This window comes from Anaerosalibacter massiliensis, from assembly GCF_024623155.1.
Classification (GTDB): Bacteria; Bacillota; Clostridia; order Tissierellales; family Sporanaerobacteraceae; genus Anaerosalibacter; species Anaerosalibacter massiliensis.
The window spans coordinates 1-57,671 of record NZ_JANJZL010000009.1 but is presented as its reverse complement, the minus strand read 5'-3'; the positions used below and the strand labels follow the sequence as shown (position 1 = coordinate 57,671).

The window sequence follows — 57,671 nt, the reverse complement described above, 5'->3', positions numbered from 1 at the left end:
TTGAGTAAAATTAACTTTTTCCTTCCTTTCTTCAGTAATGGAATAACCATTCCAAATAACATCAATATTACCTGAATTTAATTCAGTTTCTTTCATAGACCAGTCTATAGGTTGAAATTCCACTTTAAGTCCAACTCGTTTAAATACTTCTTCTGCTAAATCCACATCAAAACCCACTAAATTTCCCTTATCATCCCTAAATCCCATAGGAGCAAAAGTATCATCAAGACCCATTACTATACTACCTTTTTCTTTCAACTTTTCATAAGAATCTTTATTTGATACTGTCTCTTTTGAGCAACCAGTTAAGCTAACAATACTTGAAACTAACAACATTAATAAAATTATAAAATAATTTTTTCTCTTCATTAATATCTCTCCTTTTATTTTAATTTAAAAATCAGAAATAAAAAAACTCTCGCCTCTAGCATTACACTAGAGAACGAGAGTATTACTCCGTGGTCCCATCTCTATTTATCGATACCTCACAGTATCAACCTTATCGAGTACGACAAATATATGTTTATACTCTAGCACTATAACGGGTGCAGGTAATCCGGAGACAGTCTACTACCTAATAGGTTTCAATGTCTAGCTCAGAGATGTGTTCAAAATACACTCAAATGCCCCTCTCACCAAACGGGAACTCTCTGTAAAAGAAATGTATCTTTACTATTTCTCATCAAAGCTTTTATTTCGATTTGTTATGATAATATATTAATATACTAAAGTAAAATTGTCAACATGTTTTTATAGCTATTGTGAAAAATTTATTAAAAAGGCAATTTGCCTTATAACATATTGTTCAGACAAACTGCCAAATAATTCATATTATATTAAAGGATCTTCAATTAAGGTAGTAATATGAACATACCCTTTATATTTTATAATATATTCTTCTTTCCTACAGTTGCAAGATACACTACAAATTGCTCTTCACCATCTAAACCAAGCAATCTATTTATCTCATCGTCATCAAAAGCTGCAATTGCACAAACTCCACTATCTATAGATTGAGAAGCTAAATATAAATTTTGGCATACATGACCTGCATCTAAATGTATATATCTATATCCTCTTTCGCCATATCTCCATTTCATCCTATAAATTGCTGTACTCCAAATGAAAGTTACTGCACTGTTCTTTATAAAAATTTGATTTCCACAACTATTAGTTACTTTTTCAGCCATATCAGGTTCTATATTAACTTCCATTAATTTATGTTCAATAGCTAAATACCTATATAATCCTGGTTTTATTCCATCTACTTTATTTATAAGAAGATAAGTTTCAAAGGAATGTCTTGCCCCTGCTGAAGGTACATTTCTTATGGTTGCTGGTATAGAACTAATTCTTTTTACCCCTTGAGTACACCACAAAAGGTAGGACAGTTCTTCCATAGTTAAAGGTTTATCAGCGTATTTTCTTAAGCTTTTTCTTGATTCTATAGCCTGCCTTAAATCTATATCTTTAACTTTTATATTCTCTACCGATGGAAGAAGTATTAATATTGTATCCTTATCATATTCTACTTCTAAAGGAGGCTGAGGTAACTCTTTGTCTTGGTCTGTTTCACCTAAATATTTATATTTTGTTTTCTCAATAAACTCTTTTCCTATATTATTATTCATATTTATTCTCTCCCTTTTCTATTTATAGTTAAATTTTATAATAAACCTGGATTAATTTCTACATATCCTTATCTACTTTCCAAATCCTCAACAAATTTAGTTGCAGCAGGGGATAAGGATACACTCTTCAAAAAGCAAACTCCAATACTTCTTTTTGGTATTTTCTCAGATAATTCTACTTCATATAGTATTTCATTCTCTAAATAATCCTTCGAAAACTCTTTTACGACACAAGATATGCCTAAATTTATCCTTGCAAACTCTAACAATAAATCATGAGAACCAAGTTCAATTTCTGGCTCAATTTTAACTCCTTTTGATAGTATGTATTTTTCAACATATCGTCTTGAGTTTGATTTAGTTTCAAGTAATATTAATGGTAATTCTGCTATTTCACTAAAGTTTAAAGGAACGGAAATCTTATCTTTATACTTTTCTCCACAAACAAATATATCATGAATATCCATTAATTTTCTTATCTTTAAAGTAGAATCTTTAATAGGTAAATTGCAAATTGCAATATCAACTTCCCCAGATTTTAATAAAGTACAAAGCTCTAAAGTTGTACGATTTATAATTTTTAATTTAATATTTGGATACAGACTATGGAATTTTTCTAAAAATGGTAACAGAAAGTAACGTGATATAGTATCTCCTACCCCTATCCTTAATTCTCCTGCCATTAAATTTTTAGATTCTATTATTTTCTTTTCTCCCACATTAATTAAATTAATAGCAGAATTTGCATATTCAAATAAAGTTTCTCCTTCGTTTGTAAGAACTACTCCTCTAGGTGTTCTTATAAAAAGCCGTATATCTAATTCCATTTCAAGTTGTGAAATTGCTTGACTAACAGCTGGTTGTGTCATATAAAGAGATTTTGCAGCTTTAGAAAAACTTCCACATCTAGCTACTTCACAAAAAATTTTGTACAAATCCAATTTAACAGACATATAAGCACTCCTTATATCTAGCATCATATATATTTATTTTACTTATATCATAATATGGTGTATATTACAAGTGAAAGGATATTCGTTCCTCTCAAAATATATTAAAGGAGAGATTGGAATGGAAAGAATAGTTGGAACTGCCGTTAGAGGTCTACGTGCTCCTATTATGAAAGAAGGAGATGATATTGCAAAAATCGTTGTAGACACTGTATTAAAAGCTTCAGAAATAGAAGATTTTTCTATCAATGATAAAGATATAGTTTCTATAACTGAATCTGTAGTTGCCCGTGCCCAGGGAAACTATGCAAGTATCGATGATATTTCAAAAGATATAAGTTCAAGATTTGGAGAAGAAAATATTGGAGTAATATTCCCTATCCTAAGCCGTAATCGTTTTGCTATTTGCCTTCGTGGTATTGCAAAAGGAGCTAAGAAAATTGTATTAATGCTTTAATACCCTTCTGATGAAGTAGGTAATCAGTTAGTAACCATTGATGAACTTGATGAAAAGGATATCAACCCTTGGACAGATGTTTTGACAGAAAATGAATTTAGAAAACTTTTTGGATACAATAAACATCCTTTTACTGGTGTTGACTATATTGATTATTATAAATCTATAATTGAGGATTATGGTACTGAATGTCAAATCATATTCTCAAATAATCCTAAAACTATTTTAGATTATACTAAAAATGTTTTAACTTGCGATATTCACTCAAGATTTAGAACAAAGAAAATATTAAAAGCAAATGGCGGAAATAAAATTTATAGCCTTGATGATATTTTAACCAAATCTATTGATGGAAGCGGTTATAACGAAGCCTATGGTCTTTTAGGTTCGAATAAAGCAACAGAAGAAAAAATAAAGCTTTTTCCAAGAGACTGCCAACCTATTGTTGATAAAATTCAAGCTATACTTAAAGAAAAAACAGGAAAAACTGTTGAAGTCATGATCTATGGCGATGGTGCCTTCAAAGACCCTATAGGCAAAATTTGGGAACTAGCTGACCCTATAGTATCTCCAGCTTATACTAAAGGACTTGAAGGTACTCCAAATGAAGTAAAACTAAAATATCTTGCCGACAATGATTTCGCAAATTTAAAAGGGGAAGAACTTAAAAAAGCTGTTTCTAAGTATATTAAGAATAAAGAATCAAACCTTGTAGGCACTATGGAAACACAAGGTACTACTCCTAGAAGACTTACCGACCTTATAGGTTCTCTTTCCGATTTAACTTCAGGAAGCGGAGATAAAGGTACACCAATTGTATATATTCAAGGTTATTTTGATAATTATACAGAGTGATACGAGAAAATAATTTTACCCTAAAATATATTATGATAAACCATAAGGATAATGTGAACTTCAAAACCCCTATGGTTTATTACTAATTTATTAAAAAATATTATTTATACATAATTCATAACTATATCTCTAAAATTTTCTATATCTTTTAAATTATTTTTTATTATATCATATACTATTTCCCTATCTAAATCTATATAATCATGTACCAATATATTTCTAAAGCCTGCCATATTGCATAGGTTTAATTTCAAATTGTTATCTATTATTTTATTTTCGAATAGGATAATAAATACTTCCCTATTGCTTTCAGGTTTTCTAAATCTCATATTAGCAATTATATGATTTCCAATATCTATTACACATTCTATAGCTAAGTGCAAAAATCTTTCGGCAGAACCATAAATCATTAAATTGTTTAAATATTCATCCTTAGAATATTTACCAACTTCATATAGAAATTTAATATATTCATCCAATTTACTTATTCTAGTTAAAACAATCTCTTTTTCAATCATGATTATCTCCCCCTATCCTTAATTCACCCTAAACTAACATTCGCTCATTATAATAATTGCTATAGTATTTAAAATCAAAATATTCTCTTAATACTATGGATTCAAAGGCAATTCTCTCTCTACTATCCTTGATAACTATACCCTCTTGTATAATTTTATATTTTAAAAACACGGAATCTACATTTAGAAATACTATATCTACATCCTTTTTAAATATAGACTTGCCCAATTCTATTAAATTTCCCCTTATAAATAATTCTGACATTTTATCCATATTTATTTCCTTAAGCATAATGGCTATATCTATATCACTATTAATATTTTCTTCTCCTCTTGCATAGGAGCCAAAAATATAGGCAAAGTTTATATTACACATTTCTTCTGCCTGTTCTAAAAATATATTAATATTCCCCTTTAATAAATTATCCATAATCTCACCTGTTATTTAAAATATTTTGTAATATAAATTTATATATATTATATCATAAATATTCAGTCAACAATCTCTGCTAATTTTAAAAAGGTACACCAATTGTATATATTCAAGGTTATTTTGATAATTATACAGAATGATAAAAGTATAAACTAAAATAAGATATATCTAAGGGCCTTAACTCTTAGGTATATCTTATTTTCACTAGATTATCTATTTAGATTAATTCATTATATTAAAATATTAAAAAAACTAATACCATTTTCTGTTTTATCTACATTAAAATACTCTGATATAGTTGCTGAAATATCAGATAATGTTTTTCTCACTCCAATATCTACATTCTTTAATCTTTCTCCATAGGTTAAAATAAAGGTCTTTTCTCTAGTATGTTGACTATGTCCAATAGTTGGATCGTTGCCATGATCAGCTGTTATCATCAATATATCATTTTCCTCCATTTTATCCATGATTATACCTATATATTTATCTACAATCATTACCTTTCTTGCATATCTTTCTACATCCTGAGCATGTCCTGACAAATCTGTCTCCTGTACTGTTGCTGCAATTAAACCTTCTTCTACTTTATCCATATTGTCCACTATTTGCTCCATTACATATTTAGTGTCTATAGCGGGAATTTTATTTGCCGTATTACATTGAATTACATCTTGCATTTTTCCAATCAAAGTTACTTCCTTATTTTTTCTTGCCAATATATTAGATATTTGTTTTTCTGGATCTACTCCATATCCTAAATGTCTACATTGATAACCCTTATTATAAACTCCAGACTTAGGAGAGTTAACTCCCAATAGTCCATCCTCACGAATTTCTATACTATTTAATATATCATCAACAGTTACTTCTTCTCCACCGAGAGCTATTACTCTGTTAACTTTTACATTTTCCCTTACAATATGACCAATTTTCAAAACTTCTTCAAAGGAAATATAGTCTAAAGGGGCTGTTACATTATAAATTTGTCCATAGTCTGTCTCTATATTGTCTGCTACTACTACCAAATCATTGACTAATAAATAAGGCTTCTCCGGATTTTCAATAGTTACCTTATATCCTTCTTTTTCTAAAGCTTTTCTTACAATATTTATATAATCAGAAAATGGTTTTAGCAATGGCTTTAAAGGCTTGGTTCCCATAATTTCTTGATGTCCAGCATAACTATCTGCACCATAATGTTCTAGTTCCATAATGCCATAACCTGCTAGATTTCCCGTATTATCCAGCTTTTTATGACTTAGAAGTTTGTTTATCCCCAATCTTTGGAAGTTAGGAATTTTAATATCCTTAGCATTATCTAATAAATGAACAAAAGTGTTTGCGCCAAAGTCCTGAGGTCGTACTTCCATTACATCATTCATATGTCCAATACCAAGACTATCTACCACCAATAATATTACTCTCTTTTTCATAGAGTACATCATCTCCTACCTAATTTTCCTACCTAAACTATCATATATTCCTAACAAATTTATATTTCCTTCTTGAATGCCTTCTACCAATGCAACTTCACTTCTAGTAACAAATATTTGAGTTCTAAAAGCATATACTGCCGTATCTCCTACTTGAGGCTTTTTATCATCTATATCCAAAACTCCATGATAATCAATATTCTCAGCTGATATTGTTTCAGCATCTAATATATTGTTTATTCCTTCATTAAAACTTTTTCCAACCATAGCTTTCTTTACATGTCCTCTCCTGTAAAAGCCTCCACCATAGGTATAAGCTTTATCATTATAGCAGTGAGAGATCTCACTTACATAAACCATAGCAGGAATCTCCCCCTCCATCCTCTTAGCATGAATAGGAGTTGTTCCTGTAAAAGCATGACCTGGTTCTCCATAGTTTCCTCCATTTTCTTTAATAAGACCTATGGAAAAAGTTGAGTTAGCACTGGGAAAGTTTATTTGCTTAATATCTATGCCTAAACCTTCTTTTAAAATTTTAGCCCCTTTTAACAAGGTAGTTACATTTCTTGTTTTCTCTATATCTTTTGTTTGTTCATTGTATAAAAAACATGGAAAAGCAGTTACTCCAACAATTCTTACACCTTCTAACTCATTTATCCTCTCGGCACACTCTAATAAGTCATCTATTTTAAATCCGCCTACTTGACCTTCATAAATTAAATCATCATTATTTATTATTTTTAGAACAATATCCTGTTTAATTCCTAACTTTTCTGCCTCCTTAGAAATTTCTACTGCTTTTTCTACAGTAAATACTGTTATGACTTCAGGTTTTAAATCTAGTATTTGTCTTATCATATGGGAAGGTATTTGAACAAGATGTCCTACATTGCCAATCTTCATTCCAGCTTTCCCCAAAGTAAGGGCCTCCCAAGGATCTACTGCTACAATTTTATCTATACCACTTTCACTAATTGCCCTAGCTACCTCTGGATTACGTCCTATTTGTTTAGTCATCATATATAAATTAATATTGTATTTGTCAGCTTCCTCTTTAATTATTTTAGCGTTATGTCTTATAGCATCCATATCTAATACATAAGTATTAGGATAAATTGCTCCTTCTCTATGAAGTTGAAATGCTGCTTTTATGAGATTTGGATTTCTTTTAGCTGTCATATCTAAGAACATAAATTTTCCTCCTTATTTTAAAGCTTTGTCTACTGCTTCTTCTAGTATTCTCATAATAGTATTGGCTCCTGCTCTCATTGGATTAATCCTTATCATATAATCTCCTAATCTTGGATCAGTCTTCAAAAATGTTCCTGATACTCTATAGAACATAGCAGTTACTTCATATCTTGACTCAGCCCCAATAGGATAAGGAGCTGTTCCTAATAAATTACTATATTTAAGTACTTCCTTTGCAATAGGTTCTTCAAATTCTACCAATATTACCCTAGATTGAGCATTAGCTATAAAAGCTGATCTTACACCTTTCACTTCTCCCTTATTTATTCTCTCTACTACTTCGTTGCCTACCTTTTTTTGTATAGCAAGCATTACAGGAGCATAAACTAATGACCTTAAAGCTTCCATAGCTTCATAGCCTTGCACTTGGCTACCACCTGAATAGTTCATCTTCTCTATTTTTTCTATAACTTCCTTATCACCAACTACACAACCTATGCCTTCTGGACCTAAAAGTTTAAAAAGCGAGAAGGCACTAGCATTGCCTCCTAATTGAACTCCTATTTTTTCAGCTTTCATTACCACATAATTATCATCTATTAATATAAAAATATCCTTGTTTATTTCTTTTAACTTACTTATGACTTTTCCTAAATCATATTTATCTTGAATTTTTTGTCTTGAATGCTGAATAAGACAAAAATTAGTATTTTTTATAAGCTCTCCATTATAAGTTGAAAAGTCATTAAAATCTATAATAATAGGCTCTAAACCCATTGATTTCACAATAACATCTGTAGTAGAATAAATTGGTGCATCATGGATTAATATCTTATCTCCACTTTCCATCTCTACATTCATTACATTTCTAATAGCCCCAGTTCCGGCACCTCTAACTAAGGCACAGTCTTCAACACCAAAAAATTCTGCTAAAACTTTCTCTACTTTTTTAGTATATTTAGGTTTACCCAGATTAGGAGTTATACCAAAGTCTCCACCCTGTAAAAACTCCTCTCCAGTAAAATGCCTATGAATTAAGTCTACAAGTTTAAATTGAAATTCTATTGCTTTGTCTAAATCAATAGTTTCAACAGGATAAGTTTCCATTTCCACATCCCCCTAAACATCTAATAATCTTTTTGGATTTTCAATCATGATATGCTCTATTTCTTCTTTACTTATTCCCATAGAAATAGCCTTAGGAATAAACTTTTCCATTAAGTAACTATATCCTATACCTCCACCTTTTTTTAAATGGGATTTCCTTGTCATATCTTGAGATAAAACAATTTGATCTATATGTCCTCTCTCAATTAAATATTTAATATATTTTATTCTATTTTCATCTTTTTCATATTTGGTTTTTCCGATAGTGTCAAATCCTAGATAACAACCACAATCTGCAATTCGTAAATGATATTCTTTATCACAATTTAAATCTAAATGTCCAATTAATACTTTAGATATATTTACCTTTTCCTTTTTAAATAATTCTAATTGTTCTAAAGCCATAGTACCTAAACTAGTATGAGTAAATATTGGATGTCCTGTTTCCCTATGGGTAAAAGCTGCTGCTTTTAATACTTTCAATTCAGCATGAGTAATTGTATCTTTACTAGTTCCTACCTCTCCTATTACATGTGCTTTCGTTTCTGTATATTTGATTCCTTTATTAATTTCACTAATCATTATTTTTGCTAGTTCACTATAATCTAAATCATATACTTCTACAGGATAGAAGGGTTCTTTATAATAACCAGTACTTGCTACTATATTCATTTTTGTTTTTTTCCATACTTCTTCTAATTTAGAAATATTCCTACCCATGCCAATATTAGTCACTTCCACAATAGAATCTACTCCTATGGATTTTAAATATTCTATCTCTTCAACAATGCTATCTATATTATCTAAATTAGCATCTGAATCTTTCTTTGGACCTGATAAATCAATATTTAAATGTTCATGAATATAAGTTCTACCTAGTTGTTCTTTATCTATAGTTCCTGATACAGTTTGTATTGTCATTTTAGGCCTCCTTATTTTAGATATAGCCCTGAGCTTCTCTTAAATAACTATCAATAAAATATTTTTCAAACAATGGAGGTAGAGATATTACGTCTTTTATAATCTTTCCTAAAGAAATAGCTATACTTCCACTCTCCATTCCTTCTTTTCCTATTAACAGTATTCCCATACTTAACTCGTTAATAGGAATAGTAACTGATGTACTATTTATCATATTTGCAACTTTTAATAAGTATTTACCTGAACTATCTTGTAAAGTTCTTCCTATATGTCCCCAATTACCTAATACAGAATCTCCTGTTCCTAATAAATCTACTGGACCTTCTAAGGTCATGATCATATCAATTTCTTCGTTAAATACTTCTTCGCATAAACTTATAGCGTCTCTTCTGTTATGAATCTTACTAAAGTCTTTTTCTACAAATTCCACAGTATTTTTTACTTGGCTAATTACTCCGTTTAATTCTTCCCTCATGTCTCTTCCAGTAGGTAAAGTTACAGAATTCTTTTTAGGAATAGCTATTTTTATATTTTTATCTTCCAATTCTTCATTATCGTAAATATTAATGGGAACAAGAGTCTTAATAACATCTACACACAAATTATAATTATGACTCATTACTCCAATACCAGGAGTAAAGACAATATTATCTGTAGAAATCTTATTTTTGCTTCCCTTTAACCCTAAACCTTTTGCCATAATTCCATAAAGATTAGTACTCATGGCTGGTCCTATTACCGAGCCTCCACCATCTGTACCTAAAGCAAAATCATTAATTCCTAATAAAATATTTACACAACTTCCACTAGAAGAGCCTGTCATTATTTTACCTGTTAAGGGATTGATTAAATTAACATCTATAGCTCTACCTCCTTGAGACATCTTGTCTAAAGTATGGAAGAGGAATCCACTATCTCTCAAAACCTTAACTAATTCTTTTTCTATTTGATTTGTATTTTTTACACCAAAAGTAATTAATTCTTTCTTAAGATTATTACTTAAGATGCAAACACCTTCATCAAGAATTTCTTCTCTATAATAATCTAAAGATTTATTCATCATTTTTTCTGCTTTTAATACTGATTTACTAATCTTAAGCATTTGATAAAGTTTATTATTATTTGTATCTGACATATTTATCACCTTTTATAAAAAAGATATAGAAAGAGGGGGGATCCCTCTCTCATTATGCTGGTATATTAAATAATCCTATTAAGGATAGTATGTTCGCTAATATTCCTACTAAAATTGCTGAAATTGGTCCTACTGCCATGGATACAACTGGTTTCCCAGCAATTTCATTTAATATATACAGTCCTGCTACTATGAAGAATCCCATACCTGGAGCTATTGCATTAGCTGCATTCATTCCCCCTACTAATAGGGCTACTTCTAATAGTTTGCTCATAGCATTTCTAATATTATCTCCTGCTTCTCTAATTCCAGGATATTTATCCATGGAATGTCCTAGTTTTCCTAATAGTATTATTTCTAACCCTATTATTGCTGCACCAATAATAAAAGATAGTATTGGATTTTTTACAAATAAACCAATAGCAAAAACAAAAGTCATACCTGCTGGTCCATATACTCCTGTTGCAATGCCTGTTGATACAATCAATGGTATAAACCCTATTCCTCTTGCTAAGGCGGCAAAGCCTGCATCTGTTATTTGTCCTTCACTAGCTAAATTTAAAGCTATTGGATCTCCCGAAATATAATTTAAAGATGTAGCTGCAGCTACTAATCCACCCATAATCATTAATACTACAATATTCCCTTTAATTCTTTCTACTCTCTCTCCGAATACTGAAGTTAAATCTACAATATCTTCTTCTGAAGCTTTTTCTCTAGTAGCATAAATCATAAGTATTATCATTCCTACAACTAAAGCCATGCCTTCTGGATTTAAACTTATTTCCCCAGAACTTATTGTAATTGGACTTATAATAATAGCTATTTGTCTACCAATTAATGAAAGAACTAAGTTTAATAAACCTTTCTTTGCACCATATTGATAAGCAGTTGCTAAGGCTGGAAACACTGCAAAAGATACTACTATTGGGGTTCCTACTTCTCCTAAACTATCTATAAAATTAACTGGCAATTTTTCAAAAGCTTTGACTATCCCTTCTAATCCTATAACTAAACCTACTCCATAAAGTGCACCTATAATTCCAGCAATAATTGTCCCCTTTTTATTGTCTGGGCAAAAAGTACCTATAATATCTGTCCCTAAAAATACACTATGAATTAAAATAATACTGGTAGTCAATGAAAAAGGAATCCCAAATCCTATTACTAGACCAAAACCCATTGCAAATGATGTAGCAGCTAATTCTTTTCTATTCATTCTACCTTCTAGGTATTCTGGCATTATTGGTCTTAAACCATCATTAAATACAGCAATGCCTTTATTAGATAAAATAGCTGCCAACGCTCCAATTATAGCAATCATTAAAGTTTTCATTTTCATCCTCCTTTGTTTTTATTTAAAAACTTGTAGTTCTACATAAATTATTGTACAGTTTTTTGTATATTTAAGGTGTAGTTATTTTAAGCTACTGTTTTTTAAATCAAATTTCAACAGTTTTTATTATACAGTTATAAAATAGTATTATTTCTTAAGTATTTCCCTAATTAATATTGGTAAAATAATTTCATAATGATCTCCTGTAAATCCAAAGGCAACCTTTCCCTCTTTTACTGCTTCAACTATTTCTGATTCTTTAGGTACTCTACCTGGCATGGAAAGAGTAACACATTTATCTCTTGTAAGTAATGCTATAGCCATACTTAAAGCACCACCACCTCCAGTGTGGCAAGCCCCTACATAATAATCTGCTTTAGCTGTTTTTACTGAATTCGCAGCCTGGATATCTGACTTTACATCTACATCTACTTCACTACCACCTAATTCCTTTACTAATTTTGCAATTTCTTGTTTTTCTACTTGTCCACCTACTACAATTTTAATCATTTATATTCCCCCTAATTATTAGTCTTTTCTATTAATGTACATACATGAAGAGCAATGTAATCCTTTTCATTTTGAGGTATAAATATATCTAGTTGTTCTTCAAGCAGTTTATAGTACTCTGGTAATTCCTTATACATTTTCGTTGTTTTTACTTCTTTAAATATTTCTTCATCTATACTTTCTATCTCTTCTCCTTTCTTTATTCTTGAAAGAGCCATAGCTAAATGTGTAACTAACATTGCACCATTCTCTTCCTTTACTTCTATAGAGTATTTTTTTTCAATATTTTTTGTAAAACCAATTACTGCCTTTCTCGTATAAGAATCTATTTCCCCTGAATTTTCTAATAGTTCCAGTCTTAAATTTAACATTTCATCCATTTTTTAACCTCCAAATTTCTGTACAGTATTTTGTATATTTATTTTAAAAAAATTAATAAGCAGGAATCATTTTATTATTTAACACCTTCTTTTGAATTTCCTGTATATACTCCATATTAATAAATTTATCTATAACATTTTTAAGTTCCTTATTATTGCTATTTATTACTAATGTAGCAATAGTATCCATCTTATTTATTTCTATAGTCCTAGGATTTTGAAGTGGCATTATATTTAATTTCAAAGACTTCTCTCTTATTTCATCTTCATTCCATATAGCAGCATCTATTTCATTGCCTTCCAGCTTTTGTATGATTTGATTATAAAATACTTCTACATATTTTACTTTTTTTCCTTCACATTCATATTTAGTTAATAAGAATTGGTCTGGTGAAGCTGGATCTATACCTATCCTCATACCATCTTTAATCTTTTCTATATTATTGTTTCTAAAAACAATTTTATGATGACCTACATAACTTTTCTCTCCAAACTCATACAATATTTCAATATTTGAAAAGCCTTTCATTTCATGATGAGCAGCTAATTTTGACGTTATTACAAAATCATATTTTCCTAAGTCTAAGGCCTCTATACGTTTTCCTGCTCCTCTCATAAAAGCTAAACTAAAAGGAATATTAGCTTTTTCAAAAGATTTATATAACCCTGTTGCCAATCCTTCATAACGTTTGGAATAAGGTAATGGCATAACACCCATTATTACCCCAAAACCTGAAATCGCCCAGAGCTTTTCATAATCTAAACTTACTATGTAAGTGCCTAAACGCCCTCTAGAGTCTATACTTATAGCACCTTCATCTTGTAAAAACTTTAAAGCTGCCTGTACTGTTCCTCTACCTGTTTCGAAATTATCTGTATATTCTCCAATTGTTCTAATTCTCTCGCCTACATCACAAGAAATCAATTCCCTTGCTAATAACATAGCTACATGTCCATTTTTAGACATTAACTTTGTTTTATAATCCTTCATAAATACCTTCCTTTATTTAAGTACAATTTTCTGTATACTTATAATAACACATAAAATATTTCTATGCAACTAAATTAGAGAACTAATAAGTCCAAATCATTATACTAAAATCAATACTATAAATTTAACTACAGCATGCCTTTGAACAGCTCATAAAGTGAATAAAGTTCTATTGAATATCTATTAGTTTTCTTAATTCCATTGTCATTTCTGATGAAACATAGAAAATATAGTTTTCGTATCCAATATACATAAATGCACTTTCTCGGCCTTCATTTCCTAAAAATAAATGTAACCCTTATGTATCACTATTTTCGTACTGATTAATATATCATAGTTGGATTTTTTTATTTATTTTTTATTTTCTCTTTTTGCACTTTTTATAAATTTCTTCAAATTATCACTACCTTGTAGTATCAATAATATTATAATAAGTCTAATTAATACAAAGATTTACTTCGTTATATTATTTCAAACATAAATAATATGAATAGTATACCATTAAAATACATATAACTTAACTTTTATAGCTTGGAAACAATATCTAGGAAACTTTGCTTTATCCCTATTAAGGTAAAAAAGCATTTACGAAAAATTTTCGATTCTACTAAACTCTATAAATAACTTCACTTTTCTAAAAATAATAATAAAGGTTTTAATGTACTCTTATCAGTAAAATCAACCTTTTTACCATATGTAGCTAAAAGCTCCCTATCATCATCAGACAATTCCTGAGAATCTTTCTTAGAAATTACAGTTTTGAGCATTGCCATCATAGATTTATGTATGAATCCTAACTTTTTGTAATCAATTCCACCACGTAAATGGAAAAACTTTATACTATCACTCATTTCTTTTGAAAAATTCTTTTCTATAATTGGAGAAAAAACTTCCTTCCTGTCAGTTGAAGCCAGCCCTACAGTAAAAACTATTATTCTTTTATCCTTTAAAGCCTTATAGTTTTTAGTTATAACAGAAATTCCAGCAATTCCACTTACATATAATCCGCCACCATAAACAATAGTATCGTATTCCATTAGTTTCTTAATATCTACTTGTGAATGTTCAAACAAGTCCGCCTTAGATTCTTCAGCTATCCATTGAGCATACTTTTTAGTGCTACCATATTTTGACTTATATACTACAACTATTTTATTCATATAGTTTCACTTCCTATATTATTATTTACTCAAAGCATTCTTTAATAATATACATTATGGAAAATATAGATTTGTTTTATTTATAGAAACTAATTCTATCTCTGATATATCATGGGTATTATTCCAAAACCTTCTTTAATTATTTAAATTTTACTGCTGTTCCATAGGCTATAACCTCAGCTGCTCCTTGCATTATAGCAGATGAAGCATAACGAATATTTATTATTGCATCTGCCCCTAATTCTTCAGCTTCTTCAACCATTCTTTTTGTGGCAAGAGCTCTTGCGTCATTCATCATTTCATTATAAGCCTTTAACTCTCCTCCTACAATGGTCTTAAAACCTTGAGTTATATCCCTTCCAATATTTTTACTTTGAATTGTGCTACCCTTAACTAAGCCAAGCATTTCAAGCTCTTTATCATTGTAATAATCAGTATTTACTAAGATCATCTTCTTCTCCACTCCTTATTTCTTTTATTCTTTCAATTAATACAAATATGCTGACTCCTATTAAAGCTAACGGAATTATAACCCCAACTATTTTTATCCACAATGGTTCAGGAATATTTATAATTCCTAAAATAAATAATGAGAAATATATTATTAGCATACATGTAATTATTAAAGGTGCTATCATTTTTTTAATTTTCATATAGCTTCTACTTTTAATTTTATAGAAGTAATAATTTAATTTATTATACCATTATCAGTATATGTTTTTCTAGACAATATAACTCTAAGTTTTTTAAAAATAGCCATAAGAACATTTTTTGTTCCTATGACTATTTTAAATCTTGCTATTGAACTATACTCATAAACTTTCTTCTAGTAAAGATATAAAATATTCCATATACTAATGTAAATATACCTATACTTATAATTGTAGGTATAATTAAATTAAACTTCATCATATTACTTAATACTGATATAGCAACTATACTGTGAATTGAACCAACTATCAATGGCAATATAAAGAAAATACCTACCTGTTTTGAAACTGATTTATATATTTCTAAATCTGTAGTTCCTAATTTCTTTAATATTTCATATTTACCTTTATCTCTAAAAGATTCACTCAATGTTTTGAAATAAATTATACTTCCAGTGCCAAATGCAAATACTAAAAACAAGAAAGCACCTAGGAAATAAATAATTCCTGTGAAATCATAAAATGTTGCATCAGCTATAAAAGAAGTATACAGTCCAGATTCTTTTGGTGGTAATGTTTCTGCCAACTGAAAAGTTAAATCTTTTATATTTTTTGGATTATCTAAGATAATACCATTAAACTGATGTTCTATAAAATTAGCTTTCAGCACTTCGTATTCTTTATCATTAACAACTATACATGGAAAATTAAGTCCATTTCCAAAAAGAGGAACCTTTGTACTAACTTTTATATCATATTTCTTATCTTTTATCCTAATATCCTGTGCTTCTATAAGGCTCATCATTGTCTGAGGTCTTTCTATATATCCTACTTCATTTTTAGACAAATTAAATTCAGAAATTATATCTTCTCTATTTTCCACTTCTAAGTCAGATAATATATCTTTAAAATCAGATAATTTAGTTACTACAACTTCATTATCAGGGACATAAAAGAAATTTGCTCTTTCTTTAAGCTTTATTGTATGGTTTGACTTTTTAATAATTTCGTCTACCTTCTCTATTTTTTCTTTATTATCTGAAACATAAGTAACATTATAAGGAACTTCTATTTTACGATTTTTCTCTACATAATATTTTAAAGAACTTACTGTACCAAAAGAAGTTATACAAGTTGTTATCAATACTGCTACTGCTGCAAGGGTTCTATAATTATTCTTAATCCTAAAAGCTATATTTGAAATACTAATAATATTTACACCTCTATATAGAAAACTCTTTTTATTTATATAATGTCTTATTACCATAGAAAAAAAAGATCCAAATAGCCAATAAGTACCTAATATAATAAGAAGTATTGTAGTCAGAAGACTTGTTCCAAAACCAAATTTTTCATAATTTATTGCAACATAATATGCAATACCAATTATTATTATTGAAACAATTCCTTTGAAATAATTAACTTTTGGAAGTTCTTCTTCTTTTTTTAAAGAATTTATCAAGTCAATTAAATTAGATCTAATAATACTTATATATCCTTTTAAAAAAATAAACACCAAAATAATTGAATACGCAATTATAGTATAAATAATAGCTTTTTTAGATATGAAAAAGTCGATTTTCATATTCAAAAGAGCTACTTTGGCAAGTATCATCATAAATAATTTACTAAATAAAATCCCCACTGCTAATCCTATAATTAATGATAATAGCCCTAATAATAATCCTTCAGAAGCAAATATAAAACCTACTTTATTATTGTCAATTCCCATAAAAGCGTACACACCAATTTCTTTTTTCCTTTGATTTAAGAAAAAATTAGTAGAATATACTATGAAAAATATTAAAAATATTATCATAAGCATAGAAGCACTCATAGATGCAGAATCTATATAACCAGAAGCTTCTTTATGTTCTAAAAATTGAGGATTATATCTCATTGACAAAAAATTATAATAGGTAGCTACAGAAAAAATCATTGCCATGAGATACAAACCATAAATTTTTATATTTCTTTTAAAATTAACAATTGCTATCTTAAAAGAGTTCATCTACCCCACCTCCCATAGAACCAAGTAAATCAATAATTCTCTTGAAGAATTCTTTTCTTGATGAATCTTTGTCTATTCTTGTGTGAATTTTGCCATCTTTTATAAATAAAATTCTTTTACAATAACTAGCTGAAAATGCATCGTGGGTTACCATTATAATGGTTGTATTGAACTCTTCATTCATCTTAGATAAACATTGTAATAATTCTTGAGAAGATTTTGAATCTAATGCTCCAGTAGGCTCATCTGCAAAGACTATAGAAGGCGAAGTAATAAGTGCTCTTGCTGCTGCTACCCTTTGTTTTTGTCCTCCTGATAACTGATAAGGATATTTTTTAGTTTGGTTTTTCAATCCAAAAAAACTGCTCAATTTTTCTACTTTACTCCTTATTTCTTTAGCATTCACTTTTGATAAAGCAAGAGGCAATGCTATATTATCTTCAACAGACATACTATCTAATAAATTAAAATCTTGAAATATAAAACCTATATTATTTCGTCTAAATACTGAAAGTTCTCTATTCTTCATATTTCCAATATCTTTGCCTTCATAATATATCTTCCCAGAAGTAGGTTTGTCAATAGTAGATAACATATTTAAAAGTGTTGTCTTACCTGCTCCAGATGGACCCATTATTCCTAAAAATTCGCCCCCATATACTTTTAAATCTATATTATCTATAGCCTTAAAAATAGCATCCTTAGAACCATATTCTTTTCTTAATTTCTTTGTTTCAAGTACTATTTTCATATTGTCATCCTCCTGTTTTAATGTTTAACTATATTTTAATATTTTCATTATCTAGCTACCATCACTTACGGTGACAATATGAATACTAATATTACATCTTTGTCACATTGAAATAATCAGATAACTTATAAAAAATTATTATAAATTCCGTATATTGTGACACTTGAGAATTAACCTTTATTCCTATATTTATCTTACTTGCAATTTTCTTACATATATAAAGTCCCATACCTGTAGATTTACTTGTCTTCCTCCCATTGGCCCCTGTAAATCCTCTATCAAATATTCTATTAATATCTTTTTTAGCAATACCCATTCCATTATCTCTTATTGAAAGTATTACACTTTCATCATCTTCTTTTGCAAAAATATTAATGTTTCCACCTATAGATACATATTTACAGGCATTATTTATTATCTGTTCCAATATATATGAAGCCCACTTCCTATCTGTTAATACTTCAAAATCCAAATCACCAATTTCTAATTCTATTCTTTTTGATATAAAAAGATTAGTGTTGGTCTTAATTGCACCTTTAACTAAAGAATCAATATTTACTTCTTCAACTATAAAATCTTCTGAATAACTTGATGATCTACTAGTATATAGTACTTGATTAACAAGAAAATTAGTTCTTTCTAATTCTTGCCTTAGTTGTTCTGATATATTGTACATATCTTCTTGTTCAATTTTGTCAGCTATAAGTTCACATACTGATAATGGTATCTTAATTTCGTGAACCCATTTTGTTATATAGTCATTTAACTCGTCCAAATTTTCTTTTAGTTGTTCTGTCTCTTTTAGTTTCTCTTTATTTTTTAAATCAACAACCTTTCTTATTAGTTTTTGTTCCAATTTTTCACCACTTGGAACAAATCCATCAATTTTTTCCTTATTATAAAGAGCACTTCTAAAATCTTTGTAAATATTTCTCCATTTAACATACCCTACAATTAAAAATGTAAAAGAAATAGAAAACAGTAGCATATTCATATACAGAATATCATTTAGAGATTTATTTAAATTTGTACTAGTTATTAGTATTAGATTTATAATTAAAGTTACCATTAGAAAACATATAATTGTCCAAAATAAATCTTTTAAATATTTAAAGAAACTCATGGTATCACATATCCTTGAGATCTCTTAGTTAATATGAAGTCTTTTAGTCCTATATCTTCAAGCTTTCTCCTAAGTCTATTTACATTCACTGTTAAAGTATTTTCACCTATAAAATATTCACTTTCCCAAAGTACCCTCATAATCCTATCCCTTGACACTATTTTGCCCTTATTTTTCATAAGCAATTGAAGAATTCTAAACTCATTCTTAGTCAGTTCTACTTTTTTATTATTATAGACTAGAGTCCCATTATTTATATTTAAAATAGCTCCTTCACATTCTATTATCTGTCCTTCACTTTCTCCATAAGAATAGGCTCTTCTAAGTATAGCTTGTATTTTTGCTACTAAAATATCAATAGAGAATGGTTTTGTAACAAAATCATCTCCACCCATATTCACTGCCATTATTATATCCATATTGCTATCCCTTGAAGATAAAAATATAATTGGAACTTTGGATATATCTCTTATTTTTTTACACCAATGAAATCCGTCAAAATAAGGTAAATTTATATCCATAAGCACTAAATGAGGCTTATATTTTGCAAACTCTTCTAATATATTTTCAAAATTTTCTATAGAAGCTGTTTCAAATCCCCATTTAGAAATTCCTTCTTTTATGTTGTTACAAAGAGATTTATCATCTTCTACTATGAGTATTTTATACATAATACCACCTCATATCTAAAATATTTTCTATTTTAACATATAAATCCTAAAAATTCTCAGTGAAAATATCTTATTATATTATTTCAACAAATACATCTGCCAATAATAAATATTAAAGCTAACAATAAAGCCTATTATACTTGTTAAAACATATTTAACTTTATTTCTTTTTATAATATTTATTCTCTTAAAAAGAAATGGTAAAGAAACAACATATAATAATAAAATAATCATAAAAATAAACGATAAATAAACATGAACTCTTATACTTTCCAAAGTACTATAATTTAAAATTTTCAAAGCCATAATAAATATGTTTAAGAAAACAAAAAATATTACAAATAGTATAGACAAATTATACTTATTTAGAGAATCTTTTAGATATAATTGTTTCCTTTTTTTAATCTAATAAATGTTATTAACTCTAGGATTAACATAATTATAGAATAGCAAAGAGCAAGTAAGAATAAACCAAGAACTATATATTCTGCAAGTGCAGTCCCCCAATTAGAATATGCTTTTACCTCTCCTACAGGATAAACCTGCTCAGGTTCTGCCTTCTGCAATGCCTTTTTCAAATCTTTAGTATTATGTATATCATCAACAAGTACATCAACAATAACTTCTTGCCAACCAGCATCATGGTGCATAAGGTTCTCTATTGTTATCTTTTCATTAGGATAGCTTTTCTTCAATATTTTATAACTTTTCTAGTTCTTTTACATTAAAACTCCATAAATGATACAATTTAGTTATACAAAGAATCACCTAAATCGCCATAATTATCAAATCTTAAGAATACAATCTACTTATAGGACATATCTAATATAAACATTATACCATTAAATAAAAATTTCTTATAATTTCCATAATCTCTAAGTATTATTCTATCCAACATAGCTCATCCACTACTTATGATTAGTGCTACTTTCAAAGCTTATTTGGTAATAAAATAAAACAGTAGGTTATTATAACAAGCCTACTGTTTTTAATAAGTAGTTCATTGATTATTTTTTTATTAAAATACTATATTTATTCTTTACTGGATATAATAAAAAATCTATGACATGTAAAATCAATGTAACCTAACTTTTCAATTATATTATGAATTCCTACTAATTTGTCAAAGTATCTTTCTATAGTAAAATCTGGTACTTGCCATGGTATTGCTTTCAAATAATATACAATGGCTCCTATATCATAAAATCTTGTTTTTATTAAGTCTTCTTTTTGTTCAAGTACCTTTAAATCTACTGCTTTTAATTGACCTACAGCTCTTTCTAGATTCCAATCAAAGAATTCAAACTCTGGAGCTCCTAAAAATTCATTGATTTCTTTATCATTCAATCCGCCAACCTGCTGAGTAACAAAAATTCCTTCATCCTTTAAAATTCTTTTAACCTCTTTAGGTGAATAAGATTCATGTTTATTTATTATAAGTTCAAAAGTTTCATCATCAAATGGTAGACATTCATCATTTTCAACCTCATAAACCTTTACACCTAAAGGTTCTAATTTGTTTTTTGCAATAAGTATATTAGGTTTATATCCTTCTGTAGCACAGGTGTATTTAGGTAATGGATCTAATGTAGATAAAAATTCTCCCCCACCTGTACCCATATCAAGTAAGGAAGATACTTCATGAATTTCTATCATTACTTTATTTCTATAATTCCAACTCAATGGAAACTCTTGCATTCTTCCAGTTGATTCTAAGAATGAGAAATCCCATCCTTCAAACTTTTCATTTACTTCATCCATTAGATAATTAAACAATTCTTTATTTATTAAACTTTTTTTCATATTTTCTTCCTCCCTCAAGTATTTTAAGATTCTAAATAAAAAATTCTTTTTCAGGAGGACTCCTTATAGGTTGTTATAATCCGTACATAATAGAATAAATATACATACATATACTCCTTTTTTAGTTATTTATATAGCTGATTATACTATATATTTACAATTTATATTTTCTTATTAAACTTTATTTAATGTAAATTCTACAATACTTAATATAGCTATTTTTTCATTAGTTTCATCTATACCATAACACCAAATATCTCCAATATATTTCCCTTTAAAATAAATAACTTTACCATAACTTAAGGCATCTGCTTTCAAAGACTCCTCAAATAATATTAATGCTTTTTCTAAGGATTCAATACTAAAGGGGAATAATCTTTTTATTTCTTCATCTTGAGTCTTCTTCCAAAAAGTCATAATGTGATCCTTCGTTCTTGTTTTTAACATTATGTCCATGAAAGCCATCCTTTCATCAATATAATAATCAATCATTTTTTATCTCTTTCAGTTTGTTTCAATAATTCACATAATTCTACTTATACAAAGAGTTGTATTATTCTTAAGCCTTCTAAAATTACCACTTTAGTTAAAATAATAAATGACAAAAGATAAAAAAGACTTTTTTGTAAAGCTGAACCTCTCTTTAAAATTAGACCAATTACACCTAATATTATTGCAACTATACCCAGACCACAGAGAAGAATGAACAGTATATTCATAGTTCCAAAAGTAATTGCAGGTTTTATCGCCATGGAATCCTTTATTCCTCCTGTTGCCGATAGTACTATACCTAATATGAGCATGATGGTACTCATTCTTTTCCAATTTACATCTGCTGGATTATTTTTGATAGTCTTAATGAATATGATAAAAAAGGTTATTAAAAAACAAGTAGAGATAAAATTTGCTACACTTCCAAAGTATAATTTAAACATTCTATCCCTCCTTTGTATTTATATTAAACATCCATAATGCTAATGCAACGTTTGATGTCATCAATGAATAAAGATTAACTCTCTCAACTAGACCTGCATATTGAGGAAATTCATTTGCTGCAACTACTGTCATAAATCCTGAAACAATAAACACAGTACTAAATAAAGCCATAAACCTTGTCATTCCTGGGTATTTTTTTGTTTTAGCTAGTCCAATAGTAAGCAGTATTGCTAAAACAATGTAACCAATTACAATAACTCCCGTTATAGCAAAATGCATGGTATTTTGAAAACTATTGCTCCATGCTGTATCAGATAAAGGAAATAGTTTGTATCCAAACGTAGATAACAATTCTGCAACAGCCTTAATAACCAATCCAGTATAAAAAGTTTTATTCACTTTTACTTCTTTTTTGAAATAAATTAACAAAACAATGCAAAAAACCATATTAAAAAAACTATAACCATAGCTAATGTTACTTGCTACAGTATGACTAATTGCAGTATCTGCTGTTAAATCACTAATTGGCTGGGCAATCGGATTATAATCTTTCCAAATCATTCTTCCTGCTACCACATGTGTCAGATAAAAAATAGTTTCCAATACTCCTGATAATGCTAAAATTTTTAAGGTGCTTTTTCCCTTTTTTAACGTATTCATGTTTTCCTCCAAAATTTTTATTAACTAAAACATTTCTTTAATAGGTAAAAACCAGTGCCCCAAATGCTGATTTTTATTTATTCCATTGTCTTAGTTAGTATGTATTTTTCAACTTATACAGCATAACTAACATAAATATTATGCTATTCAACATATCTCATCTACTAATATGATATACTCCATTATATTAGTGCTACTTTCAGAGCTTATTTGCTAATAGATATATTTAATTAATAGAATGAAATAAAACAATACAAAAAACTATAGCCGTAGCTAAGGTTACTTGCTACAGTATGGCTAATTGGAATATCTGCTGTTAATCTAATAGAGCTTTATATTCATCTACATCATCAAATTTATCCCAAAAACTAATGGGGATATCATCAGTGCTAATATTTTTCATATTAATCGGTTTTCCATCATTTAATTTATCTACAACTATATCAAAAGAATTATCATCATTTAATGTGATTTCAAAGCTTTGCTTGTTACTCTTAATTCTATATGAATTGTTTTCAGATTTTTTGTAAGTTCCTCTATCAACTTCCCTATTATCAATCCATTCAACAAAACTATTATCTTCTTCACGAATAAGCACTTGAATATGATAACCATTCACTTCACTCTGATAAAACCCCTTTAAAGTAGGTCTTATGGATAAATACCCCCATGATATCAAAATAATTACTATTGATAAAACAATAACTGTTAATTTTTTCATAACAATACCCCCATAATGTCTTTCTACTTATATGACATACCTTATATAAATATTATAACATTAAATCGTTACCACCCTTTCATTCAAAATATTATTTAAAATTTGTAATCATCTTACAAAACTATATATATGAATCATGATAAAATCCATGATGATAACGATATTTCCTCAATGTTCCTTCTTTAGTAAAACCAACTTTTTCAAGAACCTTTTGAGCAGCAACATTTTCCGCATCAGTGTCTGCTTCTATTCTTACTATCGGGTAGTTTTCAAATAAAAATTAATATATATAAGACCTATTAACTTTTTCCCTTCTTGAGCAATTAACATTTGAAATTTATAAGAACAAAAACCATCTTTTTCATATTTGTTTTGAAGTTGGTAAAATGATCGAAATTGAAACTCTTGATATTTTTCGCGTACTTTTTATGAATTCTATTCATATATTTCCTCCACATCATGTTTTTCAATTGTCCTTATGCAAATATTTTCTTGTATAATCATTTTACTAAATATCATCCTCCAGATTATCATGTAGTACACTTTTCTACTATTATTTAAAGATACTGCACCTCATGGAAAATATATGGATTACGAGAAAATACAAGATATACAACTCTTCCATCATAATTTAGCATATATCTGACTTTATATTTCGTAAATTCTCCATCAATTACATCTAATATTTTTTCTCTATCAAACTAATTTACTTCAAGGCTTTCGTCACTTGTTGTCAATTCACCTGAAATTGCTTTACCAGTAAATCCAAAACTTACAATTGTTCCAATAGGACTAATCCCATCACGCTGAAACATCTCCCCTATATTTGAATGAACTGCTATTAATTTCCCAATTTCTATAGTCATCCTATTTTCTTCTTTTATCTCTCTTTTTAATCCATTGATGAGATTTTCACCTATTTCGATTTGCCCTCCTGGAATCTCTCATCCCCTATCAGGACTTTTCACTAGGAGTATTTTCCCTTCATCATTTTCTATTAATCCACTAACAGCAACAATATGTACTGGGTAATTCATAATACCATTTTCTCCCTAATACATAATATGAAAATAATGAGTCTAAACTTCAAATATAAACTATAATCATAATCTTATGATATACTGACAGGTTTTCTTTTGTCCACTTTTATACAGCTCATGCCACGTTGGTACATCAATAATATCAATTAATTCAGCTCCACAGTATTCACAGGTCTTTCTGGACGCGATATTTTCTAGCGAACATGTAATAATAATTTCTTTCATTTGGTGTTTCTTTGCTAACAAAAATAACAACTTGCAAGCTTTTAAGGCATAGTGATTCCCTCTAAAAGGCTTATAAATTTCATAGCCTATATTTCCGCCATATCTTGTATTGTCATTATGACCAACACGTAAATCACACTGGCCTACTTCAGTATTATCATCACATCTGACAATCTTAAAATAATATGCAGGAACATATTCTTTTTCGATGTTTTCATCAGCGGTTTTATATAGATGCAAATAAATTTCTTGATTCTTCAAATCCGTCGTATCAAAAAACATTTCTATACCACCTCAAAATATAAATTATCAATACTTTAAATAATATCATCATTACGCCATTAAATAGAAATTTGTTATAGTTTTGATAATTTTTTAAGTATTCTCCGTAAATCAAAAAAAGCTACTTTATCTTCCTTTAACTTACATCTTACCATTAAAATATTTATATGCTATAGAAAATGCTAACACTTGAACACACATTGCTCCTATAGAAAAAAACGCTGGAATTCGATAGTCAAGCCAAACAAATGTAAATGCCATTACTATAAATAAAATTGTTGCTATGACGTTTGCAATGGCATAAGCAATTCTTAGTATCTCAATGTTTCTTTCATCATTTAATTCAATTTGTTCTTGTTTTAGTTTTTCAGCTGGAGTTCTTTTATAATGAATTAATTTAACTATTCCAATAGCTATAAATGCACTACCCATGCCAGTAAACATACCCATAAGCATATTCATATTGTGTGCATCATCTGGAAACCTTATAGAAGATACTATGCCGAATACTAATAGCACCATACCTATAACAATTAATATAGGCCAGAATCTTTTGCTTTTAATCGTCTTACATAACATTATTTTTCCTCCTCATAAATAAAAATTTCTTCAATTAACATATCAAAATATCGGGCTATTTTAAAAGCTAACGTTATAGACGGATTATACCGCCCATTTTCTAATGAACTTATTGTTTGTCTTGAAACTTCTAAAGCTAAAGCAAGTTCTTCCTGTTTGATTCCTTTTTGTTTTCTAATTTCTTCTAATCTATTCTTCACAAAGAAAAACACCTCTTTCGTACTATTTGTAAAGTTAGCTTTACATTATCAATATACTATGATTAAAGATAAATGTCAAGCATACTTTCCGTAAATATTTATAATAAAAGCAGATTATCTTTCAAATCTGCTAAAGAGCTTACATCATATTTTTAATTATTAAACAACCATGATTTTTTATCTCAATTTTTCCTCAAACTCCGTTATATAAATCCCACTTCCAATTTCAATATCACTTTTCTTGTTATAACCATTTTTTAGATATAAATTTATGGCAGGTAAATTTCTCTTTCCAGTACATACAATAATTTTATTTATATTATTTTCAATTCCTTCTATAAAAGTTAATCAATTTATCTACAATACTCTTCCTAAAAAAGTGAGGAATATTGCAACTTTGTGTATATCTAAAATACTCCCAATAATTTTAAATGAAATCATCCTTGCTAGAACGTTATTTATATGATATCCATAAAAAATTTCATCACATGCTTTACTGTTTCTATATCTTTTAAATCAAGTTTCTAAATCATCACTTTCTCCTTTTGATTTACATAGTTATACCTATACGAAATATCTAATATAAACATTATGCCATTAAATAGTAATTTATTATAGCTTCTGATAACTTTACTAAATACTAATATACAAAACATAGCTCATCCACTTACTTATGATACAGTTCCCCGTATCAGTTCTACTCGCAGGATATAAGATAACTTACTCTCTATCCCTTTTTTACTTAAATTATTTTTTCCATAACTTTGATTTCCCAGTTCCTTTCAGGATGAATTGTGCTGACCACTTCTTTTACTACTTTAAATCCCATTCTTGTCCAAAACTCAAATCCACTTTTGTTTTGCTTTAGCACACCCAATCTTAATCTACGATATCCTTTTTTTCTCATCTTCACTGTGAACTCCTCAATAAATGTCCTTCCGTATCCTTGTCTATGAAAATCTCCATGGATTATAAATAATCCTATATATATTGCATCTTCATCTGGATAATTCATTATATAATCTATAATTCCGATATCTTCACCATTTATTGATATTAATTTGTAGTTCTTGTTCTGCAAATTTGAGCCTGGTGGTATATCATTTTTATCTTCAATAACAGATTCAATTGAAGGTTTTCCATTCATTGAAATTTTAAAATACTCTTCATTTGTATCATAAATCTTTAAAACATTTTTAAGTAAATCCTCAGTAACTGTCTTTAATATAAATTCGTTTTCAGTATATTTCAACTTTCTCACCTCAAAAAATAATTTGTTTTTTCATTTTTTCCTTTATGAGAATACTGCCAGCTTTCAGAAAATACAATAGAAGCAATGTCAATATTAGACTGATTTATTGATTCAATTTTCACTCCTGTTCACCTCTTATAACATTAATCTACAAAACATAGATTGTCCTATTTATGATACGATTCACCGTATCAGTTCTACTCGCAAAATAAATAGGATGTATTTGGTAATAAATATAATACCATAGAATTAAAGCAGTAGATTTATTATAGAAATAATCTACTGCTTTAAAATTATATTTAAATTAATTTAAATTCTTTCAATACCATGCAAATCAAAATAAACATTCCTTGCCTTAAAGGGAGAAGGATTAATATATTGTAATTTCACTTTCTCAAAATCACTTATTCTTTTAGAATGAAAATAAGGTTTTTCAAATCTTAATCTTTCATCTCTTAACCAATCAGGAACCTCTATGTCATGTAATTGCAAATAGTAATCTATTAAGGCTGATATTTTGATTAAATACTTTATTTCTTCATCATTACAGTTATCTATATCTATTGACTCATATAAACTATTTATAAACTTTATATCTTTAGATTTTAATAATTCTAATAATTGATTTATACTTGTATTCTCATCTGGATACTCAAATAAATCCTTTAAGTATTTATTCCCAATCATAACCTAAATCCTCTCCTAAATATTTAATGAAATTTATTTGTCTCTCTCCTAAAAGTGTAAGGGGGATATAATCTGAAACTATATCTAAAAGCTCTGTTTTAGTAGTAATATTCAAATCTTTACACAATATATAAGCGTCTATAAAATCTTTAGCTGGCTCTGGTCTAGCAGCTAGCACTTTCATAGCAAGTAATTGTTCAGCTTTAGGTTTTAATATTTTTAAATTAGAATATACTTTATATGTTTCTTTATCTTCTTTTAAAAGAGATTTTAATGGCTCTTTAATATCTTCATTTATCCAATCATCGGAAAGATTAAAAGCATATTTGGTAAGGTCTAATATATTTTTTAACAATTTAGAGTTTGTTTCATTAAAAATACAATCTATATCTTTAGTAGCAGGTCTATTGTCATAAACCATAGTCATAATAGAACCACCATAAATTGTTATCTCAAGTTGTAATTGATTTTCTTTCAACCGTTCATTTAGATAATCGAAAATCTTCAATAACTTGTCCTTATCCATTAAACCTATATCGTTGGATTTAGCCATATTATCCCTCCTAATCATAGAATTGATTACTATTTTAATTATATCATACTAATAGGTAATTTTCGTTTATCACATATAATATAAACGATGTGTCTTAACAACCAGTAAAATCACGCTTATTTTTCGCCCTTTATTTCTATCACTTTATTATATAAATAAGGTTGAATTTCTGGATAGGTTAGATTTGCTGGTATTTTATTGAAAAATTCAATTTGTTCAATTTCATATTCTAATGTATTTTTAAAAGAATGGACTTCTGCATAAAACAACATTCCAAAAGTTTCATTTCCATTACTATTAACACAATTCCTTCTTGTAACTGAATATACTGTAATAGGTTCAATTTCAAAATTAATTGCTCCTGTCTCTTCTTGTAATTCACGCTTTGCAGTATCTACTATATTTTCATCTGGTTCTCTATGACCACCAGGAATTTCATAAGTTTCTCTTTCTTTATGTTTACAAAATATCCATCTACCATCATATCTGGCCATAATTACAGCAAACTTTAAATCTTTATCATTTATGTCATTATAAAACTTAACTTTTAATTTCATGCTACACCTCCTCTATTATAAATTCTCATTAATGAACATAATTTTACTTATACCACATAGTCAATACAAATATTATACCATTAAATAACAAATTATTACAGCCACATTTAGGGGCCCTAGTTTCCTACTACTTATGATACGGTTCACCGTATCAGTTCTACTGGCAAAACTTATTTGATAATAGATATTTCTAATAAAATGGGAGATTAGTTATCGAAATAAATAAACCAGCAGGTTTTATTGTACTAATCCTACTGGTTTTGCAAATCATTTATATTAATTATTATATCTAACCCTTTATGAAATTGCTATATCTGGTTCCTCAACTTCTGGACATTCATTATATAAAGTAATTGGGTCTATATCTAAACATTCAGTAGGGTCATAATTTCCTGATAAATCCCACGCTAATGTATCGTTTAATACGGTACATGTATTCATAAATATATCTATATCCTGTAATTGTTTAAATACCCCCTTTTGAATTAGTTCCCTAGCATTAAAAAGTTTAATTTTTCCATCTATAAAGTAAATATACACCTTGAAATCTCTAGTTGGGATAACCTGAATAACTTTATAATTCATAAAAGTTTCCCTCCTTTACTTTAATGGCTCAATTCTTTTTATCATCTCATGTCTTTTAGCAAGATGCCAATTTTCCATTAGTTTGTTTTTATGAATCTCACACCATGCAAGAACTAATTTTAACTGTTTCGCAGGAAAGAATCCCTTGAAGACAACACCATTTTGTATATCTATCAACACTTCAGCATTGCCATACTTTGCATGAAAGTGAGGTGGTAAATGGTCATTATAATACATTGTTACCTTTATTCCGTAAAAAGATGATATTTCAGGCAATAGTATTTCCTCCCTGCATGATATTTGTTTAACAGTATATATTTATTTATTATATCATAATTATTTTACTTATAGCAGCTTCTTATGCAGATTATCCTGTTCTTTATAATAATAGAGTTCACCCAATTTATCAGATTCAAAAATATTAAACATATCTAAAAAGTCAGGAGCTAGCTCATACTCACTTAAATTCCTTTTTTCTATAATTATTACCTCTATATCCTCTTTACTGCATATACCTTTTAATCTAATATTATTTGTAATAAAATAATCAGCACTCATAGCTATAATTGATTTAAATATATTATATCATTATTAAGTCTGAATTTTTAATTTACTTATTTTTTTATATGCTGTGGCTTAAATTAATTTTCTTACCCTATTATCAAGCCAACTATAAATTTGTTCAATTTCTGATTCATAGTTACTATTTATTTCAAAATAAGTTGCTTTATTTATCTTACACAACGATTTCAGATTTTTATGTTCAAGAATAAATTGTTCAATTGTTCTATCTTCATTGTACTTTCTATTCTCTATCTCACATCTATGAGCAATAATTTCTGATTCAAAATTTTCTTTTATATATTTGTCTGAAAAAATAATATAAAAATATATAATATCTTTTAAATAATAGCTGTGTAACTCCAAAATATTTTGAGGCAACAAACAGGAGCCTTCGATAATTAAATTTTGCTGATTTTCTATAACGGTCATTATTATTCCTTTAACAATGGGCCACAATTCTTCTGCAATTAATTCATCACTATCATTTACTGTAAAAGAACAGTTATCTCTTCCTCGTATAAGACCCATTTTTAAATGGTCTAGTGATAAGTATGGAAACTTATATCGCTCAAGTAATTTTTGAGCTATTAAAGTCTTACCCGTATGGCTGGCTCCACCAATTAAAATAACCAAAATATAGTCCCCCTTATCATATAGAATATATAAATAATCTTTAGTGCACAATATATAAAGAAAGCGTCTTAATTATAAAATTAATTAACTAAAAATAATTATTATTTACTCTGACCTAATACAAGTGTTGCGAATGCAAAAGAAGATTTATTTATCTTACTTCTAATCAATAAGCAATGTATGGATTTCTCTTCGACCATATACTCATAATATCTTTCCAAGTCTTCACTTTTCTCAAATATAAATTCTATATTTCCGTCTTCTACTGAAGTTAATATAAGTGGATTTATGTCATAATCAGAAACAATATTACCTCTTTCATCTACGATGTAATCATAAACTTCAAATTCAGTTGTTTCAAAATTCAGAGCTTCAATTTCAATTTTTTCTCCAAAATCAATCATTGGCAATTCAATAAATTTTTACCACCCATAAAACTTTTTATCCCTTCTTCAATATCTTCTTTCTCTTTACTATTTCTATCTCCATAATAAATTGGCTTTAATTCTTTAGAATCATATGATATTTTAATGGCTGGCTCTTGTATCATACTATTTTGGCAAGATGCTAAAACTAATAATATTAATAATAAACTAATCATAATAAATGAATTCTTAAATCTTTTCACAATACTTAATCTCCTAAAATATAAATTCTCTTTACTTCTCATAAATATACTTATATACATAATACCATTTAATCATAGTTTATAGTAGCCCCTTAGGCATAAATATTGGGTAAATAGGGCTTGTCCACTATTTATGATACGGTTCACCCTTCATTATCCTAAATCCTCTATATATTTGTTCCAATAATATTATTCTCATCAGTTGATGAGGAAAGGTCATTTTTGAAAAGGATAGTTTAAAATTACTTTTGTTTAATATTTCTTCTGAAAGGCCTAATGAGCCTCCTATGATAAATGTTATATCATTTGTTCCACCTAGAGTTATATCTTCAATTTTCTTTGAAAATTCTTCACTGGAGAAATTCTTTCCTTTTATATCAAGGGATATTATATAAGAGTTATTTGATAGTTTACTAAGTATTCTTTTCCCTTCTTTTTCTTTTATTATTTCAATTTCTTTTTCACTTAAATTTTCTGGTGCACTTTCATCTGTTACTTCTATTATTTTCAGCTTACAATATCTAGAAAGCCTTTTTGAATATTCTTTTATACCTTCTTGCATAAATTTTTCTTTAATTTTCCCTACTCCAATTATTGTTATATTCATTTCTACCTCCACTTTCTTTTATAAATCTTTTTTATTATACCATTTATTTTTTATATTTAAATATTTTTTAAACATAAAAAAACCGTAGAAGCTAAAAGCCCCTACAGTTTCATTTCTAGTAAGTTTCAACAAACACTTCAAAGTATCCTTGAGGATGAGCACATGCTGGACATGATTCTGGTGCAGATTTTCCTCTATGGATATACCCACAGTTATTACATTTCCATTCTACTATTTCATCTTTTTCAAATACTTTGTTATTTTCTATATTACTTAATAATTTTCTATATCTAGCTTCATGACGTTCTTCTGCTTCTGCAACTTCTCTCCATACATAAGCTATTTCTGGGAATCCTTCTTTTTCTGCTATATCTGCAAATTCAGGATACATTGAAGTCCATTCTTCTTTTTCTCCTTCTGCTGCAGCTAATAAATTTGATTTTGTATCTCCTAGAGCAACTGGATATGCTGTATTTATATTTACAGCTTCTCCTTCTAAACTTTTACTTAAAAACTTAAAAAATCTCTTAGCATGTTCTTTTTCATTTTCTGCTGTTTCCATAAATATATTAGATATTTGAACATATCCTTCTTTTTTTGCTTGAGAAGCATAGTATGTATATCTAGTTCTAGCTTGCGATTCTCCTGCAAAAGATTTCATTAAATTTTCTGCTGTTTTTGTTCCCTTTAAAGATTTCATCATAAAGCCCCCTTATTATATATTATTTGATCTTTCATACAAAATTCATTATACCAAAATTTATCTATTCTAGCCACTCTCCAAATTTTTATTAATTTCAAATTAGTAAAATTAAATGAGTTGATATAAAGGAAATACATGAAAACATCGTGCTTTACATTTTTTCATTTATTTTGTTAAACACAAAATTTGAAAATTTATTATATATGAGACAATAAAATAATGAAAATATAGTTAATATAATTAACTGAACTAGTACCTGGAAGGAAAACTCTTTTCCAAATATATTTATCCCGAATACAAAGGTCATAATACTTAATGATATAGTTAAAATGATTCCTCCTATGATTCCATTAACAATGCTTTTCTCAATATAAAAATTTGATATTCCTAAAGATAATCCTACTATTCCATTAGTAAAAAAGAAAAAAAACCCTTCATGCACACTTAATAAGACTACCAAAATACCTGCAACTATGTAAGTTAGTAAACCAATAATAGGTTTTTTTCTAGCACTAATGTATATAGGAATTCCACTTAAAACAGTAACAAAGATAAATGCTTCAGAAAATAATACGGGTATAATTTGGAATATGAAAGCTATAATAGCCATAAAACTACCTAATACAATCAACTTAGTACTCATATTAAATGATACCTCCCCTTATATATTTATGAATATAACAAATAACTGTTCTTAGATTAAATAAATTAACCTTTTATGCACTTTTGCATATATTTAATAACAATATTATTTTAATTTGGGAGGATAGAAATGAATAGATATGTAAATCCAGAGGATATAAAAGTACCAAAAAATTATAAAATTGAAGTTTTTGCCACTAATTTAACAACACCTATAAATTTAATAATTACAGAAGAAAATGAAATGTATCTTGCTGATTCAGGAGTTACTGATGGAAATGGAAAAGTGTTGAAATTAACTTCAAATGGGTTCGAAATTATTGCTGAAGGTTTTAATCCTCCACTTACAGGAATAAACTATTTTGAGGAGAAAATATATGTTTCCCATAGAGGAAAAATAACTACAATTGATAGAAGTGGAAAAACAAAAGATATTATCAGTGGATTACCTAGCTGGGGGGATCATCACAATAACCAAGTAATGTTTAGCCATGATGGGAAAATGTACTTTGGACAAGGAACTGCCACAAACTCTGGAGTAGTAGGTCTAGATAATACTGTGTGGTTAAAAAATCATCCTCAATTTCATGACTATCCAGGAGAAGATATAATACTTAAAGGTGAAAATTTTGCCACAGAAAACATTTTAGGAAATCCAGAAATCGACATAGCATGTACAGGTGCTTATTCACCTTTTGGAGTAGGAGTACCTAGTACTTTTTGTGAATGTATAAAAGGTGTTAAAAAAGCAAGTGGTAGTATAATGCGAGCAAACCCTGATGGTTCAGATTTAGAATTAGTCTGCTGAGGACTTCGGAATCCATTTAGACTAAAATTTGATATGTATGGTAGACTATTTTGTACGAATCATAGAGCAGATGTTAGAGGCAGCAGGCCTATTGATAATTGTCCTGATGAATTTCAATTGATTAAACCTGGCATATGGTATGGATGGCCTGATTATTCAGGAGGATATCCTGTTACATTGCCAATATTTAAACCAGAAAATGCACCCCCTTTGGAATTTCTACTGGCAAAATATCCAATGGTCCCTCCTAAATCATTTGTGAGTTTTCCTAATCATGCAGCAAATATGGGATTTGATTTTAACTATAATTGTGATTTTGGTCCTTTAGGAGATGCATACATAGCTTTATTTGGAAGTGAAGCTCCTGAAACAACTGGTGGAAAACCGCTACCATGTGTGGGCCATAGAGTTTCAAAAATTGATATGAATACAAAAAAAGTATCAGATTTTGCAATAAATAAATCTGGTTGTCCTGCAAGTTTGACTGGTAGTGGAGGTCTGGAAAGACCTATTGATGTTGTATTCGATAATTATGAATATATGTATATTGTTGACTTTGGAATAGGCGCTGAAGGAGAAGAGGAAGAATGGCTTCCAAATACAGGAGTAATATGGAAAGTATCGAGAATTAAATAAAGTGGAGTTTAAATCTCCACTTTATCTTTCTTTAAAGCCAATCCTCAACTTCCTCTATTAACTTGAAATTAGTTAAATCATATTGAAGAGGTGTAATTGTTATATAGCCTTGACTTAAATAGTATCTGTCTGTACCTTTTGCAAGTTCTTTTTTTCTTCTACCACTTATAACTAGTGATATTTCTTCTTTTTCACTATTTTCCTCGGCATAATAATAATCGTAAATAACTCCTCCAATTCTACAAACCTTTATCCCCTTGATATCATTGTCATCATCAACACAAGGAGTATTTATATTTAATACAGTATTACTCTCCATAAACCTATGATTTACTTTATCTAATATTTTCATTGTATATTTAGCTGCTAATTCATAACATCCTTCCCCATCTTTCATTTCTGCTGAAACTGCAATTGAAGGTTTATTATATATATTAGCTTCAATTGCTGCTGAAACAGTACCTGAGTAAAGAATATCTGTTCCTAAATTTCCTCCCATATTTGTTCCTGATATTACTAAATCAATAGGTTCATCTAATAATCTATCAAAAGCAACTCTTACACAATCTGCTGGAGAACCAGAAATACTATATGAATTAGCTTTAATTCCCTTAAGGTTAACCCTTTTAACTACTATAGGTTTTGTAATAGTTATTGAATGACTTTTAGCACTTTGTTGTTCCTCTGGGGCTACTATTATGACATCATGCTCTTTTTCAAGTTCTCTAGCTAAAACTTGAATACCTTCTGCATTTATTCCATCATCATTAACTAAAAGTATTTTCATTTTTTTCCTCCTTAAAATAAACACTTTCATATAATTATATCATATTATCCTTTAACTACTCCTAATGGACTTAGTTTAACTATAGGTTTTACTAGATCTTCTTGATTTTTTATTACCTCTTCAATATCTTTGTATGCCATAGGAGCTTCTGAATAATCTTTTTTTGGATTTTTAAATACTATACCTTCCATAGATCTATTGACCATTTCCTCTGTAAATATTTTATTTGCTTGTCTCCTTGAAAGAACCCTTCCTGCACCATGAGAACAAGATTTAAAACTTTCTTCATTCCCTAGTCCTTCTACTATATATGAAGGTGTTCCCATTGAACCTGGTATTATACCCAATTCTCCACTTTCTGCTTTTATAGCACCTTTTCTATGAACTACTACTTCTTTTCCAAAATGTTCTTCAATACTTGCATAATTATGATGAACATTTATTTTTTCCATTATTTCTCTTGAACCTGTTTCTTCAGCAAATATTCTATAAAACTGTCTAAACAATTCTTCCCTATTAGCCTTTGCATACTCTAAAGAATATTTCATAGAATTAAAATATTCTTCCCCTTCCACTGAATCTATAAAAAGACCATATAAATCAGTTTTTTCAGGAACTAATTTATTTTCTTTGTTTAATTCTTTAGCTATTTTATTATAATAATTTGCAACTTTATAGCCAAAATTTCGGCTACCAGAATGAACCATCAACCAGATATGACCATCACTTCCTTTTTCTATACTCATGAAATGATTTCCTCCACCTAATGTTCCTATCTGATATCTAGATGAATCTAATTCACTTTGAATTACTTCATATTTTGGTGCTTTTTTAAATCCTTCCCAACTTTTTGGATTTTTGTGTGACTCAAACCCAAGTGGAATTTTTTTATGAGACTTATCCACAATATTTTTTATTTCTTCTTTAGATATGTGGATAACATCAGTTTTTGCTCCTATTATTCCACAACCTATATCTACACCCACTGCATTTGGAATTATTATACCTTCTGATGCCAGTACTCCTCCTATTGGCATTCCAAATCCTGAATGAACATCTGCCATTAGTGCAATATGTTTATAAGCAAAATCAAGATTTGAAAGATTTACAGCTTGTTTAAGTGCTGCTTCATCTATTTCATATGCCCAACTTTTGATAAGAATCTTCCCTAAATTTAAAACCTTCACAAAATATCCCCCTTTTAATTTTTAAACTACTAAAAATCTAGGTACTCTATCACAATAATGACATATTTGTGGACTTGTCCAGTCTGTGAAACTTACCTTATCTAACTCATATATATCTGGTGGTTGCTCATAAATCTCAACAAATTCTTCTATAGCAATTTCCAAATGTACATTACACACTACATACATTTTAATCATCTCCAATATTATTCTATACTTATATTATGCTCAAAAAAAGTATTTTTAAAGGCTTGACAAATCTGTCAAGCCTTTTTTATTATTTTTTATTTTTTCATCTCATCAAGGACTATTTCCACTATTTTCTCTTTACCATCTCTTATAATAGTTAATTTGGCTTTTTCACCTTTTTTATACTTATATAATACTTTTTTCATTTGATTCATATTTTTAATTTTATGATTATCTATCTCAACTATAATATCTCCACTTTTTAATCCTGATTTCTCTGCTGGTGATTTAGGCACTATTTCTAATATTATAACCCCTTCATCTACATTTAAATCTACTCCTAGTGCATTTTCATATCTTTCTATTTCTACACCTTGTATTCCTACCATTACAGTATTGAAACTTCCTTCTTTTATTACTTGTTCTAATATAGGTTTTACTGAATTAATAGGTATAGCAAATCCAAGCCCTTCTCCAGTTTGAATTTTTGCAGTATTTATACCTATTACCTCGCCCATCTGATTTAGTAAAGGTCCACCACTATTACCTGGATTTATAGATGCATCTGTTTGAATTAAATCCTCTATTATATTAGATGAATCTACTTTTATGGTCCTATTGAGTCCACTAATAACTCCAGAAGTAACTGTTCTTTGAAAATCTAATCCTAATGGATTTCCTATAGCTACAGCAAGTTGACCTACCTGTAGTTTATCAGAGTCGCCCAATTCTGCTGCTGGTAATCCTTCTCCATCTACTTTAACTACTGCTAAGTCTAATGTAGGATCTGCCCAAAGAACTTTCCCTGTTTTTTTGTCTCCATTTTCAAATAACACTGTGATCTTTCTAGCTTGACCATCTCCTACCACATGAGAGTTAGTAAGTATATATCCATTACTATCTACAATAACTCCTGAGCCTACACCTTCTACTTCTCTTTCCCAGAAAAAATCTCTAACCACTTCTACAGTAGTTATACCTACTACTGAACTAACAGATTTTTTAGCTACAGCAGAAACTGCAGTTATATCTTCTTTAGGACTAATATTAATATTTTGTCCGGCATTTTTACCTCCAGTATTATATACCTCTGGTATAGGAAGTAATTTTCCATATAAATAAGTTGGTGCAATATAAGAAGTTATAATACCTCCTATTATTGCTGCAATTAAAGCTACCAAGAAATAAGAAAAGAATCCTCCCTTTTTCCTTGTAGGCTTTCCATTTCCTGTTGGTCTGTCTACATAATAAGATGTAGTAAATTTTTTATCATCCATTTTCAACACTCCAAACTTTAAAAATTATATACTTTAGTTACTTTTTCCCTATGTGTAAGTTCCAAAGTAATATCCTTATGTACATTCACCCCAATGCCTTCTATAATATTTTTTACCGTTTCGTATGCTAAAAGCGGAAAATTGTTCTCTTGACTCAAATGTCCTAAAAGTACTACTTCCCCATTACCTGATATAATGTCTGAAAGTACTTTTCCTGATTGTTCATTTGAAAGATGTCCTTGGCTACTCATTATCCTCTTTTTCAAATTCCATGGATATCTTCCGACTTTAAGCATCTCAACATCATGATTAGATTCTATTAAGTATAATGAAGAATCTTTTATTTTACTTTTTATATCATTATTCACTATACCTGTATCTGTTATAATACTTATTTTAGTATTATTGTTATATAAACAAAAACCTACTGGCTCTATAGCATCATGGAATATTTGAAAGGGATATATATTTAAATCTTTGAGCTGAAAATTTTTTTCTGTGTTAAATATCTTAATATTCTTCTCTTTTAACTCTCCTACTAGTCCTTCCATACTAGTCCATGTTTTTTCATTAGCCCATATAGGAATATCATACCGTCTTGATAATATTCCTGCCCCTTTTATATGGTCTCTATGCTCATGGGTGATTAAAATGTAATCAATAGTTTCAGCATCTACTCCTATATCTAATAATAAATTCTCTATTTTCTTTCCACTCAATCCTGCATCTACTAAAACTCTTATATTGTCTGTCTCAATATATTGGCAATTTCCACTACTGCCACTAGAAAGAGAACAAAATTTAAATGCCATTTTAGTTCCTCCAATACTTATCCTTCTTTTATTTTAGCACCTAGATTTAATAATTTGGATATAAAATTTTCATATCCTCTTTCTATATGATAAGCTTCTTCTATTTCTGTCACTCCATCAGCTATCAAACCTGCTATAATAAGTGCAGCTCCTCCTCTTAAATCTGTAGCCTTAACTTTAGTTCCCATAAGCTTTTCTACGCCTTCAACAATAGCTATCCTTCCATCCAAATCTATATCTACTCCCATTCTTTTTAATTCATCTACATATTTATACCTTCCCTCAAAAACTGTTTCTGTAACTATGCTAGTACCTTTTACATTGCTTAGTAAAGCAGTCATAGGTTGTTGCAAGTCTGTTGGAAAGCCAGGATAGGGTAATGTTTTAACATTTACACTTTTTAAATTGAAATTTCCATTAACTCTTATTGAATCTCCATATTCCACAACTTCTGCTCCCATTTCTCTAAGTTTGGCAGATATAGGTTCTAAATGTATGGGAATAACATTATTTATTATTACATCACCTTTTGTAGCTACTGCTCCAATCATATAAGTACCTGCCTCTATTTGGTCTGGAATCACAGAATAGTTGCAACCATGTAGTTTATCTACGCCATTAATTTTTATAATATCCGTTCCTGCTCCTCTTACATCTCCCCCCATAGCATTTATAAAATTTGCTACATCCACTATATGAGGTTCTTTAGCAGCATTTTCAATAATAGTAGTCCCTTCTGCCTTTGTAGCAGCCATCATTATATTTATAGTAGCTCCAACACTTACTACATCTAAATAAATTTTACTACCTATGAGTTTATCAGCTTTACATCTTATAACTCCATGTTCTACTTCCACATTAGCTCCCAAAGCTTCAAAACCCTTTATATGCTGATCAATAGGTCTTACTCCTATATTACAACCTCCTGGATACAATACTTCTACTTTACCAAAACGTCCAAGACCAGCCCCTAAAAGATAATATGAAGCTCTCATTTTTGTTGTAATTTCATCTATAAATACACAGTTACTAATTGTACTAGTATCAATATCCATATATCCACTTTCATTTAAAGAAACTTTAGCTCCTAGTAAATCCATTATCTTAACTAGATTATAAACATCTCCAATCATTGGAAGATTTTTTATTTTACATTTATCATTAGATAAAATTGTTCCTACAATAATAGGCAGTGCAGCATTTTTAAATCCACTTATATCAACTTTCCCTCTAAGACTATTTCCACCTTCAATTATAACTTTATTCATCATTGTCCCTTCTTTCTATGAGAGGAATATTTTCACTATATATTAATATTATATTAATTATATAATACTTTTCCATTACATGCTAGTTTGAATCTATTTCTATATAGTAACTATATTTATATAAGATATAGTTTGTCCAAAATAATTACTTAGATTAATTAATATCTTTAAAATTCACTTTCAATGCTTTTTTAACTGAAGTATTTATATTATTTCCTTTTCCTAAATCATCTAATAGTAAATTAATTTTATCTAAGCCATATTTATCTATTAAACTATCTACAGTTTCTAAAGATTTTCTATAGGATATATCTACCTCAATTTTATCAAAATCATTATTTAGTTCTTCAATACCTATGGACTTACTCTTTTCTTTTCCTAATTCCCAATCTATTCCTAATATTTCTCTTTCCATATAAAGAGCCATTCCTTCCGTAAGCCACATAGGATAGTTTCCATTAGTTTTCTCATCAACTATAAAATGAATAAACTCATGAATATGTGGTCCTGTTTCTTCATAAACTTTTTCTATATCATACTTATCTTCTACCCAATTATAAGGAGATAAAATATTTATTGTTCCACTATAATATACTCCCAAAGGTAAAGAGTTTGTTTTTAATCTAATAGTTTTTAAAAACTCTTCCCCATTATTATAAATTATAACAGGAATTTTTTCTTTGGGGAAATAATCTAATTTATTACATATTTCTTCATAGTGTCTTTCTAATTTATTTAATGTAATAAAAGCTATATTTTTATCTGCCTCTTTATATCTTATTGAAAAATGTGTTCCATTCAATGTATAATATTTATTAGTCCTTTGCAAAACCCTTCCTTTTTCTATTCTTTTGTAGCTTGGATAAGTTGAAACTATAAAAAAACTTTTAAATGTAATAATTAAAAGTAAAATAATAAATACGATAGATGTAATAGCTATTAATTTCTTCAATTTTCTTCCCCCCTTCAATATATGTATATATTGAATTTTAAAATATGCTATTGCAATAAATACTTATTTTCTATATAATGATTTATAATAAAGGGGAGTAGCTAAAATAATTAATCGTCAATACGGAGAAATCCCGGTTAATTATTCCTAGTTTTGGGAAGCAAGACCTTTGTTTAAACATTAATGTTTAAACAAGGGTCTTTTTATTTTTACTCTATTCAATAGTATCAATTTTGAATTAATTATTCAATAGTTGTCAAAAGTTAACATTACAGATTAAAACCATTTATTTAGTGGTATACTAAAAAATAGTATGAGAAAGGGGTTGAGTTTATGGAATGGTATAGAGAAAGTATTGAAAATGTAATAAAAAAGCTCTCTTCTAATAAAGATACTGGCCTCTCCAATGATGAGGCAAATAAAAGACTTAAAGAATATGGACTAAATGAACTAGAAGAAAAGGGAAAAAGTAGTATTTGGACAAAGATTATTGCCCAGTTTAAGGATTTTTTAGTACTAATACTTATAGGTGCCAGCATTATTTCAATAGCTGTTGGTGAAGTAACAGATTCTATTGTTATAATTGCTATTGTAATCATAAACGCTGCCTTAGGAATTATTCAAGAAGGAAAAGCTGAAAAATCTCTAGAGGCTTTAAGAAAAATGGCTTCTCCTAATGCAAAAGTTATAAGGGATGGAGATAAAAATATAGTTCCAGCAAATACATTAGTACCTGGAGATATAGTATTATTGGAGGCGGGAGATATTATTCCTGCTGATTTAAGACTATTAGAAAGTTCCAACCTAAAAGTAGAAGAAGCTTCTTTAACTGGTGAGTCTGTTCCAGTAGAAAAAAATGCAGAAACTATTTTAGATAATGAGGTTTCTTTAGGAGATAGAGAAAATACAGCCTATATGAACACTATTGTTACATATGGTCGTGGAAAAGGAATAGTAGTAGGAACTAGTGAAAATACTGAAATGGGTAAAGTAGCAAAAATGCTTAAAACTTTTGAAGACGACACTACCCCTCTCCAAAAGAAACTGGACCAATTAGGCAAATATTTAGGTTTAGGATGTCTTGTAATATGCGGATTAGTATTTTTAATTGGTATCTTTCAAGGTAGAAATCTTTTGGATATGTTCATGATTGCTATAAGTTTAGCTGTAGCTGCAATTCCTGAAGGACTGCCAGCTATAGTAACTATAGTTTTAGCATTGGGAATGAATAAAATGGTTAAAAAGCATGCCATAGTTAAAAAACTTTCTGCTGTTGAAACTTTAGGAAGTACTACAGTTATATGTTCTGATAAAACTGGCACTCTCACACAAAATGAGATGACAGTAGTTAAAGTTTATGCAGGAAATAATTTTATAGATGTAACTGGCAAAGGCTATGAACCTAATGGAGAATTTCTTATAAATAATGAAAATATAGCTCTAGAAGAAAATAATGAATTAAATACAATTCTTTCAATATCTAGCCTTTGTAATGATGCTACATTGAACTATTCTGAGGAAGAAAAAACATATAAAATAATAGGAGATCCTACAGAAGGATCATTAGTCACATTAGCTGAAAAAGGTGGACTAAAAAAGGATGTTTTAAATAAAAAATATCCTAGGTTAAATGAAATTCCTTTTGATTCTGATAGAAAAATGATGACTACTTTCCATGAAAATTTTATAAATGGAAAAATTGTATCCTTTACAAAAGGTGCACCCGATATAGTCTTAGATAGATGTAATAAAATATATTTAAACGGCATAGAAAAACCCTTAACAAATGATATCAGAAAAAGTATATTAGATGCTAATAGCAGTTTTTCAAAAGAAGCTTTAAGGGTATTAGCTTTTAGTTTTAAAACATATGATTCTATACCTAAGGACATTAGTTCAGAAACAATAGAAAAAGATATGATTTTTGTAGGATTAGTAGGTATGATTGATCCACCAAGAACTGAAGCTATAGAATCTATAAAAACTTGTAAAAATGCTGGAATTAAAACTGTAATGATTACAGGAGATTATAAGGAAACAGCTTTTGCTATTGCAAAGGATTTGGGAATAGCCGAAAATATAGATGAACTTATGGTTGGAGGAGATTTAAATAATATCTCTGATGATGAATTAAAGGAGAAAGTAAAAAATATAAAGGTATATGCAAGAGTATCTCCTCAACATAAAGTAAGAATAGTAGAAGCTTTAAAAGCTAATGGAGAAATAGCTGCTATGACAGGAGACGGAGTAAATGATGCACCAGCATTAAAGAAATCTGATATCGGAGTTTCCATGGGAATTACAGGAACAGATGTAGCTAAAAGTACAGCAGAGGTTATTTTAACAGATGATAATTTTGCAAGTATTGTATCTGCTGTAGAACAGGGAAGAATAATATATAGCAATATTAGAAAATTTGTTTTCTTCCTTCTTTCATGCAATATAGGGGAAATTTTAATAGTATTTTTGAGCATTTTATTTCATTTGCCTATTCCTCTATTGCCTATACAACTATTGTGGCTTAACCTAATAACTGATAGCTTTCCGGCTTTAGCTTTAGGATTAGAAAAGGGAGAATCTGATATAATGAAAATCTCACCCAGAGATCCTAATGAACCAATACTTGATAAAACCATGATTACAGGTATTCTGGTTCAAAGTATAGCTATTACACTAGCTACTATATTAGCATATTTGTGGGGATTGAAAAATTATGGCATAGAAAATATTATAATTTCTAGAACTATAGCTTTTACAACTCTTATTACAGCAGAGCTTATTAGAGCTTTTTCTAGTAGATCAGAAAAACATACTTTATTTGAAATAGGATTTTTCACAAACAAAACTTTAGTATATGCTGTATTAGTTTCTTCTTCTTTACTATTGATTGTTCTATATATACCAGTTTTTCAAACAATTTTTAGAACCTATCCTATTGATTTGAAAGCTTGGAGTATAGTTCTTAGATTTTGTTTAATACCTATTGTAGCTGGTGAGATAAATAAAATTATATTAAAGAAATTAAATGATTAAGTATCTTAAAAGGAGCTATTGGATATAATCCAATAGCTCCTTTTAAATTTCTTTAATTAATAAGCACTTTTCTATTTATACGTAAGCGTCAAAGTTAAGCCACATTTTCAATCTATGGTTTCTATGAGATAATACCTTTAAATAATAATAAGGAGGCTGTCTTAAATGAAACTTGAAGATAGAAAGCTTTGGATTGAACGGATACAAGATTACAGAAATAGCGGTTTAACGGCAATTAAATGGTCAGAAGAAAAAGGTATTTCTGTTCATAAGCTCAGATACTATATCAATAAATTCAGCAAAGAATCGAAAGAGATTTTAAAAAACAAAATCTATCACCTGAAGAACGATATAATGAACGATTGAGGAGAAGCAAACCAGTTCTTGAGGATTTTTTGTCATGGTTAAAAATAAAAGAAAAAGAAACTCTACCTAAAAGTAGTCTTGGAAAGGCTATCAAATATTGTTTAAATCAATGGAGAAAACTAGAAGTATTTATGCTAGATGGTAGACTAGAAATAAGTAACAATAAAACAGAACGGGCAATAAAACCATTTGTTATAGGACGAAAAAACTTTCTATTTTCAAAGTCCCCTAGAGGTGCTACAGCAAGTGCCATCACATACAGTATAATAGAAAGGTTGAAAGCCAATAATTTGAATCCATTTTACTATTTAGAATATTTATTTGAGAAACTACCTAATATAAATCCAGAAAACTTAGAAGAGCTAAATCAGCTATTACCTTGGTTAGGCTTAATTCCAGAGATTTGCAAAATTCCTAATAAAAAATAGTATAATATATATCCCTATCTTTTGAAGGTGGGGGATATTTTACGCTTACACTCTTTTTATTAAGAGGCGTCCTACCGTTTTTATCCTTAAACTTTCCCAAATCTATATCTCCATTTCCTTTTTTCAGTTTATTAGGTATCTGACGTTTTATAGCATTTATCTCAGCTCTATTCTTAAACCACCTAACAATTTAAACATGGTAATTTTATATAAATAGTTAGTTTTATTCTCACCTTAGTGAGTATAGTCCCAATTAGAAATAATGCAATGTAGAGACAATATAGCGGGTTTTATTCTCACCTTAGTGAGTATAGTCCCAGGAATACACTTTAATGAATCCGACATGGTAGCATTGTTTTATTCTCACCTTAGTGAGTATAGTCCTAAAGCAGGAGGCAGAAGAATGAGAGGAAATGCAAGGTTTTATTCTCACCTTAGTGAGTATAGTCCTATAACAGAAGAAAATAGAAAACTTAGACACGAAATTGTTTTATTCTCACCTTAGTGAGTATAGTCCTTAAGCTTTTAAGCGGAAGAAAAGAAACAGAAAGTCAGTTTTATTCTCACCTTAGTGAGTATAGTCCAGCTAGAAATATAAGCATGGCTCCTGAAATAGCAGAGTTTTATTCTCACCTTAGTGAGTATAGTCCATAGACGCTCTTACACAAATTACAGAGGAGTTAGGTGTTTTATTCTCACCTTAGTGAGTATAGTCCTAAAATGGTGGGGCGTTGATATGAACTATATAGAGGTGTTTTATTCTCACCTTAGTGAGTATAGTCCGCATACTGATGAAATATCAAAGAGAGTCACAATAGAGTTTTATTCTCACCTTAGTGAGTATAGTCCTTATGAAAGGTTCCCAATATTGGAGGAATTAGTATAGTTTTATTCTCACCTTAGTGAGTATAGTCCCAGAAGAAAAAGTTAGAGAAATGTTAGATTAAAATAAGTTTTATTCTCACCTTAGTGAGTATAGTCCCTTCATCGAATACCCAACTTTCAAATTGTTCTGCCTGGTTTTATTCTCACCTTAGTGAGTATAGTCCTCAGCAACGAAAGCAAATAAGTTTTGCTTAAATCAAGTTTTATTCTCACCTTAGTGAGTATAGTCCCCGTTAATTTATACAATAGATTCTTCAATCTATTTACCATAGCTTTTTGTCTATCGTCTTAAATTTAAATTTTTATATTCAAAACTATAACTTGATAATTTTATCTTATACTATTTATGTGTATTTTTCAATAGTCCTAAACTTCAATCGATATCCTAGCATTTTCACATTACTGAGTATCGACTGAAATCTTATGATACTATAAATTTAATATTTTGAATATAATTAGATTCCAAATTGACCTTTTGGTTATTTTTTTTTACATCTTTATTAAATTTAACAAATAGTGTTTTTCCATCAAATTCTAAGTTAATATTATATTTTTTATAATATATATCTATATATACGACTTTACAATTTTCAATATAGCGAATTTCAAGATCAATCTTCTTTTTTATATATATGTCTTCATAACAGCTTGGAACCAATAATTCATTTTTAACTTTTAAATCCATATATTTAATTTTAAAATTAATTCTTTCATCTGTACTTTCATTACTTTTATTTTCATAACAACTTATTTCAATATACTTATTATTAATTTTAAGATCTATATTGTGATCTTCTTTTCTTATTTTATCATATATATTTATATTTACATACCTATATTCGTTTTGTTGTATTATACCTAATATCATTTCTTTAATTTTAAAATTAATGTTTTTTCTAATAATTCCATTAAGTAACAATATATCTTTAGATAGAGCATTCTTATAATTTGATTCTCCCTCAGTTGTTTCTTTAAGAAGTTTTTGTTTATTATTTAAATCGTTCACCTTTAGTATTATCTCTTTTATATTTAAATTTTCATCTTTATAATTTAAGTCATATTTATTTAAAATAGACTTCTCTTTCATATTTTTTTGCTGTGCATCTATACTTACTAGATTATTTCTCTTTCTTAACTTTAGATTGAATACTAATTTTTCCTTCTTCATATAATAATCATTTATAATATTTTTATTTAATTCTTTGCCAGTTAAACCTTTAGTTATACAAATATCTATAATTTCTTCCATTTGTTCACTTATTGTTTTTTTATTTTGATTATTATTTATATAGATGTTTAATGGCTCTATATATAATTGTTTCATATTAATATGTGCTATACTATTTCTTATTTGACAATTAACTTTTTCGTTTAATGCCATTTTCATGACCTGTGAAAAATTAATATTTCCATTCATATCCTCTTTTCTAACCTTATCAATCACCTTTTTGAAAGTAATACTTCCTTCATTACCCTCTTTCTTAGCAATCAAAAATAACGCACTTATTTCAATATCATTTAAAAGCTTAAAAATTATTTGATAGTTTTTCATCATTGGTAATACTAAAGATTTATTAAATTCTTTTATATCTATATTTGTTGGCAATGCAATGCTTACATTCTTATATATGAATTTTTCCAATTCTTTTCCAAATTTTTCCCTGCTCTTTTTACCTAAAAATCCATCACTTAAACTATAACTTGTTACTTCAAGTCTTTTAACATTCTTTTCAAAGAGTCTTAAATCATGGAAAAATGTATCTTTATTATCATTATTTCTTTTATCTATAAAATCAACATGTTTTAAATCATAATAATTCTTTTTAACAAATCCTAAAAAATCACCTCTTATTTCAACTGGAAGTAATATATACATTAAAATATATAATTTAACTAAATTATTCTCTCTATCACTACAAAATATATCTTCTGTATCTCTGAATTTATAATCTTTTATGAGCTTTTTAAATCTATTATCTCTTCTATCTAATGATTTGCTAAGATAAGTCTCTCGTTTTTCCATAAATTTTGATATAGTTAAATTATTATCTTTATCAAAAGCACTTACAAATTTATCAATATCTAAATTAAATTCTTCTAGAATAAATCCAAAAGCTAACTGCAACTTATATTGCAATCTATATTTAGAATTTAGTTTTGTCATTTCTTTCATTTCAGTATTTAACTCACATAGTTTTACATTTATTTCATTAAGTTTTTTCTTATTATCATTATTTATTCCAGCCTCAATAAGTTTTGAATGTATATCTACATATTTTTTTCTCTCTACATATAGTTCTTTATATTTTTTTGAACTATGTATATCATAAACATAGGGTGCGTTAAACCATAGTCTTAGTTTTTTCTGTTCGTCCAACTCTTGTTTTAGTAAATTATAAGTCTCTTTCTTCTTATTATTTGTTTTAAAATCACTATGCTTTTTAAAGTTTTCCAAATAGATAGATAATTTGTTCATATTTTCATTAAAATGTTTAGTAACCATTTCTTTATATTCTTTATCTTCTTCTCCAGATATTGTCATCATATTATTTATAAAATTATTAAAGCCATTTTTTGTTTCACATATATCCCTATAGATATCAAGTAGTTTTATTGCATTAATATTTTTATTTAATACATGTATAGTTGTTTTTTTATCTAAATAATTAGATACAGCCCTATTTTTAACTAGTTTTATTTTACTTAATTCTTTAAAAATATTTAAATCTAATAATTCACTAAATCTTCTACTCTTTGATTTATCTTTATTGTAAATAATAAAATTTTTTCCTGAATAAAGATTTTCATAAAATTTATAATTATAGTGAACCATATAATGTCTTAATCTAGAAAACAATATAAATGTTTTCTTTAAATCTTCTTTTATTCTTTCTTCACTAATATCTATCTTTTTTTCTTTATCTCCACTCTCTACTTCTGTGTTATGATTTAAAATATACTGGTTTATACTTTTTTCAATACTCTTATAAGACCTTTCAATTATTTTTTCCTTCTCGTCATTCTTTTTATTTTCATATTTCCATATTTCATTTATTAAATTTATACTATCATTTCCACCTTTATCCTCTTCACCATCATAATGTAATAAAAAATTGTTAATCATTTGATAATAAATAATCATGTTTGATCTATAGCTTAAAAATCTATTAATCTTATATATTTCTTGAGAATCTATATTTATTGTTTCATCTACTTTTTCTGAGTCACTACAAACTATTTCCCTATAATTCTTCATCACATCAGCATCTAGCAAAATTCTATTAGTATATTGCGTTAGACTCCTAGATAACCTAATTTTATCACCTAAATCATTAGAATCAAAGTGATCTTTATTATCAGTTATTGATACTGTAACTTTAGTTCTATCTTGCTTTATAGGAGTGTATTTCCCCTGTATTGTATAGTCTTTTATGATTTCGCCAGTTGTTTTATGTCTTTTAGTTACATGTAATTCTGTTAAATCCTCATTTGTTGTTACAAAAAAACTTTGTTTACCCTTTCCTCCAAAAGAATTAAATTCTTCCTCTTCTAGTCTATTGTATGCACAGTCAAAATTAAATTTCATTCTGCCTTTCTCATCTTTTTCTGTACTTTTAAATTTTATAACATCTATTCCGCCTTGCTTAGTATATAAAACCTTAATTTCTTTAACCTGCTTATCATCAAAATTAGAAATTATAACTCTTACTATTGAACTTTTATTTGATTTTGCCTTCTCTCGTCTTCCACTTTTCATAAAATTCCCCTTTTTCTCTTATAGTATATTTTCTCTCATCTACATATTAGCTAATTTAAAGAGTAATATCAAGTAGACGCATACTTAGAATCATTCACTTATAAAGCAAATACAGAAAAAATTATATAAGTAAGTAGGTATAAATCAAAGTATAAAATAATTATATTGAAAATTAAAAGTATACAAAACATTATAATTAAGATTTGTCATATCAATCCCCTATATCTTAAATCACTATCTATATCTACATCAACCTCATAAATAGAATTATAAATACAAGTCTTTAAGTATCCTACTTTATTTTTAATTTCTTTTTCCCTACTTGCAGCTTTAAATTTATTAACTACATGTTCTAATATGAAAAAATCTAATTTCTCTAAGTCTTTTTCTAATAGCTTTATTGGAATAATATTCCCACCAATATCTACTCTCTTTTTGTTTTCAATATCTAAATATAAAAGTCTAATAGCTTGAGTAACTGCATTTTGATAATTTCTATCTATAGCCTGAATTTCACATTTTTTTATAGTCTTATTATAGTTTTCTTTTATCTGGTTTGATATGTCTATCTGTCTATCAATTTTATTTTTCTTATTTCCATTTATAGAAGACTGACTGATAGACTGATTATATATAACAATATCAGTATCACTATTATTAGTATCATTCGGTGAAAGATTTTTCAGTCCATTTTTTGCGGTGAAGGTTTTTGTTTTTCATCTTCAATATTTCCTTTGGTTTTTTCATCAATAGAACCATCCTTAGAACCTTTGTTTTCTCTTTTTTGCTTTTCTTTTGGTTCTTCTTTTTTTATATTTATTACTGTCAAATATATACGATTTGGTCTATTTGCTCCTTGCCTTTCTTCTTCCATTAAACCTGTACCTATGAGCTGTTTTATTGCTTTCCTTAAAGTAGGCTGACTGCAACCCAATAATTCCGCTATATCTTCTCTTGTAAAAATTAAATATACCTCCCCTTTTTCATTTATCCAATTATTAGACATGCTTAATTCATGTCTATCACGTAATAAAGAATATAAAATCCTTGCATCATTTGAAAGGTTTTTAAACTCTCCTTCAAATAAAAACTTTGGCATTTGATAGAATCTATTATTATTAACATCATTAATTGTATATCTAATTCTATTTTTCATTTTAAACCCTCCCTTTGCTATTTTTAGACATAAAAAAACACCCAATATTTATTGAGTGTTTTTTAATTAATATGAATTTATTAAAATCATATTATAACGTTTATATTTCAAATTCTTCTTCATTCTCTTTTATTTTTTCCTTTTGTAATACTAGACCATGTATACAATTATCATATATAAATTTATCAATCTTACTATAATCATTAGTATTATAAAATTCACTAAGCCTTACATTAAATTCTTTTATATGTTTTTCTGGAATACTTAGAATTCCCTTTCCTTCACTGATTAAAATCTTATTGGCACATAATGTAGATGTCCTTTTGTTTCCATCCCAAAATAGCTGACTTCTCATTCCCCATAGGAAGTATCTTATAGCTCTTTCAGTAACACTTTCTATGTTTAAAATCTTATCTATAACATTTTCTTTATTGGGAATAGTAGGAACATAATCTACTCCTGATATTGATACATTACCGTTTCTTAAAACTCCCCATTCTAGACTTTCGTTTCTTGAAACAAAATGATTTATTTTACATATAAAACCAAGATTAAAGGCTTTTTCTATATTATCAATTAAATATTTCCATGCATCCCTTAAATTTAATATTACTTCTATATCACTCATTTTTAAGTTTGCAACACTTATACCATCAAGAATTGTTTTAGTATCAGAAAAAGTTACATTACAACCTTCCAGTCTTGCACTATTATATATATTTTCAACAATTAATTTCTTAGCTAAGAAAATATTTTGTTCTAAGGTTAAGTTATATTTATCTTTAAACATTGAGATCACACCTTTTCAGCATTGTTTTATGCCTTATGTTTCTATATTTTATTTTATCATTAAATATTATTTCAACAAGAATAAATCGGAATATACAAATTTCAATCAGTGTATCACTAATTGTCTAATTATATGGGCTGTCGCCCGCTTATATTTTTAAAAGCTAAACTTCTGGTAAGATTATAAAAGTACGAAGTTATTTACAAACCTAAATTCCTCTTTTAAAAGAAGCTGAGTGTTATTAGAAAGGTTTCAATTAACAGCAAGGATATATACGACCGTTGGAACCGTATCCTGTATGTATAACCAATGACACAGTATATTAACCACATTCTTAGAATATTAATCGCTATGACTTCATCCTTTACATTTAACAAAAGCATAATGCTGATGCAAATACTTCCTAATAATATTCCAAATTTAAGTATATCACCAATGTGAAACAATATATCTTTGAATTTTGTACGACTAGAAAAATACATTTTTCCATCTATAGATATTCCCTTACCTGCAATAATATCGTGTATATCACCTATAAAATAAAAAAGAAAAGTAATAATTAAAGCCAAGTAAAGTCCTAAACTTAAAAGATTAAAATGTAAATTTCCGTCTTCTATCAATAATATTTTTAGAACCAAACTAATTACAGAGACCACAAATAACATGGAAACGAAAGCTATAGATTTTTTTATAGGAACACTAAGTAAAACATTTTGCTTTTTTTCTATTGTTTCTAATTTCATTTTACTAACTTCACTAGAAGTATTCTCAAATACAATATACAGATTATTTTGGGATATAATTTCATCATTGCGAGTTTTCATATTTTCAATCTTTTCATCTATCTCTTTGTCTAAATGCTTGTGAAAAATAGCGTATGACTTTGGCACTTTATCTTTTGTATAACAAAATTTTAGTATATTAAAAAATTTTCCCATTGTACCACAAAGACTATAGCCTTCTGTCGCCTGTTTTTTTATAAATCCAGTCAATGCAGCATTTTCATAAAACTGATAATTATTATATACTATTTTATTTTTATGATTCTTTTTTTTGATATTCATTTTCATCCAATTCTTCTCCTATTTTTTTAATAAAAAATAATAATGTTAAGTAATGTGCGCTGAAACTGTAAAAACTCAATTTGAGTCTATACAACTTCTTCTTGCTTACTTTTTTTTTGCTGTTTTTGTATATTTATTAAATACTATGAACATTTTTAATAAATTATAAAGTGTTCATAGCTGAGTTCTTGACGATACCTTCCTGTACATTGTCTATTCGCATAAAATTTATTAATATATTTATAATCATAGGCTCCAGCTGTATAAGTTGTATATTTACAACCTAAATACTCGGTTTTAGGATTTACTGCAACTAAAACATCATAAACTCCCTTAGCTACACCTGCCAACGATACTGTTATTCCTAAATAAGGGTGAAGTGAACCGATAATGGAAGATAGAGCAGTAATTGTAAGAGCGTTTAGAGCCTTTCCTAGGGCTATATTCTGTTTTCCTGAAGTCAAATAACGGTTATAATCAGAAGGCTTTAAATTACCATATGGAGTAAGAGACTTCTTACCTTTCCAAATTGTTTTGGCTATATTCATATCCGTCTCATTTACTTGAGATACTTGAACTTTATAACCGTCAAGTATAATACTGCCGTCCTTCGTAAAAGAAATTGTATTACTTTTTTTTCCATCACTAACAATAATGGTCACATTTTCATTATCATTGCTCTTTATAGTTACTTTTTCATCAATATTCTTATAATTTAAGATGTATTCATTACCTTTTTCTGTCACATTAACTTTTTTAATAATTGATGTATCTATATGACAATTATTTAATGTAGCAATTTCCGATTCGATTTGAGAAGTCTTTTCTCGTGTAACCGTCTTATTTGCCACAATAGAAGGTTCCATTGCATAAGATACCTGTGAGTTATAAGTAGTAGCTGCAAAAGATGGCATCATACTAACAAACAACAAAGTTAAAATTAAACATAAAGAAACAGCTTTTTTCATTTTTATCTCCTCCTAAAATTGAATGAATATAAAGTACTCTAAAGGTAAATAGGTTACCTTTTTTATATTTTAAATATATTGTAGCACACATATTTTGAAAATGTTGTCGAACATTATCTTAGTAGACAGATTTTAAAAATTCTTATATCTTTAGAGCCTGAGCCTAAAAGGAGCTATTGAATATATCCAATGGCTCCTTCTAAATTTCTTTAATTAATAAGCACTTTTCTATTTTATACAGCATAAAATAGAACAAGGATGGTGATGTATTCTTATGAGAAAAATAATAGATTCCAAAATTTGTCCAATTTTAAGTGCAAAACTTTCTTCTCAATCTAGAGAGGAACTACCAGTAATTGTCCAAAGCAAAGACCATTCAAATCTTAATAATTTAATATTTAATATGTCTGGAAGAGTAAAATCTAGCCTTCCACTTATTGGAGGAGTGGCATGTAATTTAAGTATAGAGTCTATTTATAGGCTAGCAGAAAATTTAGATATTGAATATATTAGTTTTGATTCAAAGGTTTTTGCACTCTTAGATATTGCTTCTGCTTCTGTTGAAGCTAATTTCCCACATGAAAGAGGTTATATGGGAGAAGGAGTAACTGTAGCTTTAGTAGATACAGGAACAAGTCCTCACAATGATTTAATAATGCCTAATGAAAGAATAATAGGCTTTAAAGATTTTGTAAACAATAGAGATTATCCATATGATGATCATGGCCATGGAACCCATATAGCAGGTATAATTGCAGGTAGTGGATATTCATCTAATGGAAAATATACTGGAATAGCTCCAAAATCAAATATTCTATCTATAAAAGCTTTAGATGAAAATGGTAGTGGAAATACTTCTGATATTATTAAAGCTCTTTCTTGGGCAATTGAAACTAAAGATAAATATAATACAAAAATAATAAATCTTTCTTTAGGAAGCCCTGTAAATAATCCTTGTTCAAAAGATCCATTATGTAGAATTACTAAAGAGGCTATAGACAATGGACTGATAGTTGTTGTAGCAGCTGGAAATAGTGGGCCTTCTAGCGAATCCATACTTTCACCTGGAATAAACCCAAATGTAATAACTGTTGGTGCCGTAGATGATAAAAGAACATCAGATACTAGAGATGATACTATTGCTTCCTTTTCTAGTAGAGGTCCTACTAAAGAAGGATTTATAAAACCTGATATTGTAGCTCCCGGTGTAAATATAATGTCTCTTTCTAACCATAAACAAAATGGTTATACATCATTAAGTGGTACATCTATGGCTACACCTGTTATATCAGGTAGCATAGCCTTACTTCTTGAAAAGGAAGGACCTTTATCTAATAAAGAAGTAAAAAGACGATTAACTGAATCTTGTATAGATTTAAAAGATAATAGGGAAAATCAAGGTGCTGGAATGATAGATTTAAATAAACTCTTTGAAATTTCTTCAGGAAATAAAAAGAATGAATCATTACCTAATAAGAAATTTTCCCCTTCAAATATAAATCACCATATAGAAAATTTCTTAATCTTATTCATAGTATTATTTTTGTTAAAACAAGATTAAAGAGGAAGTAAAATTACTTCCTCTTTTTTTAAATATTATATACTATTTATTTAGATAATCAGACGGATTCTGATGAACTCCATTTTTAATCACTTCAAAATGTAAATGGGGACCTGTAGTTCTTCCTGTATTTCCTACTAAAGCTATAGTTTGACCTTTAGAAACTTTATCTCCATTATTTACATTTAACTCACTACAATGGCCATACCTAGTTATATATCCATTTCCATGATCTATTTCTACTAACTTGCCATAGTTTCCTCTATAACCAGAGTATGTAATTGTTCCGCCATCAGCTGCTTTTATAGGAGTGCCTACATTTGCAGCAATATCTATACCTTTATGCATTCTTCCCCATCTCTGTCCATATCTAGATGAAATAGAGCCTCTTGTCGGTGTAGCAAAATTTCCACTAGCAACTGTTAAAGGCCTCTTTTTTGTGCCTTTTACTATTATCTCATCTACAGGTTTTGATATAATATCTTCTTTTATTATTTTTCTATCTACCTCTATACCATTATGCTTTACAACTCTTTCTACTATTTTACTTTTTCCATTAATGCCTTTTTCTTTAACCATTGTTTTATTTTTATACATATTTTTATCATATTCTATATCTAAATTATATTCAATTTCTTTTTCATAGATAATTTCCTCTATAGTTTCAAGAGTTAGTAAAGGTTTAGATATTTTTATATTGACTTCATCACCTGGGTGGATAATTTCAAAATCTTTCCTATCATTAGCTTTAATTAAATCATCTAATGATATATTGTATTTATTTGCTATGGTCCAATAGTTTTCTCCTGGCTCAACTACGTGAACTTTAACCTCTTCAATACCTTTTTCAATTAATGATAATATTTCTTCACTAGTTTTAATATCAAATAAAGGTATTATCTTTTTAACTATATTAATGTCTTCTAGAAAATTTACTTCTTTATAATCAGAACTATTTTCTTTTGAATGTAAAAAATGTTCTTTACATTTTGTCAATATATCTTCTGCTTCTTCTCTTCTTTCAACTACTCCTATTTCTTTTCCATCAATTAATATTACATATCCATTTGTAACAAAATTCATCTTAGATTTAATATTATTTTTTAGATATTTTTTTTGCGTTTTTTTGTTTTTATTAATAGGTTTTAAGCCACTTTCCCCTATTTCACAATCTACTTTAGAGGACCAAGCTTCTGCAACATTTACTTTAAACATTGTTACAATAGCTAATATTGAAGTTAGTAACATGGTAATCGTAAATTTAATCATAAAATCTGAAGACTTATATTGACTTAATTGTTGCCTTCTTTCATTACTTGGTTCTTCCATAAATAATCTCCTTCCCTATTAGGTTAAACCATAATAAGCGGACTATATATCTAACAAAAAAGTCCTCTCATTGTAGCTATTGTAAACAAAATATAAAAAAATATTCTTTTTAGAAGAATATTTTTTTATAAAAATAAAAAAACCCTACCTCGACCTACGAGATAGAGCTTCTATTCTATGTATAAATCTGGCAACTTCCTACTCTCCCAGAGTGTTACCACTCAAGTACCATCAGCGTTAGAAGGCTTAACTTCTGTGTTCGGTATGGGAACAGGTGTGACCCTTCTGCTATCGTCACCAGATAATGTATTAAATTGAAAATAAGATACACAGTAAGATATATT

The 57,671-nt window shown here is 28.4% G+C and carries 62 protein-coding genes, 1 rRNA gene, 2 pseudogenes, 1 CRISPR repeat array and 1 other annotated feature (1 of these 67 running past the window's edge); of the genes and pseudogenes, 7 read left to right on the top strand and 58 right to left on the bottom strand.

All coding sequences use genetic code 11. The features are described from left to right. The 3 genes from NSA23_RS12200 to NSA23_RS12190 form a co-directional block, all read right to left on the bottom strand. Nucleotides 1–369: the start of an amino acid ABC transporter substrate-binding protein gene (locus tag NSA23_RS12200; protein ID WP_042678881.1), read on the bottom strand. It extends 444 nt beyond the left edge of the window; only the first 369 of its 813 coding nucleotides appear in the window; its start codon is at nucleotides 367–369; its stop codon lies off the left edge, out of view. 66 nt (nucleotides 370–435) lie between these two features. Beyond that, nucleotides 436–695 (bottom strand) — a binding site (T-box leader). A gap of 189 nt (nucleotides 696–884) precedes the next feature. After that, nucleotides 885–1,631, bottom strand: coding sequence for a SagB/ThcOx family dehydrogenase (locus NSA23_RS12195; protein WP_042678882.1), 747 nt, complete (start codon nucleotides 1,629–1,631; stop codon nucleotides 885–887). A gap of 68 nt (nucleotides 1,632–1,699) precedes the next feature. Then, entirely contained in the window at nucleotides 1,700–2,584 is an 885-nt protein-coding gene (locus NSA23_RS12190) for a LysR family transcriptional regulator (protein WP_042678883.1), read from the bottom strand. A 118-nt stretch (nucleotides 2,585–2,702) separates the two neighbouring features. On the opposite strand from NSA23_RS12190, the pseudogene NSA23_RS12185 reads away from it, so the two are divergent. Then, nucleotides 2,703–3,893: pseudogene (locus NSA23_RS12185) on the top strand (coenzyme F420-0:L-glutamate ligase). Nucleotides 3,894–3,997: 104 nt separating this feature from the next. On the opposite strand, the gene hepT reads toward NSA23_RS12185, so the two are convergent. From hepT to NSA23_RS11985, 41 genes and pseudogenes are all read right to left on the bottom strand, one after another. After that, on the bottom strand, nucleotides 3,998–4,411 hold the full coding sequence (hepT, locus tag NSA23_RS12180; protein ID WP_042678884.1) for a type VII toxin-antitoxin system HepT family RNase toxin: 414 nt from the start codon (nucleotides 4,409–4,411) through the stop codon (nucleotides 3,998–4,000). Between the two features lie 28 nt (nucleotides 4,412–4,439). Next, nucleotides 4,440–4,841, bottom strand: a complete 402-nt coding sequence (mntA, locus tag NSA23_RS12175) for a type VII toxin-antitoxin system MntA family adenylyltransferase antitoxin (protein WP_042678885.1) — start codon at nucleotides 4,839–4,841, stop codon at nucleotides 4,440–4,442. A gap of 233 nt (nucleotides 4,842–5,074) precedes the next feature. Further along, on the bottom strand, nucleotides 5,075–6,280 hold the full coding sequence (locus NSA23_RS12170) for a phosphopentomutase (RefSeq protein ID WP_042678886.1): 1,206 nt from the start codon (nucleotides 6,278–6,280) through the stop codon (nucleotides 5,075–5,077). Between the two features lie 15 nt (nucleotides 6,281–6,295). Then, the gene (locus tag NSA23_RS12165; protein ID WP_042678887.1) at nucleotides 6,296–7,471 is read right to left on the bottom strand and encodes a YhfX family PLP-dependent enzyme; all 1,176 of its coding nucleotides are present in this window, start codon (nucleotides 7,469–7,471) and stop codon (nucleotides 6,296–6,298) included. Between the two features lie 12 nt (nucleotides 7,472–7,483). Beyond that, entirely contained in the window at nucleotides 7,484–8,578 is a 1,095-nt protein-coding gene (locus NSA23_RS12160) for an aminotransferase class V-fold PLP-dependent enzyme (protein ID WP_042678888.1), read from the bottom strand. Nucleotides 8,579–8,590: 12 nt separating this feature from the next. Then, nucleotides 8,591–9,499, bottom strand: a complete 909-nt coding sequence (locus NSA23_RS12155; RefSeq protein ID WP_042678889.1) for a phosphotriesterase family protein — start codon at nucleotides 9,497–9,499, stop codon at nucleotides 8,591–8,593. Between the two features lie 16 nt (nucleotides 9,500–9,515). After that, the gene (locus NSA23_RS12150) at nucleotides 9,516–10,634 is read right to left on the bottom strand and encodes an amidase family protein (RefSeq protein WP_042678890.1); all 1,119 of its coding nucleotides are present in this window, start codon (nucleotides 10,632–10,634) and stop codon (nucleotides 9,516–9,518) included. A 52-nt stretch (nucleotides 10,635–10,686) separates the two neighbouring features. Then, nucleotides 10,687–11,970, bottom strand: coding sequence for a YhfT family protein (locus NSA23_RS12145; RefSeq protein ID WP_042678891.1), 1,284 nt, complete (start codon nucleotides 11,968–11,970; stop codon nucleotides 10,687–10,689). A 147-nt stretch (nucleotides 11,971–12,117) separates the two neighbouring features. After that, nucleotides 12,118–12,480 (bottom strand): DUF2620 domain-containing protein, encoded by a 363-nt coding sequence (locus tag NSA23_RS12140; RefSeq protein ID WP_257490583.1) that lies wholly within the window; start codon nucleotides 12,478–12,480, stop codon nucleotides 12,118–12,120. Nucleotides 12,481–12,491: 11 nt separating this feature from the next. After that, nucleotides 12,492–12,860: a PRD domain-containing protein gene (locus NSA23_RS12135; protein WP_042678893.1), complete on the bottom strand. Its 369-nt coding sequence runs from the start codon at nucleotides 12,858–12,860 to the stop codon at nucleotides 12,492–12,494. Nucleotides 12,861–12,912: 52 nt separating this feature from the next. Continuing rightward, nucleotides 12,913–13,851 (bottom strand): GntR family transcriptional regulator YhfZ, encoded by a 939-nt coding sequence (gene yhfZ, locus NSA23_RS12130; protein WP_042678894.1) that lies wholly within the window; start codon nucleotides 13,849–13,851, stop codon nucleotides 12,913–12,915. A gap of 626 nt (nucleotides 13,852–14,477) precedes the next feature. Beyond that, nucleotides 14,478–15,011, bottom strand: coding sequence for a flavodoxin domain-containing protein (locus NSA23_RS12125; RefSeq protein WP_257490582.1), 534 nt, complete (start codon nucleotides 15,009–15,011; stop codon nucleotides 14,478–14,480). A 139-nt stretch (nucleotides 15,012–15,150) separates the two neighbouring features. Next, complete coding sequence (locus tag NSA23_RS12120; protein ID WP_042678896.1) at nucleotides 15,151–15,462, bottom strand: YbjQ family protein; 312 nt, start codon at nucleotides 15,460–15,462, stop codon at nucleotides 15,151–15,153. Beyond that, complete coding sequence (locus NSA23_RS12115) at nucleotides 15,443–15,664, bottom strand: hypothetical protein (protein WP_042678897.1); 222 nt, start codon at nucleotides 15,662–15,664, stop codon at nucleotides 15,443–15,445. Before NSA23_RS12115 ends, NSA23_RS12120 begins: the two co-directional genes overlap by 20 nt. Before the next feature lie 145 nt (nucleotides 15,665–15,809). After that, nucleotides 15,810–17,672 carry an FtsX-like permease family protein gene (locus NSA23_RS12110; protein WP_257490581.1) on the bottom strand — a complete coding sequence of 621 codons (1,863 nt, stop codon included), beginning with the start codon at nucleotides 17,670–17,672 and terminating at the stop codon, nucleotides 15,810–15,812. Continuing rightward, entirely contained in the window at nucleotides 17,659–18,423 is a 765-nt protein-coding gene (locus tag NSA23_RS12105; RefSeq protein ID WP_042678899.1) for an ABC transporter ATP-binding protein, read from the bottom strand. The genes NSA23_RS12110 and NSA23_RS12105 overlap by 14 nt, the downstream gene beginning before the upstream one ends. Before the next feature lie 91 nt (nucleotides 18,424–18,514). Further along, nucleotides 18,515–19,492, bottom strand: coding sequence for a sensor histidine kinase (locus NSA23_RS12100; RefSeq protein WP_257490580.1), 978 nt, complete (start codon nucleotides 19,490–19,492; stop codon nucleotides 18,515–18,517). A 50-nt stretch (nucleotides 19,493–19,542) separates the two neighbouring features. After that, entirely contained in the window at nucleotides 19,543–20,217 is a 675-nt protein-coding gene (locus NSA23_RS12095; protein WP_257490579.1) for a response regulator transcription factor, read from the bottom strand. A gap of 377 nt (nucleotides 20,218–20,594) precedes the next feature. Beyond that, the gene (locus tag NSA23_RS12090) at nucleotides 20,595–20,912 is read right to left on the bottom strand and encodes a serine hydrolase (protein ID WP_042678902.1); all 318 of its coding nucleotides are present in this window, start codon (nucleotides 20,910–20,912) and stop codon (nucleotides 20,595–20,597) included. A 337-nt stretch (nucleotides 20,913–21,249) separates the two neighbouring features. Next, complete coding sequence (locus tag NSA23_RS12085) at nucleotides 21,250–22,020, bottom strand: class I SAM-dependent methyltransferase (protein ID WP_257490578.1); 771 nt, start codon at nucleotides 22,018–22,020, stop codon at nucleotides 21,250–21,252. Between the two features lie 174 nt (nucleotides 22,021–22,194). Continuing rightward, on the bottom strand, nucleotides 22,195–22,512 hold the full coding sequence (locus tag NSA23_RS12080; RefSeq protein WP_257490577.1) for a hypothetical protein: 318 nt from the start codon (nucleotides 22,510–22,512) through the stop codon (nucleotides 22,195–22,197). Between the two features lie 44 nt (nucleotides 22,513–22,556). Beyond that, nucleotides 22,557–22,955, bottom strand: coding sequence for a hypothetical protein (locus NSA23_RS12075; RefSeq protein WP_042678906.1), 399 nt, complete (start codon nucleotides 22,953–22,955; stop codon nucleotides 22,557–22,559). Between the two features lies 1 nt (nucleotide 22,956). Next, nucleotides 22,957–23,616, bottom strand: coding sequence for a DUF998 domain-containing protein (locus NSA23_RS12070; RefSeq protein ID WP_042678907.1), 660 nt, complete (start codon nucleotides 23,614–23,616; stop codon nucleotides 22,957–22,959). Between the two features lie 316 nt (nucleotides 23,617–23,932). Next, nucleotides 23,933–24,337, bottom strand: coding sequence for a hypothetical protein (locus NSA23_RS12065; protein ID WP_042678908.1), 405 nt, complete (start codon nucleotides 24,335–24,337; stop codon nucleotides 23,933–23,935). Nucleotides 24,338–24,458: 121 nt separating this feature from the next. Continuing rightward, nucleotides 24,459–24,605 (bottom strand): annotated as a pseudogene (locus NSA23_RS16785) (GNAT family N-acetyltransferase); the annotation flags it as partial. A gap of 433 nt (nucleotides 24,606–25,038) precedes the next feature. Next, nucleotides 25,039–25,278, bottom strand: coding sequence for an NUDIX hydrolase (locus tag NSA23_RS12060; RefSeq protein WP_222704705.1), 240 nt, complete (start codon nucleotides 25,276–25,278; stop codon nucleotides 25,039–25,041). A gap of 162 nt (nucleotides 25,279–25,440) precedes the next feature. Then, nucleotides 25,441–25,884, bottom strand: a complete 444-nt coding sequence (locus NSA23_RS12055) for a GNAT family N-acetyltransferase (protein WP_042678909.1) — start codon at nucleotides 25,882–25,884, stop codon at nucleotides 25,441–25,443. 141 nt (nucleotides 25,885–26,025) lie between these two features. Further along, nucleotides 26,026–26,463 (bottom strand): hypothetical protein, encoded by a 438-nt coding sequence (locus NSA23_RS12050; RefSeq protein ID WP_042678910.1) that lies wholly within the window; start codon nucleotides 26,461–26,463, stop codon nucleotides 26,026–26,028. Then, complete coding sequence (locus tag NSA23_RS12045) at nucleotides 26,463–26,663, bottom strand: helix-turn-helix transcriptional regulator (RefSeq protein WP_042678911.1); 201 nt, start codon at nucleotides 26,661–26,663, stop codon at nucleotides 26,463–26,465. The genes NSA23_RS12050 and NSA23_RS12045 overlap by 1 nt, the downstream gene beginning before the upstream one ends. A gap of 742 nt (nucleotides 26,664–27,405) precedes the next feature. Continuing rightward, nucleotides 27,406–27,915 carry a GNAT family N-acetyltransferase gene (locus NSA23_RS12040; protein WP_050069694.1) on the bottom strand — a complete coding sequence of 170 codons (510 nt, stop codon included), beginning with the start codon at nucleotides 27,913–27,915 and terminating at the stop codon, nucleotides 27,406–27,408. 309 nt (nucleotides 27,916–28,224) lie between these two features. Further along, on the bottom strand, nucleotides 28,225–28,602 hold the full coding sequence (locus NSA23_RS12035; protein ID WP_042678912.1) for a hypothetical protein: 378 nt from the start codon (nucleotides 28,600–28,602) through the stop codon (nucleotides 28,225–28,227). Continuing rightward, nucleotides 28,589–29,155, bottom strand: coding sequence for a DUF6036 family nucleotidyltransferase (locus NSA23_RS12030; protein WP_050069695.1), 567 nt, complete (start codon nucleotides 29,153–29,155; stop codon nucleotides 28,589–28,591). The genes NSA23_RS12035 and NSA23_RS12030 overlap by 14 nt, the downstream gene beginning before the upstream one ends. 116 nt (nucleotides 29,156–29,271) lie before the next feature. Further along, nucleotides 29,272–29,712 carry an NUDIX hydrolase gene (locus NSA23_RS12025; RefSeq protein WP_042678913.1) on the bottom strand — a complete coding sequence of 147 codons (441 nt, stop codon included), beginning with the start codon at nucleotides 29,710–29,712 and terminating at the stop codon, nucleotides 29,272–29,274. A 297-nt stretch (nucleotides 29,713–30,009) separates the two neighbouring features. Continuing rightward, nucleotides 30,010–30,297 (bottom strand): DUF2442 domain-containing protein, encoded by a 288-nt coding sequence (locus tag NSA23_RS12020; protein WP_042678914.1) that lies wholly within the window; start codon nucleotides 30,295–30,297, stop codon nucleotides 30,010–30,012. A 15-nt stretch (nucleotides 30,298–30,312) separates the two neighbouring features. After that, nucleotides 30,313–30,573 (bottom strand): DUF4160 domain-containing protein, encoded by a 261-nt coding sequence (locus tag NSA23_RS12015; RefSeq protein WP_042678915.1) that lies wholly within the window; start codon nucleotides 30,571–30,573, stop codon nucleotides 30,313–30,315. Between the two features lie 360 nt (nucleotides 30,574–30,933). Beyond that, nucleotides 30,934–31,494 carry a 2-phosphoglycerate kinase gene (locus NSA23_RS12010; RefSeq protein ID WP_042678917.1) on the bottom strand — a complete coding sequence of 187 codons (561 nt, stop codon included), beginning with the start codon at nucleotides 31,492–31,494 and terminating at the stop codon, nucleotides 30,934–30,936. Nucleotides 31,495–31,595: 101 nt separating this feature from the next. Further along, nucleotides 31,596–31,904: a hypothetical protein gene (locus NSA23_RS12005; protein ID WP_147524964.1), complete on the bottom strand. Its 309-nt coding sequence runs from the start codon at nucleotides 31,902–31,904 to the stop codon at nucleotides 31,596–31,598. Beyond that, nucleotides 31,895–32,122: a hypothetical protein gene (locus NSA23_RS12000; protein WP_042678919.1), complete on the bottom strand. Its 228-nt coding sequence runs from the start codon at nucleotides 32,120–32,122 to the stop codon at nucleotides 31,895–31,897. The genes NSA23_RS12005 and NSA23_RS12000 overlap by 10 nt, the downstream gene beginning before the upstream one ends. A 127-nt stretch (nucleotides 32,123–32,249) precedes the next feature. Then, nucleotides 32,250–32,729, bottom strand: a complete 480-nt coding sequence (gene rlmH, locus NSA23_RS11995) for a 23S rRNA (pseudouridine(1915)-N(3))-methyltransferase RlmH (protein WP_042678920.1) — start codon at nucleotides 32,727–32,729, stop codon at nucleotides 32,250–32,252. Between the two features lie 115 nt (nucleotides 32,730–32,844). After that, entirely contained in the window at nucleotides 32,845–33,429 is a 585-nt protein-coding gene (gene rbr / locus NSA23_RS11990; RefSeq protein ID WP_042678921.1) for a rubrerythrin, read from the bottom strand. A gap of 154 nt (nucleotides 33,430–33,583) precedes the next feature. After that, nucleotides 33,584–34,075: a hypothetical protein gene (locus NSA23_RS11985; protein ID WP_042678922.1), complete on the bottom strand. Its 492-nt coding sequence runs from the start codon at nucleotides 34,073–34,075 to the stop codon at nucleotides 33,584–33,586. Between the two features lie 129 nt (nucleotides 34,076–34,204). Here NSA23_RS11985 and NSA23_RS11980 point away from each other — a divergent pair, with 129 nt between their 5' ends. Together NSA23_RS11980 and NSA23_RS11975 are read left to right on the top strand one after the other, a co-directional pair. After that, nucleotides 34,205–34,882, top strand: a complete 678-nt coding sequence (locus NSA23_RS11980; RefSeq protein WP_222704697.1) for a PQQ-dependent sugar dehydrogenase family protein — start codon at nucleotides 34,205–34,207, stop codon at nucleotides 34,880–34,882. 33 nt (nucleotides 34,883–34,915) lie between these two features. Then, entirely contained in the window at nucleotides 34,916–35,518 is a 603-nt protein-coding gene (locus NSA23_RS11975; protein WP_222704698.1) for a PQQ-dependent sugar dehydrogenase family protein, read from the top strand. Between the two features lie 31 nt (nucleotides 35,519–35,549). On the opposite strand, the gene surE is transcribed toward NSA23_RS11975, so the two are convergent. From surE to NSA23_RS11940, 7 genes are all read right to left on the bottom strand, one after another. Continuing rightward, a complete protein-coding gene (gene surE, locus NSA23_RS11970) occupies nucleotides 35,550–36,305 on the bottom strand; it encodes a 5'/3'-nucleotidase SurE (protein WP_042678923.1) in 756 nt (251 codons plus the stop codon). Between the two features lie 44 nt (nucleotides 36,306–36,349). Next, nucleotides 36,350–37,492: an RtcB family protein gene (locus NSA23_RS11965; RefSeq protein WP_042678924.1), complete on the bottom strand. Its 1,143-nt coding sequence runs from the start codon at nucleotides 37,490–37,492 to the stop codon at nucleotides 36,350–36,352. Nucleotides 37,493–37,513: 21 nt separating this feature from the next. Continuing rightward, nucleotides 37,514–37,681 carry a CxxH/CxxC protein gene (locus tag NSA23_RS11960; protein ID WP_075052096.1) on the bottom strand — a complete coding sequence of 56 codons (168 nt, stop codon included), beginning with the start codon at nucleotides 37,679–37,681 and terminating at the stop codon, nucleotides 37,514–37,516. A gap of 95 nt (nucleotides 37,682–37,776) precedes the next feature. Then, on the bottom strand, nucleotides 37,777–38,958 hold the full coding sequence (gene htrA, locus NSA23_RS11955; RefSeq protein ID WP_081915149.1) for a serine protease HtrA: 1,182 nt from the start codon (nucleotides 38,956–38,958) through the stop codon (nucleotides 37,777–37,779). Between the two features lie 17 nt (nucleotides 38,959–38,975). Further along, a complete protein-coding gene (locus tag NSA23_RS11950) occupies nucleotides 38,976–39,770 on the bottom strand; it encodes an MBL fold metallo-hydrolase (RefSeq protein WP_042678925.1) in 795 nt (264 codons plus the stop codon). A 17-nt stretch (nucleotides 39,771–39,787) separates the two neighbouring features. Next, complete coding sequence (locus NSA23_RS11945; protein WP_257490576.1) at nucleotides 39,788–41,038, bottom strand: UDP-N-acetylglucosamine 1-carboxyvinyltransferase; 1,251 nt, start codon at nucleotides 41,036–41,038, stop codon at nucleotides 39,788–39,790. 154 nt (nucleotides 41,039–41,192) lie between these two features. Further along, complete coding sequence (locus NSA23_RS11940; protein WP_042678928.1) at nucleotides 41,193–41,990, bottom strand: peptidase MA family metallohydrolase; 798 nt, start codon at nucleotides 41,988–41,990, stop codon at nucleotides 41,193–41,195. A gap of 333 nt (nucleotides 41,991–42,323) precedes the next feature. Between NSA23_RS11940 and NSA23_RS11935 the strand changes: the two genes are divergently transcribed. From NSA23_RS11935 to NSA23_RS11925, 3 genes are all read left to right on the top strand, one after another. Next, a complete protein-coding gene (locus NSA23_RS11935; protein ID WP_257490575.1) occupies nucleotides 42,324–45,023 on the top strand; it encodes a calcium-transporting P-type ATPase, PMR1-type in 2,700 nt (899 codons plus the stop codon). Nucleotides 45,024–45,188: 165 nt separating this feature from the next. Beyond that, a complete protein-coding gene (gene tnpA, locus NSA23_RS11930; protein WP_042678930.1) occupies nucleotides 45,189–45,389 on the top strand; it encodes an IS66 family insertion sequence element accessory protein TnpA in 201 nt (66 codons plus the stop codon). Next, on the top strand, nucleotides 45,386–45,817 hold the full coding sequence (locus tag NSA23_RS11925) for an IS66 family transposase (protein WP_075052097.1): 432 nt from the start codon (nucleotides 45,386–45,388) through the stop codon (nucleotides 45,815–45,817). Before tnpA ends, NSA23_RS11925 begins: the two co-directional genes overlap by 4 nt. 220 nt (nucleotides 45,818–46,037) lie before the next feature. Further along, nucleotides 46,038–46,932: direct repeats of the CRISPR family, unit length 30 nt; unit sequence GTTTTATTCTCACCTTAGTGAGTATAGTCC. A gap of 191 nt (nucleotides 46,933–47,123) precedes the next feature. On the opposite strand, the gene cas13c is transcribed toward NSA23_RS11925, so the two are convergent. From cas13c to NSA23_RS11900, 5 genes are all read right to left on the bottom strand, one after another. Beyond that, a complete protein-coding gene (gene cas13c / locus NSA23_RS11920; protein ID WP_042678931.1) occupies nucleotides 47,124–50,459 on the bottom strand; it encodes a type VI-C CRISPR-associated RNA-guided ribonuclease Cas13c in 3,336 nt (1,111 codons plus the stop codon). Nucleotides 50,460–51,141: 682 nt separating this feature from the next. Beyond that, a complete protein-coding gene (locus NSA23_RS11915; protein WP_050069697.1) occupies nucleotides 51,142–51,615 on the bottom strand; it encodes a replication initiator protein A in 474 nt (157 codons plus the stop codon). 100 nt (nucleotides 51,616–51,715) lie between these two features. Next, nucleotides 51,716–52,405, bottom strand: a complete 690-nt coding sequence (locus NSA23_RS11910) for a Fic family protein (protein ID WP_042678932.1) — start codon at nucleotides 52,403–52,405, stop codon at nucleotides 51,716–51,718. 221 nt (nucleotides 52,406–52,626) lie between these two features. Beyond that, a complete protein-coding gene (locus NSA23_RS11905) occupies nucleotides 52,627–53,475 on the bottom strand; it encodes a hypothetical protein (protein WP_246119160.1) in 849 nt (282 codons plus the stop codon). A gap of 149 nt (nucleotides 53,476–53,624) precedes the next feature. Further along, nucleotides 53,625–54,437 carry a hypothetical protein gene (locus NSA23_RS11900; protein WP_042678933.1) on the bottom strand — a complete coding sequence of 271 codons (813 nt, stop codon included), beginning with the start codon at nucleotides 54,435–54,437 and terminating at the stop codon, nucleotides 53,625–53,627. 274 nt (nucleotides 54,438–54,711) lie between these two features. On the opposite strand from NSA23_RS11900, the gene NSA23_RS11895 reads away from it, so the two are divergent. Beyond that, entirely contained in the window at nucleotides 54,712–55,998 is a 1,287-nt protein-coding gene (locus NSA23_RS11895) for a S8 family peptidase (protein WP_042678934.1), read from the top strand. 42 nt (nucleotides 55,999–56,040) lie between these two features. Here NSA23_RS11895 and NSA23_RS11890 read toward each other — a convergent pair whose 3' ends face one another. Continuing rightward, nucleotides 56,041–57,327 (bottom strand): M23 family metallopeptidase, encoded by a 1,287-nt coding sequence (locus NSA23_RS11890; protein WP_050069698.1) that lies wholly within the window; start codon nucleotides 57,325–57,327, stop codon nucleotides 56,041–56,043. Nucleotides 57,328–57,512: 185 nt separating this feature from the next. After that, nucleotides 57,513–57,629: ribosomal RNA gene (gene rrf, locus NSA23_RS11885) — 5S ribosomal RNA — on the bottom strand. Between the last annotated feature and the right edge of the window lie 42 nt (nucleotides 57,630–57,671).

Excerpts from the sequence above, each read along its gene's own strand:
- cas13c (WP_042678931.1), bottom strand. The coding sequence starts at position 50,459 with ATGAAAAGTGGAAGACGAGAGAAGGCAAAATCAAATAAAAGTTCAATA.
- NSA23_RS12150 (WP_042678890.1), bottom strand. The coding sequence starts at position 10,634 with ATGTCAGATACAAATAATAATAAACTTTATCAAATGCTTAAGATTAGT.
- NSA23_RS12070 (WP_042678907.1), bottom strand. The coding sequence starts at position 23,616 with ATGAATACGTTAAAAAAGGGAAAAAGCACCTTAAAAATTTTAGCATTA.
- NSA23_RS11980 (WP_222704697.1), top strand. The coding sequence starts at position 34,205 with ATGAATAGATATGTAAATCCAGAGGATATAAAAGTACCAAAAAATTAT.
- NSA23_RS12140 (WP_257490583.1), bottom strand. The coding sequence starts at position 12,480 with ATGATTAAAATTGTAGTAGGTGGACAAGTAGAAAAACAAGAAATTGCA.
- NSA23_RS11960 (WP_075052096.1), bottom strand. The coding sequence starts at position 37,681 with ATGTATGTAGTGTGTAATGTACATTTGGAAATTGCTATAGAAGAATTT.
- NSA23_RS12145 (WP_042678891.1), bottom strand. The coding sequence starts at position 11,970 with ATGAAAACTTTAATGATTGCTATAATTGGAGCGTTGGCAGCTATTTTA.
- NSA23_RS11985 (WP_042678922.1), bottom strand. The coding sequence starts at position 34,075 with ATGAGTACTAAGTTGATTGTATTAGGTAGTTTTATGGCTATTATAGCT.
- NSA23_RS11905 (WP_246119160.1), bottom strand. The coding sequence starts at position 53,475 with ATGAAAATGAATATCAAAAAAAAGAATCATAAAAATAAAATAGTATAT.
- mntA (WP_042678885.1), bottom strand. The coding sequence starts at position 4,841 with ATGGATAATTTATTAAAGGGGAATATTAATATATTTTTAGAACAGGCA.
- NSA23_RS11915 (WP_050069697.1), bottom strand. The coding sequence starts at position 51,615 with ATGAAAAATAGAATTAGATATACAATTAATGATGTTAATAATAATAGA.
- NSA23_RS12085 (WP_257490578.1), bottom strand. The coding sequence starts at position 22,020 with ATGAAAAAAAGTTTAATAAATAAAGAATTGTTTAATTATCTAATGGAT.
- NSA23_RS11910 (WP_042678932.1), bottom strand. The coding sequence starts at position 52,405 with ATGTTTAAAGATAAATATAACTTAACCTTAGAACAAAATATTTTCTTA.
- NSA23_RS12170 (WP_042678886.1), bottom strand. The coding sequence starts at position 6,280 with ATGAAAAAGAGAGTAATATTATTGGTGGTAGATAGTCTTGGTATTGGA.
- NSA23_RS12160 (WP_042678888.1), bottom strand. The coding sequence starts at position 8,578 with ATGGAAACTTATCCTGTTGAAACTATTGATTTAGACAAAGCAATAGAA.
- NSA23_RS12120 (WP_042678896.1), bottom strand. The coding sequence starts at position 15,462 with ATGATCTTAGTAAATACTGATTATTACAATGATAAAGAGCTTGAAATG.
- NSA23_RS12110 (WP_257490581.1), bottom strand. The coding sequence starts at position 17,672 with ATGAACTCTTTTAAGATAGCAATTGTTAATTTTAAAAGAAATATAAAA.
- NSA23_RS12165 (WP_042678887.1), bottom strand. The coding sequence starts at position 7,471 with ATGTTCTTAGATATGACAGCTAAAAGAAATCCAAATCTCATAAAAGCA.
- NSA23_RS12195 (WP_042678882.1), bottom strand. The coding sequence starts at position 1,631 with ATGAATAATAATATAGGAAAAGAGTTTATTGAGAAAACAAAATATAAA.
- NSA23_RS11950 (WP_042678925.1), bottom strand. The coding sequence starts at position 39,770 with ATGGCATTTAAATTTTGTTCTCTTTCTAGTGGCAGTAGTGGAAATTGC.
- rbr (WP_042678921.1), bottom strand. The coding sequence starts at position 33,429 with ATGAAATCTTTAAAGGGAACAAAAACAGCAGAAAATTTAATGAAATCT.
- NSA23_RS12030 (WP_050069695.1), bottom strand. The coding sequence starts at position 29,155 with ATGGCTAAATCCAACGATATAGGTTTAATGGATAAGGACAAGTTATTG.
- NSA23_RS11935 (WP_257490575.1), top strand. The coding sequence starts at position 42,324 with ATGGAATGGTATAGAGAAAGTATTGAAAATGTAATAAAAAAGCTCTCT.
- NSA23_RS12155 (WP_042678889.1), bottom strand. The coding sequence starts at position 9,499 with ATGACAATACAAACTGTATCAGGAACTATAGATAAAGAACAACTAGGT.
- NSA23_RS12125 (WP_257490582.1), bottom strand. The coding sequence starts at position 15,011 with ATGAATAAAATAGTTGTAGTATATAAGTCAAAATATGGTAGCACTAAA.
- NSA23_RS12100 (WP_257490580.1), bottom strand. The coding sequence starts at position 19,492 with ATGGTAACTTTAATTATAAATCTAATACTAATAACTAGTACAAATTTA.
- NSA23_RS12020 (WP_042678914.1), bottom strand. The coding sequence starts at position 30,297 with ATGAATTATAAAGTTATTCAGGTTATCCCAACTAGAGATTTCAAGGTG.
- tnpA (WP_042678930.1), top strand. The coding sequence starts at position 45,189 with ATGAAACTTGAAGATAGAAAGCTTTGGATTGAACGGATACAAGATTAC.
- NSA23_RS11890 (WP_050069698.1), bottom strand. The coding sequence starts at position 57,327 with ATGGAAGAACCAAGTAATGAAAGAAGGCAACAATTAAGTCAATATAAG.
- NSA23_RS12095 (WP_257490579.1), bottom strand. The coding sequence starts at position 20,217 with ATGTATAAAATACTCATAGTAGAAGATGATAAATCTCTTTGTAACAAC.
- htrA (WP_081915149.1), bottom strand. The coding sequence starts at position 38,958 with ATGGATGATAAAAAATTTACTACATCTTATTATGTAGACAGACCAACA.
- rlmH (WP_042678920.1), bottom strand. The coding sequence starts at position 32,729 with ATGAATATAACAATAATTGGAGTAGGGAAAATTAAAGAAAAATTTATG.
- NSA23_RS11975 (WP_222704698.1), top strand. The coding sequence starts at position 34,916 with ATGTATGGTAGACTATTTTGTACGAATCATAGAGCAGATGTTAGAGGC.
- NSA23_RS12035 (WP_042678912.1), bottom strand. The coding sequence starts at position 28,602 with ATGATTGGGAATAAATACTTAAAGGATTTATTTGAGTATCCAGATGAG.
- NSA23_RS11945 (WP_257490576.1), bottom strand. The coding sequence starts at position 41,038 with ATGAATAAAGTTATAATTGAAGGTGGAAATAGTCTTAGAGGGAAAGTT.
- NSA23_RS12105 (WP_042678899.1), bottom strand. The coding sequence starts at position 18,423 with ATGAAAATAGTACTTGAAACAAAGAAATTAAGAAAAGAATATGGTTCT.
- NSA23_RS12115 (WP_042678897.1), bottom strand. The coding sequence starts at position 15,664 with ATGAAAATTAAAAAAATGATAGCACCTTTAATAATTACATGTATGCTA.
- NSA23_RS12190 (WP_042678883.1), bottom strand. The coding sequence starts at position 2,584 with ATGTCTGTTAAATTGGATTTGTACAAAATTTTTTGTGAAGTAGCTAGA.
- NSA23_RS12075 (WP_042678906.1), bottom strand. The coding sequence starts at position 22,955 with ATGTTTAAATTATACTTTGGAAGTGTAGCAAATTTTATCTCTACTTGT.
- NSA23_RS12025 (WP_042678913.1), bottom strand. The coding sequence starts at position 29,712 with ATGAAATTAAAAGTTAAGTTTTATAATGACATAAATGATAAAGATTTA.
- NSA23_RS12055 (WP_042678909.1), bottom strand. The coding sequence starts at position 25,884 with ATGTTTTTTGATACGACGGATTTGAAGAATCAAGAAATTTATTTGCAT.
- NSA23_RS11895 (WP_042678934.1), top strand. The coding sequence starts at position 54,712 with ATGAGAAAAATAATAGATTCCAAAATTTGTCCAATTTTAAGTGCAAAA.
- yhfZ (WP_042678894.1), bottom strand. The coding sequence starts at position 13,851 with ATGAAGGATTATAAAACAAAGTTAATGTCTAAAAATGGACATGTAGCT.
- hepT (WP_042678884.1), bottom strand. The coding sequence starts at position 4,411 with ATGATTGAAAAAGAGATTGTTTTAACTAGAATAAGTAAATTGGATGAA.
- NSA23_RS12050 (WP_042678910.1), bottom strand. The coding sequence starts at position 26,463 with ATGTTATGTAAGACGATTAAAAGCAAAAGATTCTGGCCTATATTAATT.
- NSA23_RS11900 (WP_042678933.1), bottom strand. The coding sequence starts at position 54,437 with ATGAAAAAAGCTGTTTCTTTATGTTTAATTTTAACTTTGTTGTTTGTT.
- NSA23_RS12065 (WP_042678908.1), bottom strand. The coding sequence starts at position 24,337 with ATGAAAAAATTAACAGTTATTGTTTTATCAATAGTAATTATTTTGATA.
- surE (WP_042678923.1), bottom strand. The coding sequence starts at position 36,305 with ATGAAAATACTTTTAGTTAATGATGATGGAATAAATGCAGAAGGTATT.
- NSA23_RS12080 (WP_257490577.1), bottom strand. The coding sequence starts at position 22,512 with ATGATTGATTATTATATTGATGAAAGGATGGCTTTCATGGACATAATG.
- NSA23_RS12135 (WP_042678893.1), bottom strand. The coding sequence starts at position 12,860 with ATGGATGAAATGTTAAATTTAAGACTGGAACTATTAGAAAATTCAGGG.